Source organism: Kitasatospora sp. NPDC004531 (assembly GCF_053602195.1).
The window spans coordinates 57672-107277 of the sequence record NZ_JBSGDD010000012.1 but is presented as its reverse complement, the minus strand read 5'-3'; the positions used below and the strand labels follow the sequence as shown (position 1 = coordinate 107277).

Genomic DNA, 49606 nt, shown 5'->3' with positions numbered 1-49606 from the left:
GGGCGGCCAGCTGGCCCGGCTGCACCGCGGCGACGAGAGCGCCGCCGCCGACGCGGACGAAGCCACCCCCGCCTAATCCCCGCGTCCGGCGCCCCGCCCCCTGCCGGGCGGGCCGCCTGACGACCCCGCCACCGCACCGAAGGGTTTCACGGAGCTTCCCACAGAGAAGAGTCGCCATATGGACCGCCGAATTTTCGGGATCGAGAACGAGTACGGCGTCACCTGCACCTTCCGCGGCCAGCGCCGCCTGTCGCCGGACGAAGTCGCCCGCTACCTCTTCCGCCGTGTCGTCTCCTGGGGCCGCAGCAGCAACGTCTTCCTGAAGAACGGCGCCCGCCTCTACCTCGACGTCGGCTCCCACCCCGAGTACGCCACCCCCGAGTGCGACGACGTGGTCGAGCTGGTCACCCACGACAAGTCCGGCGAGCGGATCCTCGAAGGGCTGCTGGTGGACGCCGAGCGGCGGCTGCACGAGGAGGGCATCGCCGGCGACGTCTACCTGTTCAAGAACAACACCGACTCCGCCGGGAACTCCTACGGCTGCCACGAGAACTACCTGGTCGCCCGGCACGGCGAGTTCTCCCGGCTGGCCGACGTGCTGATCCCGTTCCTGGTGACCCGCCAACTCATCTGCGGCGCGGGCAAGGTGCTGCAGACGCCGCGCGGCGCGGTGTACTGCGTCAGCCAGCGCGCCGAGCACATCTGGGAGGGCGTCAGCTCCGCCACCACCCGCTCCCGGCCGATCATCAACACCCGCGACGAGCCGCACGCCGACGCCGAGCGCTACCGCCGGCTGCACGTCATCGTCGGCGACTCCAACATGTCGGAGACCACCACGCTGCTCAAGGTCGGCGCCACCGACCTGGTGCTGCGGCTGATCGAGGCCGGCGTGGTGATGCGCGACCTGACGCTGGAGAACCCGATCCGGGCGATCCGCGAGGTCAGCCACGACCTGACGGGCACCCACCAGGTCCGGCTCGCCAACGGGCGGGAGGCCAGCGCCCTGGAGATCCAGGAGGAGTACTACACCAAGGCGCTGGAGTTCGCCGACCGCAAGGGCATCAACGAGGGCACCGTGGCCCGCGTCCTCGACCTGTGGGGCCGCACGCTGGAGGCGGTGCGCACCGAGGACCTCGGCAAGGTCGGCACCGAGATCGACTGGATCATGAAGTACCAGCTGATCGAGAAGTACCGCGACAAGCACCAGATGACCATGTCCAACCCGCGGGTCGCCCAGATCGACCTCGCCTACCACGACATCCACCGCCGCCGCGGCCTGTTCTACCTGCTGCAGAAGAACGGCCGGGCGCAGCGGGTCACCACCGACCTGAAGACCTTCCAGGGCAAGTCGGTGCCCCCGCAGACCACCCGGGCCCGGCTGCGCGGCGACTTCATCCGGCGCGCCCAGGAGCAGCGCCGCGACTTCACCGTCGACTGGGTGCACCTGAAGCTCAACGACCAGGCGCAGCGCACCGTGCTGTGCAAGGACCCGTTCCGGTCGGTCGACGAGCGGGTGGAGAAGCTGATCGCCGGAATGTGACGTTCGACGCCGACGGTCCGTCGGGGGCGCGCCCGAGTGCCTCCGACGGACCGGACGAATCCGGCCATACGCTGACCTCATGCGTCGAATCGCCTGCCTGCTGTCCCTTCCCCTCGCCGCCGTGCTGCTGACCTCGTGCGGCAGCGACTCCGGCAAGTCCGCCGGGGCGACGCCCTCGGCGACCGCCTCGCCGGTGGAGGTGCCGAGTCCGGTGGCGTCCGCCTCGCCGATGCCCACGATCAGCGGGGAGTTCGGCTCGAAGGCGACGATCACGCTGCCCGGCGGCCAGCCGAGCGGGCAGTTCGTGGTGAGCACGGAGACCGAGGGCACCGGGGCGACGGTCAACAAGAACGACTGGGTGACCGTCAACTACACCGCCAAGGACTGGACCAGCGGCAAGGACCTGACCAGCTCCTACGACTCCGGCGGCAAGCCGCAGCTGTACCAGGCGGGCAGCGGGCAGCTGGTGCCGGCGTTCGACGTGAGCGTGGAGGGCAAGAAGGTCGGCAGCCGGCTGGTGGTGGTGGCCCCGCCGGCCGCCGGGTTCGGGAGCCAGGGCTCGACGGCGCTGGGCGTCGGCAAGGACGACACCGTGGTGTTCGTGCTGGACGTCATGCAGGCGGTGCCGCAGGACTCCACCGTCTCCGGGCAGGTCACCGAGCCGCCCGCGAACGCCCCCCAGGTGAAGGACAACGGCAAGGCCGCGCCGACCATCACCATCCCCTCCGGCGAGCAGCCGCCCGCGGAGCTGCAGCAGTACGTGCTGATCAAGGGCGACGGCCCGGAGGTGAAGTCCGGCCAGACGCTGGTCGTCCAGTACACCGGCGTGACCTGGGCCGACGGCAAGCAGTTCGACTCCTCGTGGAGCCACGGCGGGGCGCAGGCGCTGCAGGTCGGCACCGGCAGCCTGATCAAGGGCTGGGACCAGGGCCTGGTCGGCAAGACCGTCGGCAGCCGGGTGCTGCTGGTCGTCCCGCCCGCGCTGGGCTACGGCGACAAGGCCTCCGGTGCGATCCCGGCGAACTCCACCCTGGTGTTCGTGATCGACATCCTGGAAGCTGTCTGACCGACACCTGGAAGCGGGGCCCAGCACCGGACTGACCGGCTCTCATGCCGACCTGACATACTGCTGCCCCGCACCAGAGGTGCACGCGTCGTCGGGCGAGATGAATGGGGAGTCATGTCTGAGAAGCCGTCGAGCCCGGACGAGGCCGACAACACCGGGCAGCGCCGGCCGGGAGACCGCGAATCGATCGTCGTCCCCGCCGAGATGCTGACCCAGGCCGGCTGGGCCCCGCCCGGCGCGTCGGCCGCGGGCACCGGCAAGGAGGGCGGCGAGGCGCCGCAGGTGTTCGCCTCCACGCAGCGCAAGGTCGACCAGTCGGAGGCCGGCTACGCCGAGGACCCGGGCAGCTCCGGCCGGCTCGGCGCGATCCTCGGCACGGTGCTCGCGGTGCTGCTGATCGGCTCCGCGATCACCATGTACCAGGTCAACAAGAGCGACGACAAGCCGGCCTCGAAGGCCGACGCGGCGAAGCCCGCCGCCACCGACACGCCCAGCCAGGAGCCGGTGCCGCCGATCAAGGACACCGCCAAGGCGCTGCCCACCGTCACCGGCGAGTTCGGCTCCAAGGCGAACATCACGGTGCCGCAGGAGCAGCCCGACGGCACCTTCGTGGTCAAGGAGCTGTCCGCGGGCAGCGGCCCGAAGGTCGAAAAGGGCAACTGGGTGTCCATCGACTACACCGCGCTGGACTGGAACACCGGCAAGGAGATCCCCGGCTCGTACGGCGAGAAGGCCGGCAAGCCGCAGCTCTTCCAGGCCGACTCCGGCAAGCTGATCCCCGCCCTGGACAAGGCCGTCGCCGGCCACAAGGCGGGCAGCCGGGTGCTGGTCGTCGCCCCGCCGGCCGCCGCGTTCGGCTCGCAGGGCAACAGCCAGCTCGGCATCGGGGCCACCGACAGCCTGGTGTTCGTCCTCGACATCCGGCAGGCGACCGCGCCCGACACGGTGCTCACCGGCGAGATGATCCCGCCGCCCGCCGACATGCCGAAGGTCAAGGACAACGGCAAGAAGCCGTTCGACATCACGCCCGTCCCCGGCGTCCCGGACCCGACCGACCTGAAGTCGCACGTCCTGATCCAGGGCAAGGGCCGCAAGATCGAGGCCGGCGAGAAGGTCGTCGTCCAGTACACCGGCGCGCTGTACAAGGACGGCAAGAAGTTCGACTCCTCGCTGGACCGCAACCAGGCGTACACCTTCGCCACCGGTGCGGGCGGCGTCATCGAGGGCTGGGACAAGGGCGTCGTCGGCCAGACCATCGGCAGCCGCATCGAGCTGGTCATCCCGGCCTCGCTGGCGTACAAGGACCAGGCCTCCGGCTCGATCCCGCCGAACTCCACGCTGGTGTTCGTGATCGACATCCTGGACGCCGGCGTCGGCGGCGAGGACTGATCGCCCGCCGCGTCTGTCTAGGATGAACAGCGTTCACGCAACCGAACGAGAAGAGCAACAGTGAGCCTGACCAAGCCGGAGATCGACTTCCCGGGCGGCAACGCCCCGACCGAGCTCCAGATCCGCGACATCGTGGTCGGCGACGGCGCCGAGGCCAAGGCCGGCGCGGTCGTCGAGGTGCACTACGTCGGTGTCACCTTCGCCACCGGCGAGGAGTTCGACGCCTCCTGGAACCGCGGCCAGACCTTCAAGTTCCCGCTGGGCGCGGGCAAGGTCATCAAGGGCTGGGACCGGGGCGTCGAGGGCATGCGCGTCGGCGGCCGCCGCGAGCTGATCATCCCGCCCGCCCTGGCGTACGGGAACCAGTCGCCGAGCCCGCTGATCCCGGCCGGCTCCACCCTGATCTTCGTGGTGGACCTGCTGGGCGTCTGACCTCGGACGCACCGTCGAACCCCCGGCCGCACCCGCGGCCGGGGGTTCGGCTTTCGCCGAGCGTGTCCGGACCGGTACGGTCAGGCGGGTCACCCCCGATCGGAGGAAAGGTCAGCGATGGCGATCGCCAAGGCAGAGCGGCTGATGAACCTCGCCCTGTGCCTGATGAACACCCGGCGTCCGCTCTCCAAGAAAGAGCTGCGCGAATCCGTCGAGGCGTACCGGGAGGCCTGGCAACAGGGCTCCGAGGACGCCTTCAACCGGATGTTCGAGCGCGACAAGGACGACCTGCGGGAACTCGGCCTGATCATCGACGTGGACGAGAACGCGCTCGACGGCGAAGTGGGCTACCTCGCCCGCCGCGACCGCAACCGCCTCCCCGAGATCGCGCTGGACGCCGAGGAGGCCGCCGCGCTCACCCTCGCCGCCCGGGTCTGGCAGCAGGCCAAGATGTCCGGCGCGGCCAGCGGCGCGCTGCAGAAGCTGCGGGCGGCCGGCGTGCCGTTCGCCGAGGAGCGCGAGCACGGCGCGCTGGAGCCGCGGATCCCGGGCCGGGAGGCCGCGTTCGAGCCGCTGCTGGTCGCCGCCCGCGACCGGCGCCCGGTCACCTTCGAGTACCGCAAGGCCGGCGCCGCGACCGCCGAGCCGCGCTCGGTCGAGCCGTGGGCGCTGGAGTGCTGGCGCGGCCACTGGTACCTGGCCGGCTGGGACCGCGACCGGGGCTCCGCCCGGGTGTTCCGGCTGTCCCGGATCACCGGCAAGGTCCGCTCCCGGGCCGGGGCGTTCACCGGCGAGGTGCCCGAGCACGTCGACGTGCGTGCCGTGGTCGCCCGGTTCGCGGGCGAGGGCGCGACCGCCACCGCCGTGGTGCGGATCCGCCGGGGCGCGGCCTACCCGCTGCGCCAGCGGGCGCTGGACACCCGGCCGGTGGACGCCGACTGGGACGAGCTGGACATCCCGTACGGCAACGGCCTGGGCGCCGACCTCGCCGAGTACGGCCCCGACGTCATCGTGATCGGCCCGGAGGACCTGCGGGCCGACGTCATCGACCGGCTGCGCGCCGTCGCCGGTCTCGCGGAGGTTGGACAGTGAGCAACGCGATCGACCAGACACGGCGGATGCTGTCGCTGGTCACCTACCTGCGCGAGCGGCCCGGGGCCGAGGTGGCCGAGGTGGCGCGGGCGTTCGGGATCACCGAGCGCGAGCTGATCGGCGACCTCAACGTGCTGCCGATGTGCGGCACGTCGTTCCGCGGCGGCGACCTGCTCGACATCGACACCGACGGCGAGCGGATCTGGTGGCACAACGTGGACGACGTCGCGCAGCCGCTGCGGCTGGCCGCCGACGAGGCCACCGCGCTGCTGGTCGCCGCCCGCGCCGTGGCGGGCCTGCCCGGGCTGCGGGAGCGGGACCGGCAGGCGCTCACCCGGGCCGTCGCCAAGATCGAGGACGCGGCCGGGGAGAGCGCCGACGCCGCCGACCGGATCGGCGTCACCTTCGAGGCCGAGGGCACCGTCTTCGCCGACATCGACCGGGCGCTCAGCGAGGGCCGGCTGATCTGGCTGCGCTACTGGTCGCACGGCCGCGGCGAGCTCACCGAGCGCGAGGTCGACCCGATCCGGCTGGTCACCGAGGGCCACACCTACCTGGAAGGCTGGTGCCGCACCTCCGAGGACCGGCGGACCTTCCGGCTCGACCGGATCGCCGAGATCAAGGTCCTCGACGAGCCCGCCAACCCGCCCCGGATGCAGCCCCGCGACCTGTCGGCCGGCCTGGTCGCGCCCGCCGCCGACGACCCGCAGGTGGTGGTCGAGGTCGGGCCCGGCGGGCGCTGGGTCGCCGAGTACTACACGCACGACAGCGCCGAGGAGCTGCCCGACGGGGGCCTGCGGATCACCCTGCGGTCCGCCGAGCCGTCCGGCCTGCGCACGCTGGCGCTGCGGCTCGGGCGGGACGGGCGGATCACGGCGCCGCCGCAGCTCGCCGAGCAGGCCCGCACCGCCGCGCTGGCCGCGCTGGAGCACTACCGGGACGGACAGGTCTGAACCACGTGACCGAGGGCACCAGATTCAAGGTGTACTGCTCGCAGTGCCGGGAGAAGGTCGAGCTGCCGGCGCCCGAGTTCCGGCTGGCGCTCGGCGCCAGCCGGGAGCGCACCTTCTACAGCTTCACCTGCCCGGCCTGCGGCGCGGCCGTCCGCAAGATCGCCGGGGAGCGGATCGTCGCCGCGCTCACCGCGGCCGGCGTGCACACCATGCGGCTGCTGCCGGTGGACGGATAGGAAGGCCCCCGCACATGAACTGGACCCTGGTGGGCGCCGTCCTGCTGTCCACCGCCGGGCTGCTGGTGCTCGGCGTGCTCGCGTTCCGGCTGTGGCTGGACGCGCGGGCGCTGACCCGGGAGGTGGACGGGGCGGTCGCCGCGCTGCAGCGGGCGGCGGAGAAGGGCTGAGCGTACGGGGCCCGGCCGCCCGAGGGTGGGGACCGGGTTCCCGCCGCGACACCCCGAGCGGCTACCATCGCCCGCAGAGGGGGAGCTCTGCCTCCCGCGCTGCCCGGATCTCCCGGACCAGGAAGGTGGTGCTTCGATGCGGATCCTGTCACCCGCCGCGCTGGTGGTCGTCGTGGTGTTCGCCGTGCTGTTGTTCGGCGGCAAGCGGCTGCCCGACGTGGCGCGGGGGATCGGGCGGTCGCTGCGGATCCTGAAGAGCGAGGGCAAGGCGCTGCGCGGCGAGTTCGCGGCCGGCGCCTCCGGCGCTTCCGGGGCACCCGCCGCTGCCGAGCCGGAGCGGGTGGTCAAGCCCGCGCCCGGCGCCTCCGGTACCGACCGGGCCGCCTGAACCGTACGGCCCGCACCACTCCGACCACCGACGAACGCACGATTCGAGGACCGGGTTGAGCAAGACGACCAAAGCGCCCAAGGACCCTGAGGGGCGGATGGCGCTGGCCGACCATCTGCGCGAGCTGCGCAACCGGCTGGTCAAGTCGGTGCTGGCGATCATCGTCCTGACGATCGTCGCGGCGTTCTACCACCGGCAGTTGGTGAACTTCCTGATCGAGCCGCTGCCGGCGTGCAATCCGGACGGGTCGCTGCCGGCCGGGCTGAAGCAGTGCGTGGAGATCTCCAACATCGGTCTGACCACGCCGTTCACCGTCGCGCTGAAGGTCAGCCTCACGGCCGGTGTGGTGGCCGCCACCCCGATCTGGCTGTACCAGCTGTGGCGGTTCGTGGCGCCGGGTCTGCACCGGCACGAGAAGCGCTACTCGATGTCCTTCCTGGCGCTCGGCACGCCGCTGTTCCTGGCCGGCGCGGTGCTCGCCTACGTGATCATGCCGGTCACGGCGCAGATGCTGATCAGCTTCATCGCGGACGGCGTGAAGTCGATCGTGCCGGTGGAGACCTACCTCGACCTGATCACCCGCATGGTGCTGGTGTTCGGCCTGGGCTTCGAGCTGCCGCTGTTCCTGGTGATGCTGAACGTGGTCGGGGTGCTCTCCGGCAAGCGGCTGCTCGGCTGGTGGCGCGGCTTCGTGATGGGCATCACGGTGTTCGCGGCCTTCGCCACGCCGTCCGCCGACCCGCTGTCGATGCTGGCGCTGGCCGCCCCGATCTGGGGCCTGTACTTCCTGGCGGTCGGCTTCGCGCTGCTCAACGACAAGCGCAGGCTGGCCCGCAACCCGGACGCGCTGCTGGACGACGAGGAGGCCTCCGAGGTCGACCTGACGGTGGACGCCGTCGAGGACGCGGAGGCGGTCGGCGGCGTCGAGCCGGTGCAGGCCGGGCGTCGCGACCAGATCGACGACATCACCTGATCCGCGTGGCTCACCGCCCGTGAACGGCCCCGGACCTGCTGGTCCGGGGCCGTTTCGGCGTCTGCGGGGGCTTGTCGGTACTTCTGAACATGTGACATATTACTGATGTGTCGAGACGAACTTCCTACGACGTGGTGGTGGTCGGCGCCGGCGTGGTCGGCGCGGCCTGCGCCTACTACGCGGCGCGGGCCGGACTGCGGGTCGCCGTGGTCGACCGCGGGCCGGTGGCGGGCGGGACGACCGGGGCCGGCGAGGGCAACCTGCTGGTCTCGGACAAGGAGCCCGGGCCGGAGCTGGAGCTGGCGCTGCTGTCCACCGTGCTGTGGCGGGAGCTGGCCGGGGAGTTCGGCGAGCAGGTCGAGTACGAGCCCAAGGGCGGCCTGGTGGTCGCCTCGACGGCGGGCGGGCTGGCGGCCCTGAACGGCTTCGCCGCGAAGCAGCGGGCGGCCGGGGTGGAGGCCGTGGCGGTCGGCGGCGAGGAGCTGCGCGCGCTGGAGCCGCACCTGGCCGAGGGGCTGCCGGGCGGCGTGCTGTACCCGCAGGACGCGCAGGTCCAGCCCGCGCTGGCGGCGGCCCGGCTGCTGCACGCGTCCGGGGCCGAGCGGTACCTCGGGGAGGCCGTCACCGCGGTGCGGCGCGGGCCGGGCGGCGCCGTCACGGGGGTGGTGACGGAGCGCCGGGAGCTGGCGGCGGGCGCGGTCGTGAACGCCGCCGGGACGTGGGGCGGGGCGCTGGCGGAGCTGGCCGGGGTGCGGCTGCCGGTGCTGCCCAGGCGCGGGTTCGTGCTGGTGACGGAGCCGCTGCCGCGCGTGGTGCGCCGCAAGGTGTACGCCGCCGACTACGTCGCGGACGTCGCCTCGGGGTCGGCGGACCTGCAGTCCTCGGCGGTGGTCGAGGGGACGCCGGCCGGGCCGGTGCTGATCGGGGCGAGCCGGGAGCGGGTCGGGTTCGACCGGACGCTGCGGGTCGAGGTGCTGCGGCGCCTGGCCCGGCAGGCGGTGGAGCTGTTCCCGGTGCTGGGGACGGTGGCCGTGCAGCGTGCCTACCGGGGCTTCCGGCCGTACCTGCCGGACCATCTGCCCGCGATCGGCGCGGACGCCCGGGTGCCCGGGCTGTACCACGCGTGCGGGCACGAGGGGGCGGGGATCGGGCTGGCGCCGGCGACCGGGCTGCTGATCAGCCGGCAGCTGGTGGGCGCGGAGCCGGAGCTCGGCCTGGCGCCGTTCCGGCCGGAGCGGTTCGAGGGGGCAGAGGCGGGCGCTTCGGATGCGGGCGCTTCGGGGTCGGCTTCGGGATCGGCTTCGGCCTCGGGGGAGCGGTGAGTGCGGTGGTGCGGCGTGGTGAGAGAGGTGTGAGCGTGGATCCGCTCGAACTGGTGGGGGCCGAGCCCGGCCCCGCGCGGAGCTTTCTGTTCGACGGGCGGCCGGTGCCCGCGCTGCCCGGGCAGACGCTCGCGGCGGCGCTGTGGGCGGACGGCGTGCTGGCGTGGCGGACCACCCGGGTGGGTGGGCGGCCGCGCGGGGCGTTCTGCGGGATCGGGCAGTGCTTCGACTGCCTGGCGACCGTCAATGGGCGGCCCAATCAGCGGCTGTGCCTGGTGCCGGCCGCGGACGGCGATGTGGTGGCGACGCAGGAAGGGCACGGTCATGGCGATCTCGCGGTCTGAGCGGGTGCGGTACGACCTCGCGGTGATCGGCGCGGGCCCGGCCGGGCTGGCGGCGGCCGACGCGGCGGCCGGGCTCGGCCTGCGGGTGGCCCTGCTGGACGCGGGTGCGCGGCTCGGCGGGCAGTACTACCGGCACCCCGCGCCCGAGCTCGGCGCGGCGCGCCCGGAGAAGCTGCACCACGGGTGGGCGGCGTTCGAGCGGCTGCGGGAGCGGCTGGGCACGACGGCGCTGGTCGACCACCTCGCCGAGCACCAGGTGTGGGCGGTGGAGCGCGCCGAGGACTGGACCCTGCACGCGACGCGTGGGGCGCGGGACGGCGGCCGGACCACCGTCACGGCCCGCGCCCTGCTGCTGGCGACGGGCGCCTACGAGCGTCAACTGCCGTTCCCCGGCTGGACGTTGCCCGGGGTGGTGACGGCCGGCGGGGCGCAGGCGATGCTGAAGTCGGGGCTGGTGCTGCCGGGGCGGCGGATCGTGGTGGCGGGCAGCGGGCCGCTGCTGCTGGCCGCGGCGTCCTCGCTGGCCGCCGCCGGGGCGCGGGTGCCGCTGATCGTGGAGGCGAGCGGGTACCTCGGGTACGCCCGGGGGCTGTCGGTGCTGGCGGGCAACCCCGGCAAGCTGGTCGAGGGCGCCGATCACGCGGCGCGGCTGGCCCGGCACGGGGTGCGGCTGCGGCGCCGGGCCGCCGTCGTGGCGGTGCACGGCGAGGACCGGATCACCGGCGTCACGGTGGCGCGGCTGGACGCCCGCTGGAAGCCGGTGCCCGGAACGGAGCGGCGGATCGACTGCGACGCGCTCGCGGTGGGCCACGGCCTCGTCCCGCAGATCGACCTGGCCGTCGAACTCGGCGCCGCGACCGTCACCACCGCCGACGGCACCGCCGCGCTGCGGGTGGACGCGCAGCAGCGCACCAGCGTACCCGGGCTGTGGGCGGCGGGGGAGACCTGCGGCGTCGGCGGGGCCGACCTGGCGCTCGCCGAGGGCGTGCTCGCCGCGCACTCGGTGGCCGGGCGGGCGGCTCCCGTCCGGGAGCTGCGCACCCGCCGCACGCGGCGGGCGTTCGCCGCGCTGATGGCCGCCGCGCACGCGCCCGGACCGGACTGGACGGGCTGGGTGACCGACGACACCGACGTCTGCCGGTGCGAGGAAGTCCCGGCGCGGGCCGTGCGGGAGGCCGTCACCGAGCTCGGCGCGACCGACGCGCGCACCGTCAAGCTGCTCACCCGGGCAGGGATGGGCTGGTGCCAGGGCCGGATGTGCGGGCCCGCGGTGGCCTGCCTGTCCGGCGGGCCGGTCGGACGGCCGGACAGCCGGCCGCTGTCGTGCCCGGTGCCGCTGGCCGAACTGGCCGAGTAGCGCGGGCCGTCGAAGCTTCTTGCGAACGGCTCGGCGGGGTCTTGCGCCACCGTCGAGGATTTGTAAAATGTCACACATCATATCGAGGGAGATTCCCGTGACGCGCACCGCCCACGACCCCGCCCGCCCCTGGCGCGGCATCATGGTCGCCACCACCCTGCCGTTCCGCGAGAACGGCAGCGTCGACTACGACGCCTACGCCGAGCACGTCCGCTGGCTGATCGACAACGGCTGCGACGGCGTCGTCCCCAACGGCTCGCTCGGCGAGTACCAGACCCTCACCCCCGAGGAGCGCGCCAAGGTCGTCACCACCGCCGTCGAGGCCGCCGGCGAGGGCTCGCGCGTGATGCCCGGCGTCGCCGCCTACGGCAGCGCCGAATCCCGCCGCTGGGCCGAGCAGGCCGCCGAGGCCGGCGCCGGCTCCGTGCTGCTGCTGCCGCCCAACGCCTACCGCGCCGACCACGACGCCGTCCGCGCCCACTACGCCGAGGTCGCCGCCGCCGGCGTGCCGATCGTCGCCTACAACAACCCGATCGACACCAAGGTCGACCTCGTCCCCGCGCTGCTCGCCGAGCTGCACGCGGCCGGGCACATCGTCGCCGTCAAGGAGTTCTCCGGCGACGTGCGGCGCGCCTACGAGATCGCCGAACTCGCCCCCGGGCTCGACCTGCTGATCGGCGCCGACGACGTCCTGCTGGAACTCGCGATCGCGGGCGCCGTCGGCTGGATCGCCGGCTACCCCAACGCGCTGCCCGCCACCAGCGCCGAGCTGTACCACGCCGCCGTGGCCGGCGACCTGGCCACCGCGCTGCCGCTCTACAAGTCGCTGCACCCGCTGCTGCGCTGGGACTCCAAGACCGAGTTCGTCCAGGCCATCAAGCTCTCCATGGACCTGGCCGGCCGCACCGGCGGACCCACCCGCGCGCCCCGGCTGCCGCTGCGCCCGGAGATCGACGCGGCGGTGCGGGCCGCCACCGAAAAGGCGCTCGCCGAGGGCCACAAGTAGGGACGCCCCGTCCAAGCTCCGGCCCGGGCCTCGGGGGTTTGCGAGGCCCGGGCCGGCCACCAGCCGTCAGGAGGGAACACCGCGATGCGGACCCGTCACGTCTTCCACGCCGTCGACTCGCACACCGAGGGCATGCCCACCCGGGTGATCACCGGCGGCTTCGGCACGATTCCCGGCGCCACCATGGCCGAGCGGCGCGCCCACTTCCAGCAGCACCTGGACCACTTCCGCACCCTGCTGATGTACGAGCCGCGCGGGCACGCTGCGATGAGCGGCGCGATCCTGCAGCCGCCGACCCGGCCGGACGCCGACTTCGGCGTGCTGTACATCGAGGTGTCGGGGCTGCTGCCGATGTGCGGGCACGGCACGATCGGCGTCGCCACCGTGCTGGTCGAGACCGGGATGGTGCCGGTGGTGGAGCCCGTCACCACGGTGCGGCTCGACACGCCCGCCGGGCTGGTCGTCGCCGAGGTCCAGGTGCGCGACGGGGCGGCCGTCGGCGTCACCATCCGCAACGTCGCCTCGTTCTCGGTGGCGCTGGACCGCAAGCTCGACGTGCCCGGGTACGGGACGGTGACGTACGACCTGGCGTACGGCGGCAACTTCTACGCGATCCTGCCGCTGGAGCAGTTCGGGCTGCCGTTCGAACGGGAGCGCAAGGACGAGATCCTGGCCGCCGGGCTCGCCATGATGGACGCGATCAACGGCTCCGAGGAGCACCGCCCCGTCCACCCCGAGGACCCGACCATCCACGGCTGCCACCACGTCCAACTGCTCGCCCCCGGCTCGGACGCCGCCCACTCGCGGCACGCGATGGCCATCCACCCCGGCTGGTTCGACCGCTCGCCCTGCGGGACGGGGACCTCGGCGCGGATGGCGCAGCTGCACGCGCGCGGCGAACTCGGACTCGGGGCGGACTTCCGCAACGACTCGTTCCTGGGTACGACGTTCGTGGGCCGCCTGGTGGAGGAGACCACCGTGGCCGGCCGGCCCGCCGTCGTGCCGACCGTCACCGGGCGGGCCTGGCTGACCGGGACGGCGCAGTACTTCCTCGACCCGACGGACCCGTTCCCGGCCGGGTTCCTGCTCTAGCTGTTCCTCCCCGACGAAAGGCTTTGTGATCGTGAGCACCATCGACTCGTACAACCCCGCCGACCCCGCCGACCTGGTCGTCTCGGCAACCGCCGTGGGGGCGGCCGGAGTCGAGGAGGCGATCGCGCGGGCGCGGGTCGCGCAACGGCAGTGGTGGGCGCTCGGCGCGGCCGGGCGGTCGGCGGCGCTCGGGCGGGCCGCGGCGGCCGTGGAGGCCGCGGCCGAGGAGCTCGTCGCGCTGACGGTGCGGGAGGTCGGCAAGCCCGTCGCGGAGGCGCGCGGCGAGGTGGCGCGGACGGTCGCGATCTGGCGCTACTACGCGCAGGCGCCGTTCGCCGCGTCCGGCGAGGTGCACGAGCCGGCCGCCGGGCAGGGCCTGCTGCTGACGCGCCGCCGGCCGTACGGCGTCGCCGGGCTGGTGACGCCGTGGAACTTCCCGCTGGCGATCCCCACCTGGAAGGCCGCGCCGGCGCTCGCCGTCGGCAACACGGTGGTGCTCAAGCCCGCGCCCGAGGCGACGGCGTGCGCGCTGCGCCTGGCGGAGCTGGCCGGGCTGCCGGACGGGGTGCTGACGGTCGTCCCCGGCGGCGGGGAGGAAGGGGCGGCGCTGGTCGGGGGGACGGACCTGGTCTCGTTCACCGGCTCCACCGGCGTCGGGCGGCAGGTGGTCGCGGCGGCGGCCGGGCGGGGCGTGCCCGTGCAGGCCGAGATGGGCGGCCTGAACGCGGCGCTGGTGCTGCCGGACGCGGACATCGCGCAGGCGGCCGCGCACCTGGCGTCGGCGATCGCCGGCTACGCGGGGCAGAAGTGCACGGCGACCAGCCGGGTGATCGCGGTGGGCGACGCGTACGAGCCGCTGGCCGAGGCGCTGGTGAAGGCGCTGGGCGAGCTGGCGCCCGCCGAACCGGCGCTGGCCGGCACGGTGTGCGGGCCGGTGATCAACCGGCAGGCGCTGGAGCGGCTGACCGACGCGATCGACGGCGCGCGGGCCGCCGGGGCGACGGTGCTGGCCGGCGGCCGGCGGGACGAGGAGCGGCCCGGCTGGTACCTGGAGCCGACGCTGCTCGCCGAGGTGCCGGGCGAACACCCGCTGGCCACCGAGGAGTTCTTCGGGCCGGTGGCGGTGCTGCTGCGGGCCGCCGACCTGGAGGAGGCGATCGCGCTGGCGAACGCCACCCGGCACAGCCTGTCGACCTCGGTGCACTCGCGCAGCCTGGACGTGGCGCTGGCCGCCGCGGACCGGCTGGACGCCGGGATGGTGCGGGTCAACGCGCCGTCCAGCGGGGTGGACTACCACCTGCCGTTCGGCGGGGCGAAGGCCGCGTCGTACGGGGCGCGCGAGCAGGGGCAGGCGGTGCTGGACTTCTACACGGCGTCGCGGACGGTGAGCGTGCTGCCGGCCGCGGAGTACTGAGGCGGCGCTTTTCGGGGCGCGGGTGCGGGGGCCCGTGTCCCGTGCGGCGTCTGTCCGTCCGTCCGTTCTATCTGTCCACTGTCAGCGTGCGTACCGCCGTGGAGTATTGATGAACATCACCACCACCGACTATCACACCGCCGGTGAGCCCTTCCGGATCGTCACCGGGGGCCTGCCGCCCGTGCCGGGCGACACCGTCGCCGAGCGGCGGGCGATCGCCATCGGGGCGGGCGGGACGGCGACCTCGCCGCGGCGCAGCGCGCTGGACGACGTGCGGCGGCTGCTGAGCCGGGAGCCGCGCGGGCACGCCGGGATGTACGGCGGGTTCGTCGTGCCGGCGGACGACGGGGAGGCGGACTTCGGGGTGCTGTTCTGGCACAAGGACGGGTACTCGACGGCCTGCGGGCACGGGACGATGGCGCTCGGCGCGTGGGCGGTGGACAGCGGCCGGGTGGCGGCGCCGGACGACGGGACGGCGCTGGTGCGGATCGACGTGCCGTCGGGCCGGGTGAGCGCGCGGGTGCACCGGCGGGGCGGCCGGACCACGGCCGTGACGTTCCGCAACGTGCCGACCGAGGTGCTCGCCCGGAAGGTGGAACTCGCCACCTCCCGTGGGGTGTTGACGGTGGACCTGGCGCACTCGGGGGCGGTGTACGCCTCGCTGCCGGCGGCCGCGGTCGGCCTGTCGGTCGTCCCGGAGCAGCTGGCCGGGCTGACCGCCGCCGGGCGGGAGATCAGGGCCGCGCTGGAGGGGCATCCGGCGCTGGCGCAGCACCGGGACGGCGTCTACGGCGTCATCCTGTACGACGAGCTGCCCGATCTGCCGTCGGGGCCGCACCAGCGGAACGTGACGGTGTTCGCGGACGGGCAGATCGACCGCTCGCCGTGCGGGTCGGGGACGTCCGCGCGGCTGGCGCTGCTCGCGCAGGACGGGGTGCTCGGGCCGGAGCGGGTGCTGCGGCACGACTCGGTCATCGGCACGGTGTTCACCGGGCGGGTCCGCGAGCACGGGCCGGGCGGCGTGGTCACCGAGGTCACCGGCGCGGCGCACCGGACCGGCGAGCACCGGTTCGTGCTGGACGGGGACGACACGCTGGGCGCGGGGTTCCTGCTGTGACCGCGGCGCTGGAGTTGACGCTCGACCACCTGGCGGCCGTCGACGCGCTGGAGCGGACGCTGCTGGCCGGGCTGGACGTGGAGAGCTGCCCGCCGCGGTCCGCCGTCCCGGTGCCGGCGGGGGAGCTGCTGCTGATGCCCGCCGCCGCCGGCGCCTACGCGGGCGTGAAGATCGCCGGGGTCGCGCCCGCCAACCCGGCGGCCGGGCTGCCCCGGATCACCGGCAGCTACCTGCTGCTGGACGGGCCGACGCTGCAACCGCTGGCGCTGCTGGACGGGGCGGCGCTCACCGCGTTGCGCACGCCCGCCGTGACGGCGCTCGCGCTGCGCGCGCTGGCGGGGCCGCGAGCCGCGCACCTGGTGGTGTTCGGCGCCGGGCCGCAGGCGTTCGGGCACGTCGCGGCGGCGCATGCGGTGCTGCCGCTGGAACGGGTGACGGTGGTGGCGCGCCGCCCCGGACCGGCGGCCGAACTGGTGCGGTACGCAGGCGAGTTGGGCCTTGAGGCGTCCCTCGGCGGCCCCTCGGCGGTGGCGGCGGCGGACGTCGTGGTGTGCTGCACCACGGCCCGCACCCCGCTGTTCGACGGGGCGCTGGTGCCGGACGGCGCGGTGGTCGCGGCGGTCGGCTCGCACGAGCCCGACGCCCGCGAGGTGGACGCCCGACTGGTGGACCGCGCCGGGCTGTTCGTGGAGGCGCGGGAGGTGGCCCGGCGGGAGGCCGGGGACCTGCTGATGGCCGGGGCGGCGGAGGACCGGATGGCGAATCTGTCAGAACTGGTGACCGGGACGGCAGTTGTCCGTCATGATCGGCCGAGGTTCTTCAAGAGCGTCGGCATGGCCTGGCAGGATCTGGCGGTGGCGGCGGCGCAGTACGAGCTCGCGGGGCCGAGTGGAAGCGGATCGACCCGTTCACTCTACGCAACGTGACATTGTACAATGGGGCTCTGTTGAAACCCCGGAGGAACGCCATGTCCGACCTGAAGCCCCGCAACCTCATCTCCGTCCAGGAGCGGCTGCGCGACCAGGTCGCCCACGCCCTGCGCGCGGCCCTGATCTCCGGCGAACTGCGCCCCGGCGTGGTCTACTCGGCGCCCGCGCTGGCCGCCGACTTCGGGGTCTCCGCCACCCCCGTCCGCGAGGCGATGCTCGACCTGGCCCGCGAGGGCCTGGTCGAGGCCGTCCGCAACAAGGGCTTCCGGGTCACCGAACTCAGCGAGCGCGACCTCGACGAGTTCACCGAGATCCGCGCCCTGATCGAGGTCCCGACCGTGGGCCGGGTCGCCCGCACCGCCACCGCCGAGCAGCTGGAGGCGCTGCGCCCGCAGGCCGAGGCGATCGTCGCGGCCGCCCGCAAGCACGACCTGATCGGCTACCTGGAGGCCGACCGGAAGTTCCACCTCGACCTGCTGGCCCTGGCCGGCAACGCCCGCCTGGTCGAGACCGTCGGCGACCTGCGCAAGCGCTCCCGCCTGTACGGCCTCAACCGGCTCGACCAGCGCGGCGAGCTGGTCTCCTCCGCCGAGGAGCACCTGGAACTGCTGGACGTGCTGCTCACCGGCGACGCCAAGGCCGCCGAGGAGTGCATGACCCGCCACCTCGGCCACATCCGACACCTGTGGGCGGTCGGCGAGGGCCCGGCCGGTCGCTGACGGACTACCCGCCGACGGGCTGCGCGGGCTGCACGGGCTGCACGGGCTGTGCGGGCTGTGCGGGGAGGCGGGGCGTGCGGCTGCGGGCGGAGTGGCCGAGTTCCGGGCCCAGCCCGAAGTAGTGGCGGAAGTTGTAGACCAGCGGGCTCCACGCGGCCGGCTCCACGTAGTCGGTGCCGGGCACGGTGATCGCCCCGGCCGCGTGCACCCGCAGCACGTGCACCTCGACGAGCAGGAACTCGCCCGTGGCGTCCGGCCGCAGGTCCGCGACCCGGGCCTCCAGCTGGAGCGGGCACTCGGCGACCCGGGGCGGCGCGACCAGCTCCGCGCGCTGCGCCGTCAGGCCGGCGTGGGCGAACTTGTCGCGGACGAAGTGCGGCGCGTCCGGGCGGCCGGTGGTGGCGCCGAGGCGCTCGACCTGCCGCCACAGCGACGGGCCGGGGACGTTGACCACCAGCTCGGGGCGGGCGGCGAGGTTGCGGGCGGTCCGGCCGTCCGGGCCGAGGCCGAGCACCACCGTGCGGTCCAGGGCCCAGGCGGAGGAGATCGGCGCGAGGTTGACCGCGCCGACGGCGTCGATCGTGCTCAGCAGGACCACCGGGGTGCCGAAGTACAGGACGTGCGGCTCGATGGTGCGGTGGGTGGTGCGGTCGTCGTTCATGGGGGCGACGGTAGGGCGGGGACGCTTCGGTGCGCGCCGAAACGTCCGCGCGGCACCATGGTCGGGTGGACACCCCGCTCAGCGCCCGCCGGCTCGCCGCCACCGCCGCCCTGCTCGCCGACCCGACCAGGGCCGCGATCTGCCTGGCCCTGCTGGACGGCCGGGCCTGGACGGCCGGTGAGCTCGCCCGGCACGCGCGGGTCGCCGCCCCCACCGCCACCGGCCACCTCCACCGCCTGGTCGCCGCCGGGCTGCTCGCCGAGGAACGCCAGGGCCGCCACCGCTACGTGCGGCTCGCCGGGCCCGCCGCCGCCGAACTGGTCGAGGTGCTGGCGCAGTTCGGCGGCGGGCCGCGCGAGACGGCGAGCTCGCTGCGGGCCGTGCGGCGGGACGGCGAGCTGGCCCGGGCCCGGACCTGCTACGACCACCTCGCCGGGGTGCTCGGCGTCACCGTCACCGAGGCGATGACGGCCCGCGGGCTGCTCGACGACCGCCACGGCCTCGCCCTCACCCCCGCCGGCGCCGACTGGCTGGCAGCCGCCCGGGTCGCCGTCGCTCCCGGCCGCCGCGCCGCCGTCCGGGCCTGCCTGGACTTCACCGAACGCCGCCCGCACCTGGCCGGCGCGGTCGGGGCGGCGCTGTGCGCGCACGCGGTGGCGCAGGGCTGGGTCGAGCGGCGGCCGGACAGCCGGGCGGTGCGGGTGACGGCGACGGGGGAGCGGGCGCTGCGCGAGCTGCTCGGGGTGCGGTGGGAGGACGGGGTGCGGTGAGGCGGCCGCCGGGTGGGGGCAGGCGGCCGGGGTGCGGTGAGGCCGCTGCCGGGTGGGGGTCAGGCGGCCGGGGCGGGCCAGTCGATGCGGTGGTGCAGCGGGCGGGAGAGTTTCTCCTGGTTCGTCAGCTTCATGGCGACCGGCAGCAGGGCGTCGCGCAGCACCCGGCCGACGGGGCCGGCCGCCTTGCTGCTGTTGGTGCGTTCGGCCTGCTTGATGATCTGTTCGACGCGGGGGCGGCGGAGCTCCTCGAACCGGGCGAGGGCCGCCGGCAGGGGCAGGTCGCGCAGGCAGCGGGCGAGTTCGACCGCGCTCTCGACCGCCAGCGAGGCGCCCTGGCCGGAGCTGGAGGACGGGGCGTGGGCCGCGTCGCCGGTCAGCACCAGCCGGCCGCGGCTCCAGTGCGGCACCCGGGGCATGTTCTCCATCGGGCCGGTGATCAGCAACTCGGCCGGGTCGGTGCGGCGGATCAGCTCCAGCGCCGGGGTGCGGTCGTCGGCGCAGGCCTCGGCCAGTACCTCAAGCCACCGTTCGGCTCCACGGTCGACCGCCTCGGCGAGCGTCAGGGGCTCGGGGTGCGGCAGGTTGACGAACCAGACGGCGTTGCCGCCGATCACCTGGAGCCCGAAGAAGGCCCGCTTGCCGAAGGTCATCACCATCGTCCCGCCGGTGTCCGGCACCAGGCCGGCCTCGGTGCCGACGGCGCCGAAGCCCTGCAGCCCGGCGTAGCGCGGCCGGGGAGCGGCCGGGTCGATCAGGGTGCGGACGGTGGAACGGATGCCGTCGGCGCCGATCAGCAGCTCGCCGGTGGCGGTGGTGCCGTCGGCGAACCGGGCGGTGACGGCGTCCGCGTCCTCCTCGACCCCCGTCAGCCGCTTGCCGTGCTCGATCCGGACGCCCCGGCGGTGGGCCTCGGCGTACAGCGCCCGGTAGAGGTCGCTGCGCATGACCAGCCGGGTGGGCTCCAGCGTGTCGGGGCTGCCGATCTCGGCGAGCCGGCGGCCGGTCCAGCTCTGCAGCACGATCGAGTTCATCGGGTCGCCGAGCCGCCGGACCAGGTCGCCGGCGCCGATCGCGTCCAGTGCGGCGAGGCCGTTGGGCGCCAGGCCGAGCGCGGCGCCGACGCCCTCGGCGGTGCCCCGGTGGGCCTCGTACACGGTGGCCTCGATGCCCGCCTGCCGCAGCGCCATCGCGGTGACCGGGCCGGCCACGCCGCCGCCGACGACCAGGGCGTTCTTGATCTTCGCTGCCATCTCCGTGCTCCTTCGGGCTCGGACCCGGGCCGGGTCGTCGACGGTGGTCGCGGCGCCGGTGCGGTGGGCCCGGCGGACGTCCGCCAGGTACGCGCGGGAGCACATCGCGGAGAGGACGGCGACGCCGCCGCGCCGCACGCGCACCTCGCCGGCGCCGACGGTGCCGACCAGCCGGATCCGGGGGCCGGCGGGAGTGCCGGCGGGCCCCTGGGCGTCCTTCACCCGGCCGCGGGCGGGGCGGGCGACGTCCCGGTGGTCGACGACGGCGCCCTCGGGCACCAGCAGCTTCACCACGGCGCGCCGCAGGTCGACGCGGACCTCCAGGTCGGCGAGCAGGGCGGGGGAGCGCAGGTCACAGGAGGACCGATCCGCTGCGGGCCGTGAGCTCGACGCGGTCGGCGGTGGTCCAGTGGCCCAGGCGCTCGGCGGTGGCGTGGTCGACGTGGATGCGTTCGGTGGCGGTGCGGGTGGCGGTGCTCATGGCGGATGACCCCCTTCTGCGGGGCCGACTTCCTGTCGGCACGCCAATGGTTGCACTGCAACTAGTGCCAGTGCAACTAGTGACGTCGGGAGTAGTATCCGGATCATGAGTAGCGCCCCCAGGAGCTCGCCGGTCCAGCTCACCGTGCTGTCCCTGCTGCACTTCAAGCCGCTGCACCCGTACGGGATGCAGCGGCTGCTCAAGGAGTGGGGCAAGGACCAGGTGGTCAACGTCGGCCAGCGCACCAGCCTCTACCGGGCGATCGACCGGCTGCTGGCGGCCGGGCTGATCGCCGTCCGCGAGACCGGGCGCGACCAGCAGTACCCGGAGCGCACCGTCTACGAGATCACCGACGCCGGGCGCGCGACCACCCGCGGCTGGCTGCTGGAGATGCTGCGCCGGCCCCGGCCGGAGTTCCCCGAGTTCCCGGCGGCCCTCGCCAACCTGATGCTGCTCGCACCGGAGGAGATCGAACAGGCCCTCACCGCCCGCCTCGCCGAGGTGCGGGCCGGCCAGGACGCCCAGCAGCGCGTGCTCGCCGACAGCGCGGCGTTCGGCGTCCCCCGGGTCGCGCTGCTGGAGAACGAGTACGCCCGCGCCCTCGCCGCGGCCGAGGGCGACTGGCTGGAGTCCGTCCTCGCCGACCTCCGCACGGGCCGCCTCGCCTGGCGCACCGAGGAGCTGATCGCGATCGCGCAGGCCGACGAGCAGAAGGACTGACCGGCGGCCTACTGCGCCGTCAGGCGGCCGTCCTGCATGACGAGGACGTGGTCGGCGCGGGTGAGCAGGTCGCGGTCGTGGGTGACCATGACGGTGGCGGTGCGGTGGGTGCGGGTGATGTCGGCGAGCAGGGCCACGACCTGCGCGCCGCGCTCGTGGTCGAGCGCGGAGGTCGGCTCGTCGACCAGCAGTACGGACGGCTCGCCGAACAGGGCGCGGGCGATGTTCACCCGCTGGCGCTCGCCGCCGGACAGCTGGTGCGGGCGGCGCTGCTGCTTGGGGCCGGACAGGCCCACCGAGTCGAGCAACTCCTCGGCGCGGCGGCGGGACTTGGCCGGGCGGCGGCCGCGTACCGACTCCAGCACCAGGAGCTGTTCGACGGCGGTGAGCGAGGCCAGCAGGTTCGACTGCTGGAAGACGATGCCCAGGCGGTCGCGGCGCAGCGCCGTCCGCTCCCGCTCGCCGAGCGCGCCCGCGTCCACCCCGTCGATGAGGACCTGGCCGCTGTCGGGGCGCAGCAGCGTCGCCGCGACGGCCAGCAGGCTCGACTTGCCGGAGCCGGACGGGCCCGCGACGGCCGTGAACTCGCCCGGCGCGACGGTCAGTTCGACGGAGTCGAGGGCGGTGAGGCGGCTCTCGCCGTCAGGGTAGGTGAGGGTGACGTCGCGCAGGGCGAGACCGGTGCGGACGGCGGTGGTGGTGGTCATGGCGAGGGCCTTTCGGAGGTCGTGGCGGGTCAGCGGTTGGCGCCGAGGGCGGCGAGCGGATCCACGGCGGTGATCCGGCGCACCGCCAGCGCCGCACCCAGCAGCCCCAGCAGCACCATCGCGCCGACCGGCACCGCGACCGTCGCCACGCCCACGTCGAACGGCACCGACGCCGAGGCGAACGCCCCGCCGGCCGCACCCACCGCGCCGCCGAGCAGCGAACCCGCCAGCAGCACCGCCGCGGCCTGGGCGAGCGCATCGCGCACCAGGTAGCCGCTGGAGGCGCCGACCGCCTTCAGCACCGCGATGTCGGGGCGGCGCTGCACCGTCCACACCGTGAAGAACGCGCCCACCACCAAGGCGCTGACCGCGAACAGGAAGCCCTGGATCAGCTGCAGGCTGCCCTGCTCGGCCGCGTACCCGTTGATGCCCGCCAGCGCGTCGCCCCGGGAGACCGCCGTCAGATCGGCCGGCAGGTCGTGCGGGGTGCCGCGCACCGCCAGCGCCGTCGGCTGCTTCTGGCCGGAGACCTGCTGCCACGTCCCCGGCGTGGTCCACACCGTCGGGGCGTGCGACAGGGAACGCTCCGCGGTGACCGCGCTGACCGTCAACTTCTGCGCGCCCAACGTCACTTGGCTGCCCGGGGAGAGATGGTGCGCGGAGGCGGTGTCCGAGCCCACCGCCACCTCGCCGTCCTTCGGGGCCGCGCCCGCCGACAGCGGCGGCAGCAGCGCCGCGTCGGTGCCCAGCACGCTCACCGAGGCCGCGCCGTCCGGCGCCGTCAACCGCGTCATCGCCACGCCCAGCGGATGCACCGCACCGACGCCCGGCGCGGCCGCGACCCGCTCCTGCTGCGCCGACGACACCGTGCTGGACGCGAACGACACCTCCGGCTCCCCGCCCGCCGGCGCGCCGAACACCACGCCGTCCACCGGGAGTTCGGCCACCGCCGAGGACGCGGCCGAGGCCAGCCCGCCGGTCAACCCGTAGAGGAACACCACCAGGGTCGTGATCAGAGTGACCACCGCACCCATCAGGGCGAACCGCCCACGGGCGAAACGGATGTCACGCAAAGCGACGAACACGGGAAACCTTCCGACGGACAGCGGACGAGACCACTCCACCCTCCCGGTTTCCGCCCGCCCTGCCATCAGGGGAACGACGGACTGTGCACCGTCCGAGCGGTGCACCCGAAAATCCATCGAACGGTTGATGCCGTGCCGCTCCGACCCGCCGCCCGCGCCCCGTACCCTCGGGCAGCGTGCCCCGTACCGAACCGCCCCAGCCGCCCCGGCCGCAGCCCCCACCGCACCGCTCGCCCGTCGGCCCGACGCCCGCGCTGCGCCTGGCCAACCTCGCCGTGCACGGCCTGTTCTTCACGCTGCTCGCCGTGCTCCTGATCCGCGCCGCCGCCGACGGCGCACTCGACGCGGCCGGCTGGGCCTGCGCCGGGGCACTCGCCGCCGCGTACGCCGCCGGCGGCGTCCTGCGGCAGGTACGGGAATCACGCGCCCTGGGCAGCGCCTGGCTGCTCGCGGTCGCCCTGCTGTGGATCGAACTCACCCTGCACCACCCCGAGTTCAGCTACCTCGCGTTCCCGCTGTACTTCATCTGCCTGCACGTCCTGCCGCCGCGCTGGTCGCTGCCCGCCGTCGCCGCGCTGACCGCCGCCGTCATCGCCGCCCAGGCCACCACCCCCGGCGGCCTCACCACCGCCAAGGTGCTCGGCCCGCTCGCCGGCGCGGTCGTCGCCCTGCTCACCGCCTACGGCTACGCCGCCCTCTACCGGGAGAGCCGCGCCCGGCAGCAGCTCATCGACGACCTGGTCCGCACCCGCGGCGAACTCGCCGCCAGCCAGCGTGAGGCCGGCCGGCTCGCCGAACGCCAGCGCCTGGCCCGGGAGATCCACGACACCCTCGCCCAGGGCCTGTCCGGCATCGTGCTGCTCGCCCGCGAAGCCGGCGGCCCCCCGGACGCCTCCCCGCCCGCCGACACCGGCCCGATCCTGCGCGAGATCGAACAACTGGCGTCCGCGAACCTCGCCGAGGCCCGCCGCTTCGTCCACGCCCTCACCCCGCCCGCGCTCGACGACACCACCCTCGCCGACGCGCTGCGCCGCCTCACCGACGGCGCCGACGCCGCCTTCCACCTCGACGGCGAGCCCTACCCGCTGCCCGTCGAGGCCGAGGTCGCCCTGCTGCGCCTCACCCAGGAGGCCCTCGCCAACGCCGTCCGGCACGCCGCCGCCCAGCACGTGGCCGTCACCCTCTCCTACCTCGACGACGCCGTCACCCTGGACGTCTACGACGACGGCACCGGGTTCGACCCGGCCACCGCGCCCGCGCCCGGCTCGTTCGGGCTGCACGGCATGCACGAGCGCATCGCCGCGCTCGGCGGCACGCTGACCGTCGAGTCCACCCCGGGGGAGGGGACGGCCGTCGCCGCGACGCTGCCGCTGCGGGCGATCGAACCGCCGGCCTCGGTCCCATCGGCCCCATCGGCGGTGGAGGCGGCTTCGGGGTCGGCTTCGGGGTCGGCGTCGGGTTCGGCGTCGGTGGAGGAGGGGGATCGGAGGCGGCCGGGCGGTGGGGCCGGTGGCGGTTCCGGTGGTGCGCTGCGGGTCGGGCTGCGGCTGGTGGGGGTGCGGCGGTGATCCGGGTGCTGGTGGTGGACGACCACCCGGTGGTGCGGCGCGGGCTGCGGGCGATGGTCGACGACCTGCCGGACGTGACCGCCGTCGGCGAGGCCGCGGACGGGGCCGCCGCGCTCGACCTGCTGGCCGCGCTGCCGGCCGGACAGCGGCCGCACGTGGTGCTGATGGACCTGCAGATGGGCACGGGCATGCACGGGGTCGAGGCCACCCGGCGGGTCACCGCGCTGCCCGACCCGCCGGCCGTGCTGGTCCTCACCACCTACTCCACCGACGCCGACATCCTCGCCGCCGTCGAGGCCGGGGCCACCGGCTACCTGCTCAAGGACGCCCCGCCGGAGGACCTCGCGGCAGCGATCCACGCCACCGCCCGCGGCGAGACGGTGCTCGCCCCGCCGGTCGCCGCCCGCCTGCTCGGCCGGGTGCGGGCGGGCCGTCCCACGCTGTCGCCGCGCGAGGCGGAGATCCTGCAACTGCTCGCCGAGGGGCTCCCCAACCGGCAGATCTCCAAGCGGCTGTTCATCAGCGAAGCCACCGTCAAGACGCACCTGGTGCACATCTACGACAAGCTCGGCGTCGATTCGCGCACCTCGGCCGTGGCGGCGGGACTGGCGGCGGGGCTGATCCGCGCCGCAGGGTGAGCGCCGCCGGGTGAGCGGTGGCGGGCGTGCGGTGGCGGGTGTGCGGTGCCCGGCGCCTACCGGAATGCGGCGAGGTGGGGCCGGGCCCAGTCGGCGAAGGTGCGCGGGGCGCGGCCGAGCAGGTGTTCGACGTCCGGGCTGACGTGCTGTTCGGCCGGGGTGGGCTCGCCGAGGATGCTCAGGGTGGTCTCCGCGACGGGCTCCGGCATGAGTCGGAGCAGGTGTGTCCGCGCCTCGTCCCGGGTCAGCTCGACGAACCGGACGGGCTCGCCGAGGGCCTCGGCGAGGTCGGCCGCCTGCCGGCGGGGCGTGACAGCGGCCGGGCCGGTCAGCCGATAGGTCCGGCCGGCGTGGTCGGCGCTGCCCGTGCCGAGTGCGAGGGCGGCCACCTCGGCGATGTCGTCCGGGTCCACGGACGGCAGGGCGACGTCGGCGAACGGCGCGGCGACGGTGCGGGTGGTGCGGACCGACTCGGCCCAGGCGTACGCGTTGGAGTGGAAGGCGCCCGGGCGCAGGATCGTCCACGCCAGGCCCGACTGCCGTACGGCGTCCTCGAAGGCCAGGCCGATCACCCCGTGCGACTGCGAGTCGGGCCGGGTCACCACGCCGAGCGAGGACAGCAGGACGACGCGGGTGATCCCGGCGGCCTTTGCGACGCCCAGGATCGCGTGCGGGTCCAGCAGGTGGGCGCTCGGGCCGCCGTTCTGCAGGAACAGCGCGTCGGCACCGTCGAACACCGTCCGGAGCGTTGTCGGATCGGCCAAGTCCGTGCGGTGGTGGGCCACTTGGTCGGGGACGTCGGCTGCCGTCAGGTGCCGGGACGTGGCGGTGGTCGGCGCGCCGGCCGCCGCCAGGGTCCGCACCAGCGAACCGCCCACGTTGCCGGTCGCGCCCGTCACTACGATCATGTCAACTCCCGTTGGTTGCGGTGTGGTTGATGCCTCGCCCGGGGTTCCTCGCCGGGCCGCAGGAGGACGCTAACAAGGCCGATACAGTAGGTACCTAGAGGAAAGCGACTACCCGTGGAGTGCGTGTGGCCACCGAGACCGACTGGGCGTCGGCCGCCGCGACCGACCCCGAACTCGCCTGCCCCACCAGCGCGGTGGTGGACATCGTGTTCAGCCGGTGGACCACGCCGATCCTGTGGACCCTGCACACGCACGGCCGGCAGCGCTTCGTCGAACTGGAACGGCGGATCGGCGGCATCACGGCGAAGGTCCTGACGCAGCGGCTGCGGCAGTTGGAACGCGACGGCATGCTCGTGCGGACGTACCACGCGGAAGTGCCGCCGCGCGTCGAGTACGAGATCAGCGAACTCGGCCGCAGCCTGGCCCCGCTGTTCGTCCACCTCGCCCAGTGGGCCGCGACGCACCTCGACGAGGTCGAGCGGGCGCGGGGCGAGTACGACGAGGCGGCTCGGTAGTTCGCTACGCGACGCGGCAGTAGAGGCGGTGCCCGAACTGCCCGGCGCCGGTGGCGAGGGCGGCGAGATCCTCCAGGATCGCGGTCGCGACGGCCGCATCGATGCTCTCGCCGTCCGCCGCGCGCAGTCGGGTCCAGGCGGTGGCGGCGGAGCGCAGGGCGACGGGTTCGGCGTCCGCGAGGGCGGCGGTAAGGCGGGGCGGGAGGGCGAAGACGAAGCAGCCGCCGTCGTCGTCCTGGTCGGCGACGACGCGGGGCTCGCCCGCGCTGTTGCCGGTCAACAGCTCCTCCCACTCGACCACGGCCTCCTCCGGGTCGAACCCGCCGAACGAGACGGAGGCGAACGCCTTTGCCGGGCCCACGAGTTGGGCTTCGCCGGCAGCGGCGTCGTTCGGTGCGGCGAAGAAGTCGATGATGGTGCTCATCGGACGATGCTGCCATTCGCCGCCCACAACGCCCGCCGCCCGGGCGGTGCTTGACGGTGCCCTGCGGTGCGCGAGAATCGGGCGCATGGTGACTGTGGGGTCGGTGGTGTTGGGCGTCGCGGACGTGGCGCGGGCGACGGCGTTCTGGACGGGGGCGCTCGGGTACGTGCCCAGGGAGGCGGGGCGGGAGGACTGGGTGGTGCTGGTGCCGGCCGCCGGGGGAGCGGGCGTCCAGGTCGCGCTCGGGCTCAGTGAGACGCCCGTGCAGGAGCATCCGCGCGTCCACCTGGACCTGTACGCGCGGGACGCCGCCGAGCAGGCCGCCGAGATCGAACGGCTGTTGGCGCTCGGCGCGCAGCACGTCGACTGGGACCGCTACCCCGAGGACCCGGACTTCGTCGTCCTCGCCGACACCGAGGGGAACCGCTTCTGCGTGATCGACACCAGCCACGCCTGACCCGCCGTTCGCGCGGAAAACCGCTGGTGGGGGCGGCGGCAGCGCTGGCAGGCTGCGCGGCATGGAGACATTGCGGGTGATGGTGATGCGTCGGGCCGCCGGGCAGATCTGGCCCGAGCAACTGCCGACGGCCGCGGCCGAGTTGCTGGCCGACGGGTACGACACGTCGCCGGCGCTGGTGGAGCTTGCCGGGTGCGGCGGTCGGGAGCGGGGCGACGAGCTGGAGCAGCTGTGGCACCGGGCGCTCGGCGAACTCGGCGTGGTGGAGCCCGAGTTGGACGAGGTGGAGCGCTGGGTGCTGCGCGACGTTGCCGCGCGGGTGGTCTCCGGAACGGTCGAACTGCCCGAAGTGGTCGCGGTTGTCGGCGGGTTGGAGTGCGCGGTCGAGGAAGCGGCGGCGTTGTTCGTCCGGGTCGTGGTGGAGGGCTGCTGCCAGTGGTGTGTCGCCGAGCTGATCGACGCGGGCCCGTCGGAGGTGCTCGCGGGCTGGGAGGCGAAGGTGCGGGCCGCTGCGGCCGCGCTGTCGGCGGAGCCGGTGCGGGTGGTCGCGCTGCGGTATCGGGCCGAGTGGGTGGCTGCCGGTGAACTGCCCATGGCAGCTGCGGAGTTGCTGGCCGAAGGCCACGAATCGCCGGCGCTGGTGGAGCTGGCCGGGTGCGGCGGTCGGGAGCGGGGCGACGAGTTGGAGCAGCTGTGGCACCGGGCGCTCGACGAACTCGGCATGCGGGAAACGGAGTCGGAGGAGTCGGCGGGGTGGGCGCTGCGCCAACTCGCCGCCCGCCTCGGTGCCGGGGCGATCGGCCTGCCCGACCTGGTGACGGCTGTCGCCGGGCTGGAAATCCCGAACGGTGAGCCGGAGTTGAGGTTCCGCCGGGCGGTGATGGAGGGCTGCTGCGAGCAGTGCCTCGTCGAGCAGGTCGGTGTCGGGCAGCCGGAGTCGCTCGCGGCGTGGGAGGCCGAGGTGCGGGCCGTTGCGGCGGCGCTGTCGGCGGACGGGCGGTGAGCGGGGTGCTGTCGCCGGAACGGGTGCGGGTGGTCGCGCTGCGGTATCGGGCGGGGGAGCTGGTCGCCGGTGAACTGCCGATGGCCGCTGCGGAGTTGGTGGCCGAGGGGTACGAGTCGGCGGCGCTGTACGACCTGGCCGGACGGGGACGGCGGGAGTCGGCGTCCGACCTGGAGCCGCTGCTGCGGCAGGTGCTGGACGAGTTCGGCGTGGCGTTTCCGGAGGCGGTGGACGGCGAGCGGTGGCTGCTGCACGAGCTGGCCGCTCGGCTGGGGGAGGGGCGTTTGACGACAGGGGAGTTCGCCGAAGCGGTGGGGCGCCGGGAGCTGTCGTGCGGCGAGGGCCGGGCGGAGGCGGTGCTGTTCGACGCGCTGGCCCCGTACTGCGACTGCTGCATCGGGCAGTGGACGCCCGAGGATCTCGCGGCGTGGGAGGCCGAGGTGCGGGCTGCTGCGGCGGCGCTGGCGGCAGACGGGTGGTGAGGGGGCGGGTGCTCTCCTGCGACTCCGCGAGCAGGTCGGGCTCCTCCGGTGCACGCCTCAGTCGGCCCAGCCTTCCGTGTTCGAGCGGGTCTCGTAGGAGTAGCGGGTGTCGCGGTCCCACTCCTCGCCGGTGATGCGCCTGTACGCCTCGTCCGGTGCGTAGAGGATCGGTTCGGCCCAGATGAGGTCCGTGGCGTAGGGGGTGAAGGCCGCGGGGGACTGCAGGACGCTGTCGAACACGGTGCGGCCTGCGGCGACAATCGCGGCGCGGGTGTAGAGGAAGGCGTCGTCGGACAGGTCGTGGCCGTACTCCTTGCGGTCCAGCCGGTGGAGCGCCCAGGACAGCTGTTCGGCGAAGCCGATCACCAGGGACAGCGGGGACCGGGCAAGCCGCTCGGTCAGGGCGGCTGCGAGGAGCACGGCGTCAGGGTCGTCCTCCGCGGGCGTGCAGTCCTCGATGAGCTGCCAGAAGGCGTCTTCGTTCATGCCGCAGAGCATGGGGCAGGGGTCTGACAGCCCTGCGCCGGCGCCGGTGCCCGGCGGGGTCAGTCGAGTGCGGTGGGGGTGGCGTCGGGGGCGAGGCCGAGGACGCGGTCGAGGTAGGGGTTGGCGAACAGGCCGGTGGGGTCGAGGGTGTCGCGCAGGGCGGTGAAGTCGTCGTAGCGCTCGTAGCGGGGGCGCAGGGCCGCCGCGTCGAGGTTGTGGACCTTTCCCCAGTGCGGGCGGCCGCCGAAGTCGGCGAGGATCCGTTCGCAGGCCTCGAAGTACCGGCGGTGGGGCATCCGGTGGTACTGGTGGAAGGCGATGTAGCAGTTCTCGCGTCCGTGGGCGGTGGACAGCCAGATGTCGTCGGCGGCGACGAACCGGACCTCCAGGGGGAAGGACACCCGCTCGTCGTGGCGGTCGATCCAGCGGTGGATCTCCCGCAGCGCCTCGGTGGCGTGCTCCCTCGGTATGGCGAACTCGCCTTCCAGGAAGCGGACTTCGCGCGGCGAGGCGAAGACCCGGTAGGACAGGTCGGTCCACTCGCGGGCGGACATCGCCTTCGCGGCGAAACGGGCGATCGGGCGGACGGTGGCCGGGAAGCGGGTGCCGATCCGGCACATCGCCTCGAAGGCGGGGCCGTTCAGGGCCGCGTCGAGCCGGCGGGTGAGCGCGGGGATCGGGCGCAGCGGCGTCTCGCCGGGCAGCCGGGTGAAGCGGCGGGTCAGCGCGGTCGTGCTGTGCGGGAACCAGAAGAACTCGAAGTGGTCGGCGGATTCGGCGAGTTCGGGCAGCCCGGCGAGCACCTCGGCGACCGGGACGGCGCTGTCCCGGGCGTGCAGGGCGTACAGCGGCACGCACTGGAGCGTCACCTCGGTGATCACGCCGAGCGCTCCCAGGCCGACCCGGGCGGCGGCGAACAGCTCCGGCCGCTCGGTCGCCGAGCAGCGGACCAAAGTGCCGTCGGCCAGGGCGAGTTGGAGCGCGCGCAACTGGGTGGCGAGGCCGCCGAAGCGCACCCCGGAGCCGTGCGTGCCGGTCGAGATCGCGCCGGAGACGGTCTGCCGGTCGATGTCGCCGAGGATCTCCATCGCCAGCCCGTGCTCGGCCAGCAGCGGGTTCAGCTTCCACAGCGGCATGCCCGCGCCGACGGTCACCAGGCCGGTCGCCCGGTCCGCGGACACCAGCCGGTCCAGGGCGTCCATCCGCAGCTGGACGCCCGGGGCGACGGCGGCCGGGCTGAACGAGTGCCCGGCGCCGACGGCCTTGACCCGGTGCCCGTCCCGCACGGCGGCGGTGATCGCGGCGGCGACCTCCTGCGCGTCCCGGGGGTGCGCCACCCGCACCGGCCGCGCCTGCTCGTTGCCTGCCCAGTTGCGCCACCCGGGCGTGGTGTCCGGCGTCATCTCCGGTGTCCTCTCGGCTCGTTGATGGACGGAAGCGTGCTGCGGACGCCCGTCCAAGTCAAGAGACCTGGACGCTTGACTTGGACAGATGAACAAGTCAGGGTGGCGGTCTCCCGGCACCCGGCAGGCTCGGCACGCCGCAGGCCCGCACGCCCGAAGGAAGGGCCGCCCATGACCATCGAACGAGTGCGGCAGGCGACCGCCGGACTGCGTCCGCCGTTCGCCGCCGTCGACCTGGAAGCACTGGACGCCAACGCCGCGCAGCTCACCCGCCGGGCCGCCGGCAAGCCGATCCGGCTGGCCAGCAAGTCCCTGCGCTGCCGGGCGCTGATCGACCGGACACTGCGCCGCCCCGGCTTCCACGGCGTCCTGGCGTTCACCCTGCCCGAGGCGCTCTGGCTGGCCCGGACCCTCGACGAGGAGCTCGGCGACATCCTCGTCGGCTACCCGTGCGCCGACCCCGACGCACTGCGCGAACTCGCCGACGACGAACGGGCGGCGGCCAGGATCGTGCTGATGGCCGACTCCGTCGAGCACCTCGACCTGGCCTGCGCGGCCACCGGCCCGCACAGCCCGCCGCTGCGGATCTGCCTCGACCTGGACGCCTCACTGCGGCTGCTCGGCGGCAGGCTCCACCTCGGCATGCGCCGCTCCCCGCTGCACGCGCCCGACGCGGCCGCCGAACTGGCCCGCGCGGTCGTCGCCCGGCCGCGGCTGCGGCTGGCCGGCGTGATGTCCTACGAGGGCCAGATCGCCGGAGTCGCCGACGACCGCCCGGGCACACCGCTGCACCGCGGCGCGGTCCGGCTGGTGCAGCGCGCCTCCGCCCGCGAGCTGGCCCGACGCCGGGCCGCGGCGGTGCGCGCCGTCCTCGACGTGGCGCCCCTCGCCTTCGTCAACGGCGGCGGCACCGGCAGCCTGGAAAGCACCGCCGCCGAGGCCGCCGTCACCGAACTCGGCGCGGGATCCGGCCTGTTCGCGCCCACCCTGTTCGACCACTACCGCGCCTTCGACCCCGCCCCGGCCGCGTACTTCGCGCTCACCGTGGCCCGCCGCCCCGCGCCCGGCCTGGTCACCGTCCTCGGCGGCGGCTGGACCGCCTCCGGCCCCGCCGGGCCGGACCGGCTGCCGACACCCGTCCACCCCGGCGGGCTGCGACTGCTCCCGCAGGAAGGCGCGGGCGAGGTCCAGACCCCGCTGGCCGGCCCGGCCGCCGACCGGCTGCGCCTCGGCGACCGGGTCTGGTTCCGGCACGCCAAGGCCGGCGAACTGTGCGAGCGCGTCGACCGGCTCTACCTGGTGGACGGCGACCGCGTCGTCGACGAAGTCCCCACCTACCGGGGCGAAGGACGGGCCTTCCTGTGACCGCGACCCGCTGAGGTAGCGTGCCCGGTGCCCGCCCAGCCGCCACCCCCGATCCTCCTGGAGTCCGCATGACCCGCCGTTCGGCCGACGAGCGCCGCGAGCAACTGATCGAGGCAGCGATCCGGGTCATGATCCGCGACGGCGTCGCCAAGGCCACCACCCGCGCCGTCGTCGCGGAGGCCGGGCTGCCGCTCGGGGCGTTCCACTACTGCTTCCGCTCCAAGGAGGAGCTGCTGCAGAGCGTCATCGAGCGGATCATGGTCCGCGCCCTCGCCCCCGTCGCCGCGGCCGGCGTCGAGGGCGCCCCGGTCGCCGAGATCGTCCGGGCCGGCCTGCACACCTACTGGGAGCGGATCCGGCAGAGCCCCGACGAGCACCTGCTGACCTACGAACTCACCCAGTACGCGCTGCGCCAGCCCGGCCTGGCCGACCTGGCGCGGCGTCAGTACGCCCACTACCTCGACGTGACCCGCGAGTCGCTGGAGACGATGGCGCGCCTGGCCCGGATCGAGTGGAGCGTGCCGATCGCGGTGCTGGCCCGCTACGGGCTGGGCGTCCTGGACGGCCTCACCCTGACCTGGCTGATCGACCGCGACGACGAGCACGCCGTCGCCGCCCTGGACGAGCACGCTGCCTACCTGGCCTCGATCGCCGGGCCGCCGGCCGACCACTGATCGGACGGTCCGCCCTCCCTGCGAACCCGCGCCGTGACGCCGGGGAGCGTCACGGCGCGGCGACGGGTCAGGAGAACTGCCCCGGCACGTAGTCGCCCGCCGGCTGGCGGACCATCACATTGATCCGGTTGTAGGTGTTGATCAGCGCGATCACCCCGATCAGCGCCACCAGCTGCTCCTCGTCGTAGTGCTTGGCGGCCTCCGCCCAGGCCTCGTCGCTGACCCCGCCCGCCGCGTCGGCGATCCGGGTGCCCTGCTCGGTCAGCTCCAGCGCGGCGCGCTCGGCATCGGTGAAACAGGTCGCCTCCCGCCACACCGCGACCAGGTTCAGCCGCTGCTGGGACTCGCCCGCGTGCACGGCGTCCTTGATGTGCATGTCGGTGCAGAAACCGCAGCCGTTGATCTGGCTGGCCCGCAGCTTCATCAACTCCTGGGTCGCCATCGGCACCCCGGATCCGCTCACCGCGGCGCCGACCGAGTTGAGGTGGCGGATGATCTTCCCGGCGAGCGGGCTGGCGAAGTAGTTCAGACGTGCGTCCACGGTGGGCTCCTTCTCGTGTGGGCTTCTGCAAGGACTGACCCCGCCGCACCCCCGGATGTGACCGCCTGTGGATGTGACGCCCGTCACGCCGACCGATTGCGCCCGTTCGGCCGCACCGCCGGCCCCGGCCGGGCCCTCGCCGACCGCAGCGGCCGCTGCGCATAGGGTGGGCGGCGAAGCAGACCGGCACACACGGAGGCGAGGACGCGGCATGGCACTCGACCGGGAGGTGCCGCTGATCGCGGCCCCGATGGCAGGCGGACCCACCACCCCCGAACTCGTCGCCGCCGTCAACAGCGCGGGTGGCCTCGGCTTCCTCGCCGCCGGCTACCGCACGGTGGACGCCACGCTCGAACAGATCCGCCGCACCCGCGAACTGACCGACCGCCCCTTCGGCGTCAACCTGTTCGTGCCCGCGCCGCCCTCCGACCCCGAGGCGGTGGCCGCCTACCGCGAGCACCTGCGGCCCGAAGCCGAGCAGCGGGGCGTCGAACTGCCCGCCGCGATCCGCGCCGACCGCGACGACTGGGACGCCAAACTCGACGCGCTGCTCCGCGAACCCGTCGCCCACGTCTCCTACACCTTCGGCCTGCCCGGCCGCGACGAGGCCGCCGCACTCCGCGCCGCCGGCATCCGCCAACTCGGCACCGTCACCACCCCCGACGAGGCCCGCGCCGCCACCGCACTCGGCCTGGACGCCCTCGTCGTCCAAGGACCGGAGGCCGGCGGCCACCGCGGCACCCACCGCGCCGAGGACACCCCCGGCACCCTCCCGCTGCTCCAACTCCTCGCCGCCGTACGGGAAGTGACCCCGCTCCCGCTGATCGCCGCCGGCGGCCTCGGCGACGGCCCGGCCATCGCCGCCGCGCTGCGCGCCGGAGCGGCGGCCGTCCAACTCGGCACCGCCTACCTGCGCACCGACGAATCCGGCGCCAACCCCGCCCACCGCCGCGCCCTGGTCGAGATCCCCGACACCGTCGTCACCCGCGCCTTCACCGGCCGCCCCGCCCGCGCCCTGCGCAACGCCTTCACCGACCGCCACGACGCCCACGCCCCCGCCGCGTACCCCGAGGTCCACCACCTCACCCAGCCGCTGCGCGCCGCCGCCGCCCGCCACGGCGACACCTCCGGCATGCACCTGTGGGCCGGCACCGCCCACGCGCTGGCCCGCGAGGGCGGCGCGGCGGAGCTGACCCGCGCGCTGTGGGCGCAGGCGCAGCGGGCGTGAGCGCCGCAGACCGCCCGACGCCCCCGTCCGCGAGAAACGGAGCCACCATGGCCGAGCGGCCCTACGTCCTGCTGAGCGTCGCCACCTCCGTCGACGGGTACATCGACGACACCTCGCCGCAGCGGCTGCTGCTGTCGAACGCCGAGGACTTCGACCGGGTCGACCGGGTGCGCGCGGAGTCGGACGCGATCCTGGTCGGCGGGAACACGCTGCGGACGGACGACCCGCGGCTGCTGGTCAACAGCGCGGAGCGGCGGGCCGGGCGGGTGGCGGCCGGGAAGCCGGAGCACCCGTTGAAGGTGACGGTCACGGCGGGCGGCGGCCTCGACCGGGAGCTGAGGTTCTGGCACTTCGGCGGCGAGAAGGTCGTCTACACCACCGACGCCGCGGCGGCGAAGCTGCGGCGGACGCTGGACGGCCTGGCGGAGGTGGTGGCCCTCGGCGCGGACGTCGACTTCGGGGCCATGCTCGACGACCTGGCGGCGCGCGGGGTGCAGCGGCTGATGGTGGAGGGCGGCGGGCGCATCCACACCCAGTTCCTGGCGCTGGGCCTCGCCGACGAGATCCAGCTGGCGCTGGCGCCGCTGCTGGTCGGCGAGGCCGCCGCGCCGCGCTTCGTGCACCCGGCGGCGTTCCCCGGCGGGAGCACGCACCGGATGCGGCTGCTGGGGGTGGAGACGGTGGGGGACGTGGTGCTGGTGCGGTACGCGCCGAAGGGGTAGCGAGGCCCCCGGTGTGCGCGCCGTCCCCGGTCGGTCGGTGCGGCCGGGTAGTTGGCGCGTTCAGGTCATCTTTGGGTGGGTCCGCGCCAACTGTCCTGTCGCCCCGGGGCCGGCCGGGTCGGACGCCGCCACACTGCAGGTCCGAGGAACCGGATCCGGACGCCGAGGGCGGGCGACACGGCACGGCATCTCCGGGCGGCAGACCACGCGCGGCGGGGGCCTTCCGGCGCGAACCGGGCAAGAATCATCGACCCCGTGCACGCCGCCGTCAGCAGAACGAGCGTGAACCCCTGCACCGTGCCGGCGCGGTCCGGCCGAGGAACGGCGACGTGGCACCCCGCTCAACCACGGAACGGCGACTCGTCAACCGTCACGAACTCCGGAGAGTGGAGGGAACGTTCATGATCAGAACGAAGACCGCGACAGCACTCGGCGCGCTCTGCCTGGCTGCGGCCGGCGTCTCCGTCGCGGCGACGCCCGTCTCGGCCACGTCCGTCGCGGCGTCGTCCGTCTCGGCGGGGCAGCAGGGCCAGGCCGGCCTCCTGGGCATCGGCACCCGGATCAACACGCTGGTCGACACCCCGCTGTACTTCGGCCCGGGGCTGAGCACCCCGCAGGTCGGCGTGGCCTGGGCCGGCGACAACGTGGCCGGCATCTGCCAGATCTACGACAACAACAACAAGCGCCTGGTCCTGGGCATCGAGCGCCCCGGCCGCAACGGTGTCCAGTGGGCCAACACGGCCGGCTACATCTGGGACGACTTCATCTTCCAGAACACCGCCGGCTTCCCCTCCTGCCTGAGCTACGGCCCGAGGGTCACCCCGATCCGCAACACCACGATCTATTCGGGCCAGGGTCTGAGCACCCCGGCCGTCGGGGTCGCCTGGGCCGGCGACGACGTGGAGGGCATCTGCAAGGTCAACGACAACAACGGCAAGCGGATGGACCTGGTCATCGAACGTCCGGGCCGCAACGGCATCCAGTGGGCCAACAGCGCCGGGTACGTGTGGGACCTCGACATCGCCGAGAACACCAATTCCCTGCCAGACTGCGGCACCGTGTAGCTCCTGGACACGCAGGAACCCCGGGCCGGTGCACCGACCCGGGGTTCCTGCGCGCCACTGGGCCGCGCGCGAGGCGTGGCTTCGGGACCGGGCGGTCACGCGCTCGGCCGCGGGGCGGCCCGGACGATGAACCGGGTCGGGGTCATGGCCGGGGAGCCGTCACAGGTGGTGGACGGTGGAGGTCTCCTCCGCCCAGAGCCAGTTCACCGGCTGGTGGCGCTTCTTGGCGGCGTTGCGGGCCTTGGCGATGCCGGACAGCGCGGCCTCGACGGCGGCGGGGAGGTCGGCGAGGTCGGCGGGGACGGGGATGCGCAGCACGAAGTGCTGCTTGCGGTGGGTGAGGAGGAGCTCGCCGGCGGGGGTGCAGTCGAGCAGGGTGAAGTGGACCAGCGGTTTGAACGGCTTGTCGGCGGTGGACACCCGGGCCCGCAGCGCTCCGTCGGCGGTCCAGGCGTACAGGCCGTAGCGGTTGAGGTGGAAGGCGCGGGCGCGGTGCGGGTCGGCGGCGACGGTGAAGTCGAAGCCGGTGAACGGGCTGTCGTTGTGGAGGTGCAGGCCGCCGAGGCGGCCGCGGACGGCGCCGTCGCTGTCGAGCAGGGTGAAGCTGAACTCCTGGCCGCGGCTGCCGGAGCGGAAGGTGTGGCCGTAGACGGGGACGACGAACAGGTCGTCGCCGAGGGCGGACGGCCGGGTCATGAACGACCGGTCGTAGCCGTACAGGGTGCGGTGCGTGCCGGTGAGCTCGGTGAGGGCCTCGGCCAACGACGGCGAGGGGCGGTTGGCCCCCAGCACCGGCGCGTCGCCGAACACGACGTGCGGCTGGGCGTCGGCGCCGGTCTGACGGGGCGTCCGGGAGGTCAGGGTGGCGATCGCGCGCAGCCGCGGCTTGTGGCCGGGGGCGAGCACGTCGCCGGGCTCGGTGACGGCGACCAGGTTGAGGATCGCGCCGGCCCAGTTGTCGACCTTGTACTCGGAGGTCGTGCACAGCAGCCGCCCGTTCGGCGTGACCGCGACCGACGCGGCGAACGGGTCGCCCGCCGGGCCGTCCACGAGCATGCCCGCCGTGGGCATCGGCCAGCCGGCCCGCACCTCGTCCAGCCCGGGGGAGACCAGGTGGGTGCTGCCGGGCCTGGTGCTGACCGCCAGCGAGCCGTCCGGGAGCACCGCCAGGTTCGCGTCGCTGCCCCAGCCGACGGTCGCCACCCGGCCGTCCGAGTGCTGCTCCAGCACGGCGGTGGCGACGGGCGTCCCGTCGGCGTCGTAGCGGGTGATCATCCGCTCGCTGAAGCCGGGCAGCGCCGGGTCGCGGGGGTACCGGTCGTGCCGCCACAGGATGCTCAGCACGTAGGTGTCCCCGGCCGGGGTCGCCACCGCGTGCTCCGCCTTCATGCCCCAGTCGTGGGCCTCCGGATCGAGGCCGTGGCGTCGGACCAGCGAGGCGGGCACGGTAACGGGAAGCAGCGTCATGCCGGACATTCTTTCGGGTGCCGCCGACAGCGCCTGACGCCCCGTGGCCGACGCCGCCCTGCTCGCCGAACCCACCCCGGGCGCCGCCCGCGCGGTACGGGGCGCCCGCCGGTGTCCGTCGACCGCTCGTCCACCTGCTGCCCCACCGAGGTCAACCGGGGGAGGTAGGGGTGGTCTCCGGCTACCGCGCCGGTTGTACAGGATTCCTCGAACGGCCGGCGGATTCGCGGCGCACAGCGCCTCCCTACGGTGGCTTCCATGACATCGAAGAAGACGAGCACGTCCGGTTCGCGCATCGTTTCGATCCTGGGCACGGCCGCCGCCTTTCTCGGCGCCGCCCTGGCCGCGCCCGCAGCGGCGGCCGCCGACAGCCCCGCGACCGTGGGTACGGCAGCGGTGAACTGCAAGGGCGGACGCGCGGTCACCTACTGGGTCACCGGCGGCAGCACCGGATCGGGCCTGGTCTACCTGAACGTCGGCGGTGGCAGCAGGAAGGGGGCGAAGGTCATCACCTGGCCGTGGTCGGGCGGCAAGGGCAACGAGAAGTGGTGCCTGACCGACGCGCCCCAGGGCGGCTACAACCTGCGCCCCTGGGACGCCCGCCACCTGTGCCTGGACGTTCCCGCCGGCCGCTACAAGGAGGGGCAGGGCCTGATCGTCTGGGACTGCAACAACGGCAAGAACCAGGCCTTCAGCATCCGCCAGAGCCAGGGCTTCTACCTCATCAGCCCGTGGGAGAACGGGGGCCTGTTCGTGCATCGGGGCGCGAACGCCGAGGGCAGTCAGGTCTCCCTCTGGAAGCACCAGAACTGGAACGCCCGCTGGCGTTAGGCCGTTCTTCGGCGTCCTGCGACGCGAGGATGCCGAAGCCGAGCCGGGCGGCGCAGTGCCGGGCGGCCAGGCGCGGCCGGTGCATCGGCGCGGCGCTCGGCGGCCAGGGCGCTCACCTCGTCCGGCGCGGCCCCTGGGCGGCAGGACGTCGAAGGCCCGCACCTCCGCCTCGCGGTTCTCCTCCGATGCGAAGGCACCCCGCACTAATCGGTGTCGGTGGCCGCGAGGACCGCGAGGCGGCGGCCGTCCGGGGTGAGGGCGGCGAGGGCGCGGTCCCAGGCGATGTGGGCGAACCAGGTGGAGGTGGGGGCGGCGAAGGTGAACCAGCGGCAGGCGGTGGCGCGGGACTCGGCGGTGGCGGGGGTGGCGTCGGCGAGGGCGGTGAGGGACTGCCAGGCGGCGAGCCGGCCGTAGGCGCCGCGCACCCCCTCGTCGTAGGCGCCGCCGCAGGAGGCCGCGCCGAACAGCACCCGCCAGGCCTCGGCGGGCGGGCAGGTGGAGACGGCGAGGGTGCCGGCCGTCGTGCCGGCCAGGCAGTCCAGGCCGAGGGCGAGCAGCGCGGCGCCGACGGCGTCGGCGGGCAGCGGCTCGGCGAACTCGAACACCCGGGCCTCGATCTCGCCGTTCGACTCCTCCGTCCAGTCGGCGAAGGCCCGGCCCAGCTCGGCGGCGGCCTCCGGCGTGGTGGTCTCGACGGCGGGCGGCAGCGCCCCCGCCCGGCGGACCGTCAACGGCTCGCCCGCCGACGAGGCGTCCGGCAGCGTGTGGACGGTGCCGGACGCGGAGTAGCTCGGCAGGTCGGCGAGGATCTCCAGCGGCGAGCGGGTCAGCGGCAGGGCGCCCAGCGGGTGGTGGGCGAGGTGCGGGGCGCTCGCCCCGGCGAGGATGCCGGGGAGGGCGGCGAGGTCCGCGCCGCGCAGCACCAACTCGTGGACCAGGCAGGCCCGCAGCTCGTCCGAGGCGGGGCCGGTGAACGCCTGCGCGAGGTCCTCGGGGTGCTGCCCGGACGCCAGCAGCGAGGCCGCGAGCCGCACGCGGGCGTGGACGGTGGGTCGGTCGGCGGCCAGCAGGCGCAGCGCCTGGCGGACGTTCTCGGCGGCGGGCGTGATGGCCAGCAGCCGCAGCGAGTGGTCGAAGACGCTGCGGTACTGCCACACCCGGTCGGCCTCGTCGAGGTGCTCGGACACGGCGAGGCCGAGGTCGGCGAGGAAGGCGGCGTCGCCCTTCCCGAGTCGTTTCTCGGCCAGCGCGCAGACCTTGCTGACGCTGTTCGACTTCGGGAGCGCGGCCACCAGGCCGGCGATGCGGGCGGTGCGGTCGGTCACGAGGGCCGAGCCTACGCACCCACCGCCCGCCCGTTCATCCGATTATCGGGATGCCAGCAGGTCGCCCATCCAGGACTCGATGCCGTCCACCGTGCGGGGCAGCGCGCCGGACATCAGCCGGGCGCCGTCGGCGGTGATGACCAGGTCGTCCTCGATGCGGATGCCGATGCCGCGCAGCGCGGGCGGCAGCGCGAGGTCGTCGGGCTGGAGGTACAGGCCGGGCTCGACGGTGAGCACCATGCCCTCCCGCAGGACGCCGTCCAGGTACGTCTCGGCGCGGGCCTTCGCGCAGTCGTGGACGTCCAGGCCGAGCATGTGGCCGCTGGCGCACAGCGTCCAGCGGCGGTACAGGCCGGAGTCCTCGCGCAGCGCCTGCTCGGCGGGGACGGGCAGCACGCCCCACTCGGCCAGGCCCTCGGCGATCACCCGCATCGCGGCGCGGTGGAAGTCGCGGAAGGACGCGCCGGGGCGCAGCGCGGCGATGCCGGCGTTCTGCGCGGCCAGCACGAGTTCGTAGGCGTCGCGCTGGGCGGGGGAGAAGGTGCCGGACAGCGGCAGGGTGCGGGTGATGTCGGCGGTGTAGAGGGTGTCGGTCTCCACGCCCGCGTCCAGCAGCAGGAGTTGGGAGGGGTCGAGCGGGCCGTCGTTGCGGATCCAGTGCAGCATGCAGGCGTGCGCGCCGGAGGCGACGATGGTCTCGTAGCCGGTGCCGTTGCCCTCCGCGCGGGCCCGGGCGTTGAACGCGCCCTCCAGCACGCGCTCGCCGCGGTGGTGGCGCAGGGCGGCGGGCAGGGCGCGGACCACGTCGGCGAAGCCGGCGGCGGTGTGGTCGACCGACAGCTGGAGCTGGGCGACCTCCCACTCGTCCTTGATCAGGCGCAACTCGGAGAGCGCGGCGGCGAGTTGGCCGTCGCGGACGGCCTCCTCGGCGGATGGGCGGCCGGCCAGGGCGTCCAGCGCGGGGTCGACGCCGGACAGCACGCGGGTGGGGACGGAGCCGGTGAACAGCTTCGGCAGCTCGTCGAGGTGCGCGGTGCGCAGGCCGGTGAGGTTCGCGGCCTCGGCCAGGTCGGGGCGGCGGCCGACCCAGAACTCGCCGTAGCGGCGGTCGCGGAAGAACTCGCCGGAGCCGTCGCCCCGGTCCGAGCGCGGGCGCAGGTACAGCACGCTCTCGCCGTCGGGCTCGACCACCAGGACGTGGCCGACCTGCTCCTCGCCGGTCAGCCCGGTCAGGTGCGCGTAGGCGCTGTGCGGGCGGAAGCGGTAGTCGCAGTCGTTGCTGCGGACCTTCAACTGCCCGGCGGGGACGAGCAGTCGCTCGCCCGGGAAGGCGGCGGCGATCCGCGCCCGGCGGTCCGGGAAGTACGCGTGCCCGGGGACGCGGGCGTCGGCGGGCAGCGGGGTGGCGTCCCAGCGGTCGGACATGAAGGCGGCCAGGGCGGGGGAGACGGGCAGGTCGTGGCTGCCGGTGTGCAGGGCGTTCGGGTCGGTCATCGCGGGGAGTTCCTCCGTCAACTGACTTGGTGGGTAAGGAAATTGCACTGCTGAGCGGCGGGCAAGGACACGGCTCGGTAACGGTCCGGCCGTCTCGTTGCGCAGTGCAATTTCACATTACTATGTTACGGGTCACACCTCAGGGTGGGCCAGCCCCCGGCGGCACGGATCCCCGGTAGAGCGGCCCCCAGTCTCGGAGTGCACCCATGAACAGGCGTACCCACGCCGCCCTCGCGGCGGCCCTCGCGACCTCGCTCACCCTCGCCCTCGGCGCGTGCAGCGGCGGCGGAAACGACGACGGCGACACCGGCGGCGGGCAGGGAGTGACCACCGCGGGCGACGGCATCATCGGCGGAACCCCGGTCAGGGGCGGCACCCTGACCATCCTGTCGAACCAGGACTTCGAGCAGCTCGACCCCGCCCGCAACTGGACCATGCCCGTGATGGACGTCGGCGTGCGCATGCTCTACCGCACCCTGACCACCTTCAAGGCCGCCCCCGGCGCCGAAGGACTCAAGCTCGAACCCGACCTGGCCACCGACACCGGCACCCCCAGCGACGGCGCCAGAACGTGGACCTTCCACCTGAAGGACAACCTCGCCTACGAGGACGGCACCCCGATCACCGCGGACGACATCAAGTACGGCGTCGAACGCTCGTACTCGCCGGAGCTGCCCGGCGGCCCCGACTACGCGGTGCGCTACCTGAACGCCCCGGCCGGCTACCGCGGCCCGCTGGGCGGCGAACGCCTCGGCAAGGAGGCCATCGAGGTCCCCGACGCCAAGACCATCGTCTTCCACCTCAAGCGCCCGGTCGCCGAGTTCGCCTACACCGCCACCCTGTCCACCTTCTCGCCCGTCCCCAAGGCCAAGGAGGCCGGCGCCAACTACTCCAACCACCCGGTCTCCTCCGGCCCCTACCGGATCGAGAGCTACGACCGCGGCAAGCGCATGGTGCTGGTCCGCAACACCCACTGGGACCAGGCCACCGACCCGGTCCGCAAGGCCTACCCCGACAAGATCGTGGTCGAGCAGACCCTCAAGGGCTCCGGCATCGCCGACCGGCTGATCGCCGACCAGGGCGACGACCGGAACGCCGTCTCCTACGTCGACCTGCTGCCCTCGAAGATCTCCGAGGTGCTCACCAACCCCGACGTCAAGAAGCGGCTGGTCAGCGAGAACGCCGGCTGCACCACCAAGCTGGACATGAACACCACCAAGGCGCCGTTCGACAACGCCAAGGTCCGCCTGGCCATGCAGTACGCGGTGGACAAGGAGTCCTTCGCCGCCGCCATGGGCGGCCCCGCCTTCAACGACATCGCCACCAGCTACCTGCCGCCGGTGCTCACCGCCGGCGCCCCCGTCGACCACTTCATGATCAAGCCGGGCGGCGACCCCGAGAAGGCCAAGCAGCTGCTCGCCGAAGCGGGCTTCCCGAACGGCTTCGCCACCGAAATGGTCACTTCCACCGGCGGCAAGCCGCAGGCCGAGGCCATCCAGGCCGCCCTGAAGCGGGCCGGGGTGGACGCCACCATCACCACCGTCGACCCCACCGCCGTCAACTCCATCGTCGGCGACAAGGCCAAGCAGCCCGGACTCGCCAGCCTCGGCTGGTGCCCCGACTACCCCTCCGCCGCGACCTTCCTGCCGATGATCTTCGACGGCCGGGCGATCAAGGACAAGGGCAACCAGGGCAACATGACCCGCTTCGACGACCCCGCCGTCAACGCCGAACTCGACCGGATCGCCGGCCTGGAGGACCTGCAGAAGGCCAACGCCGCCTGGCTCGCCCTGGACGCCAGGATCATGGACGCCTCGCCCGCCGTCCCGCTGGTCTGGGCGCGCAAGCCCGTCCTGGTCGGCTCCAACATCGCCGGCGCCTACGCCCACCCGGTCTGGGCCGGCCAGCTCGACTACGCGGCCATCGGCCTCAAGTCCGTGAACTAGAGCGGGAGTCGACCACCATGACCGCACCCCCCACCCAGCCGGCGGAGGAGATCGCCGAGGCCCCCGCCTCCCCCTGGAAACTCGCCCTGCACCGCCTGCGCCGCCGCAAGTCCGCCCTCGTCGGAGCCGGCATCATCGCCTTCTTCGTGCTCGCCGCCGCGCTCGCCCCGCTGCTCACCGCGATCAGCGGCACCCGCCCCGACACCGTCGACAAGAAAGCCGTCGACCCCTACCTCGGCGGCCTGCCCCGCGGCGCCCTCGGCGGCATCAGCGCCGACCACTGGCTCGGCGTCGAACCCCTGCTCGGCCGCGACATCTTCGCCCGCCTCCTCCACGGCGCCCGGATCAGCCTGCTGGTCGCCTTCGCCGCCGCCCTGCTGATCACCCTCATCGGCACCGCCCTCGGCATCACCGCCGGCTACTTCGGCGGCCGCGTCGACGCCCTGATCAGCCGGTTCATGGACGTCATGATGTCCTTCCCCAGCCTGATCTTCATGATCGCGCTGCTCTCCGTCGCCCGGGACGTCAACCGCGTCGTGCTGCTCATCGGCGTCATGTCGCTGTTCTCCTGGCCCTACATCGCCCGCGTGGTCCGCGGCCAGACCCTCTCGCTCAAACACCGCGAATACGTCGAGGCCGCCCGGGCCGGCGGCACCCGCGACGCCCGCATCCTGTTCGGCGAGATCCTGCCCAACCTCACCGGCACGATCGTCGTCTACGTCACCCTCGCCGTCCCCGGACTGATCGGCACCGAGGCCGCGCTCAGCTTCCTCGGCGTCGGCATCCGCCCGCCCACGCCCTCGTGGGGCCAGATGATCTCCGACGCGGTGCTCTACTACAAGGTCGACCCGATGTTCTTCGTGCTGCCCAGCGCCTGCCTGTTCCTGGTGGTCCTGGCCTTCACCCTGCTCGGCGACGCCCTGCGCGACGCGCTCGACCCGAAGGGCAGCCGGGCATGATCGGATACCTGCTGCGCCGGCTCGCCGCGATGGCCGCCACCCTGCTGATCGTCTGCGCGCTCACCTTCGCCGTCTTCTACCTGCTCCCCAGCGACCCCGCCGCCCAGTTCTGCGGCAAGGACTGCTCCACCGAACGCGTCGAACTCGTCCGGCAGCAACTCGGCCTCGCCGACCCGCTGATCGTCCAGTTCTGGCACTACGTCACCGGCGTCTTCGCCGGGCAGACCCTCGGCACCGGCTCCTACGCCGTCCGGTGCGACTTCCCCTGCTTCGGCTACTCCTTCCAATCCGCCCAGCCCGTCTGGGAGTTGATGACCGACCGGCTGCCCACCAGCGCCTCGCTCGCCATCGGCGCGGCCGTCCTGTGGCTGATCCTCGGCCTCGGCGCCGGCGTCGTCTCCGCCCTGCGCCGCGACACCTGGCTCGACCGCACCCTGATGGTCGGCACCATCGGCATCGCCGCCCTGCCGGTCTACTTCACCGCGATGATCCTGCTCTACGCGGTCGTCACCGTCGCCGGCCTCCTCCCCTACCCCCGCTACATCGCCTTCGGCGAGAACCCCGGCGGCTGGGTCGCCAACCTGATCCTCCCGTGGATCACCCTCGCCCTGCTGAACGCCGCCATCTACGCCCGGATGACCCGCAACTCCGTCATCGAGACGCTCGCCGAACCGTACGTCCGCACCGCCCGCGCCAAAGGCCTCCCCGAACGCCGGGTGGTCGGCCGGCACGGCCTGCGCCCCGCCCTCACCCCCGTCGCCACCATGCTCGGCATGGACCTCGGCGGACTGCTGGCCGGTGCCCTGATCACCGAATCGCTGTTCGGCCTCCCCGGCGTCGGCAAACTCTTCGCCGACTCCCTCAACAAGTCCGACCAACCGGTGATCATGGGCGTGACGCTGCTCGCCTCCTTCTTCATCGTCACCTCCAACCTGGTCGTGGACCTCGTCTACGCCTGGATCGACCCGAGGGCGAGGCTGTCATGACCCACCCGCTGCTCGCTGTACGCGACCTGACCGTCGACTTCGCCACCCCCGAAGGCACCGTCCGCGCCGTCCACGGCATCGACTTCACCGTCGAACGCGGACGCACCCTCGGCATCGTCGGCGAATCCGGCTCCGGAAAGTCCGTCACCTCCCTCGCCGTCATGGGCCTGCACCGCGGCGCCACCGTCACCGGCTCCGCCGCACTCGACGGCGCCGAACTCATCGGCGCCCCCGAGGCACGGCTGCGCGCCCTGCGCGGCCGCCGGATCGCCATGGTCTTCCAGGACGCCCTCACCGCCCTGCACCCCTACTTCACCGTCGGCGACCAGATCGCCGAGGCCTACCGCCACCACTTCGGTGGCACCCGCCGCGCCGCCCACGCCCGCGCCGTCGAGGTGCTCGGCGACGTCGGCATCCCCGAACCCGCCCGCCGCGCCCGCGAACACCCGCACCAGTTCTCCGGCGGCATGCGCCAACGCGCCATGATCGCCCTCGCGCTGTCCTGCGAACCCGACCTGATCATCGCGGACGAACCCACCACCGCCCTGGACGTCACCGTCCAGGCCCAGGTGCTCGACCTGCTGGCGCGCCTCCAGCAGCAACACGGACTCGGCATCGTCCTGATCACCCACGACCTCGGCGTGATCGCCCGCGCCGCCGACGACGTCCTCGTCATGTACGGCGGCGCCGCCGTCGAACAGGCCCCCGCCGACACCCTGTTCAGCGCCCCGCGCCACCCCTACACCCGCGGCCTGCTCGACTCCCTGCCCCGCCTCGACGCCGACGACGGCACCGCCCTGCGCGCCATCCCCGGCGCCCCGCCCTCGCTGCTCGCCCCGCCCGCCGGCTGCGCCTTCCACCCGCGCTGCCCCCGCTGGGCGGCCACCGCCGACCCCCGCTGCACCGGCGACCGGCCGCTGCCGCGCACCGTCGCCGACGGCCACCGCAGCGCCTGCGTCCTCGACGAGGTGACCGCATGACCACCGAGACCGCCCACCCGGCCGACCGCGCCCAACCCGCCGCCACCGACGCCCTGCTGAGCGTCCGCGACCTCGGCATGACCTTCCCCGGCGCCCGCGGCGCCCTGCGCCGCCTCCCCGGCGTGCGGGCCGTCGACGGCGTCAGCTTCGACGTCCGCCCCGGCGAGACGCTCGGACTGGTCGGCGAATCCGGCTGCGGGAAGTCCACCACCGGCCGCATGCTGGTGCGGCTGCTCGACCCGACGGACGGCACGGTCGCCTTCCGCGGCCAGGACATCACCCGCACCCCGCAGAGCCGGCTGCGGCCGCTGCGCAGCAAGTTCCAGATGATCTTCCAGGACCCGTTCGCCTCGCTGAACCCGCGGCACAGCGTCCAGCAGATCATCGCGGCCCCGCTGCGCGCCCAGGGGGCCTCCGCCGCCGTGACCGCCCGCGAGACCCGCGACCTGATCCGGCTGGTCGGGCTCGCCCCCGAACACCTGGAGCGCTACCCGCACCAGTTCTCCGGCGGCCAGGCCCAACGCATCGGCATCGCCCGCGCGCTCGCCACCCGCCCCGAACTCGTCGTCGCCGACGAACCCGTCTCCGCGCTCGACGTCTCCATCCAGGCGCAGATCGTCGGCCTGATGGAACGCCTGCAGGCCGAACTCGGCGTCGCCTACGTGTTCATCGCCCACGACCTCGCCGTGGTCAAGCACATCAGCCACCGGGTCGCCGTGATGTACCTCGGCCGGATCGTCGAACTCGGCGACAAGGACGACGTCTACCGGCGCCCCGCCCACCCCTACACCAGGGCGCTGCTGTCCGCCGTCCCGCTGCCCGACCCCGCCGCCGAACGCGCCCGCGAACGCATCGTGCTGCTCGGCGACCCGCCCAGCCCCGCCGCCCCGCCCCCCGGCTGCACCTTCCACCCCCGCTGCCCCAAGGCCCGCGACCGCTGCCGCACCGAGGCGCCCGCGCTCACCCCCGACAGCCCCACCCGGCAGGTCGCCTGCCACTACCCCGAGACCTGACCGTCCCGTCCCCGAAGCTCCGCCCCGGCCGGCCGTCCTCCCGCTTCCGCGGCCGGCCGGGGCGGGACCAACCCCCGCGAAAGGAAACCCCGCGTGACCACGCTGTCCTGGGACGGCTCCGCGCCCCCGTCCGGCCGCACCGAGACCTCCCGCACGGTCGACGCCGGCCCGCTCACCCTCCGGGCGACGGCCGTCGGCAGCGTCAGCGCCCCGGCCGTGACCGTGACCGGAACCGACGTCCCCGGCGTCCTGCTGATCGAGGCGGCCACCGCCGAGCCGGACGCCCGCCTGCGGATCGAGTGGCAGCTGCCCTGCACCGGCGCCACCGCCTACTGGACGCCCCGCACCGACGCCCGCTGGCTGCCCCCGAGCTGGGCCGCCCCCCGGGAGGCGTCACTGCCCAAGGGCGCCCCCGTCGGCAGCCTGGTCGGCGCGGGCGACCGCGCCCTGTGCACCTTCGCCGTCGGCGAACCCGTCCGCCCCGTCGCGATCGGCGAAGGCGCCGTCGAGGAGACCGGCACCTACAGCTGGTGGATCGAACAGGACGGACCCCGGCTCGCACTTCGCCTCGACCTGAGCGGCCGCCACTTCGCCGACACCGTACGGGAGTGCGCCGCCTGGTGGGGCACCCTGGTACCCGCCCGCACCGTCCCCGACACCGCGTTCGAGCCGGTGTTCTGCACCTGGTACGCGCTGCACCTGGCGATGGCCGCCACCGACGTCGAACGCCTCGCCGCCCTCGCCGCCCCGCTCGGCTTCCGCACCCTGATCGTCGACGACGGCTGGCAGACCGACGAACGCACCCGCTCCTACGCCACCACCGGCGACTGGCAGCCCGCCCCCACCGACTTCCCCGACTTCGCCGCGCACATCGCCCGCGTCCGCGCCCTCGGCCTGAACTACCTGCTGTGGCACGCCGTCCCGTTCGTCGGCGACCGCAGCGAAGCGGCCACCCGGCTGGCCGACCACACCCTCGCCCACCTGCCGCAACTGGAGACCCGGCTGCTCGACCCGCGCAGCCCCACCGTCCGCGCCCACCAGGTCGAACGGCTCGCCGCCGCCGTCGAGAAGCACGGCGCCGACGGCCTGAAGGTCGACTTCGTCGACACCTTCGCCCGCACCCCCGCACCCGGCGCCGCCCCCCACACCGCCTCGCCCGAAGCGGACTGCGCCACCGTCGCCGAAGGCGTGCACAAGCTCCTCGCCGCCCTCGACGACCGCCTCCGCGCCACCCGCCCCGACGTGCTCGTCGAACACCGGCAGGACTACCTCGGACCCGGCCTGTGGCCCTACGCCACCATGGTCCGGGCCGCGGACTGCCCGCACAACGCGGTGGAGAACCGGGTCCGCACCGCTGACCTCAGGCTGACCGCCGGGCCGCTCGCCGTGCACGCCGACCCGCTGACCTGGCACCCCGACGAGAGCCCCGAGCAGATCGCCGTCCTGCTCCAGTCCGTCCTGTTCGCCACCCCGCAGGTCTCCGTCGACCTCGCCGCGCAGAGCCCGGAGCAACTCGCCGCGCTGCGGTTCTGGCTGGGCGTCGCGGCCGAGCACCGCGACCTGCTCCAGCGCGGTGAACTGCGCCCCCACCGGCCCGAGTTGGCCTACCCCGTGATCGAGGCGCGGACGGCGGACGCGCTCGCGTTCGGCCGCTGGGCCCCGCTGCCGCTGCGCGCCGCCGGCCCCTGGCGGCGGCTGCTGGTGGCGAACGCCGACCAGGACACCCTGGTGCGGATCGACTTCGACCGGCCGCCGGGCCGCGTCGAGCTGCTGGTGCAGGACTGCCGGGGCGGCGAGGTGGCACGGGCGCAGGCCCCCGTGGACGGGACGGAACTCGCCGTCCGGGTGCCCACCGGGGGCCTGCTCACGCTCGGCCGGGAAGGCTGAGCCTCAGACCTCCAGGTCGGTCTC

53 protein-coding genes (1 of these 53 running past the window's edge) are annotated in these 49606 nt (G+C 74.2%); 39 read left to right on the top strand and 14 right to left on the bottom strand.

What is annotated here, in order from left to right:
* Window positions 1-178: 178 nt before the first annotated feature.
* The 19 genes from pafA (at window position 179) to ACWEMJ_RS08405 (ending at window position 17539) form a co-directional block, all read left to right on the top strand.
* A complete protein-coding gene (gene pafA, locus ACWEMJ_RS08495; protein WP_452136204.1) occupies window positions 179-1540 on the top strand; it encodes a Pup--protein ligase in 1362 nt (453 codons plus the stop codon).
* Between the two features lie 79 nt (window positions 1541-1619).
* Window positions 1620-2606 (top strand): FKBP-type peptidyl-prolyl cis-trans isomerase, encoded by a 987-nt coding sequence (locus ACWEMJ_RS08490; protein WP_452136203.1) that lies wholly within the window; start codon window positions 1620-1622, stop codon window positions 2604-2606.
* Between the two features lie 114 nt (window positions 2607-2720).
* Window positions 2721-3995, top strand: coding sequence for an FKBP-type peptidyl-prolyl cis-trans isomerase (locus ACWEMJ_RS08485; RefSeq protein ID WP_452136202.1), 1275 nt, complete (start codon window positions 2721-2723; stop codon window positions 3993-3995).
* 60 nt (window positions 3996-4055) lie between these two features.
* On the top strand, window positions 4056-4427 hold the full coding sequence (locus ACWEMJ_RS08480; RefSeq protein ID WP_452136201.1) for an FKBP-type peptidyl-prolyl cis-trans isomerase: 372 nt from the start codon (window positions 4056-4058) through the stop codon (window positions 4425-4427).
* A gap of 117 nt (window positions 4428-4544) precedes the next feature.
* Window positions 4545-5519, top strand: a complete 975-nt coding sequence (locus tag ACWEMJ_RS08475) for a helix-turn-helix transcriptional regulator (RefSeq protein WP_452136200.1) — start codon at window positions 4545-4547, stop codon at window positions 5517-5519.
* 26 nt (window positions 5520-5545) lie between these two features.
* Window positions 5546-6472, top strand: coding sequence for a helix-turn-helix transcriptional regulator (locus ACWEMJ_RS08470; RefSeq protein WP_452136210.1), 927 nt, complete (start codon window positions 5546-5548; stop codon window positions 6470-6472).
* Between the two features lie 5 nt (window positions 6473-6477).
* Window positions 6478-6708 (top strand): hypothetical protein, encoded by a 231-nt coding sequence (locus ACWEMJ_RS08465; RefSeq protein ID WP_452136199.1) that lies wholly within the window; start codon window positions 6478-6480, stop codon window positions 6706-6708.
* Between the two features lie 14 nt (window positions 6709-6722).
* Window positions 6723-6878, top strand: a complete 156-nt coding sequence (locus ACWEMJ_RS08460; protein WP_452136198.1) for a hypothetical protein — start codon at window positions 6723-6725, stop codon at window positions 6876-6878.
* A 136-nt stretch (window positions 6879-7014) separates the two neighbouring features.
* On the top strand, window positions 7015-7266 hold the full coding sequence (locus ACWEMJ_RS08455; protein ID WP_452136197.1) for a twin-arginine translocase TatA/TatE family subunit: 252 nt from the start codon (window positions 7015-7017) through the stop codon (window positions 7264-7266).
* Window positions 7267-7363: 97 nt separating this feature from the next.
* Window positions 7364-8239 (top strand): twin-arginine translocase subunit TatC, encoded by an 876-nt coding sequence (gene tatC / locus ACWEMJ_RS08450; protein WP_452136209.1) that lies wholly within the window; start codon window positions 7364-7366, stop codon window positions 8237-8239.
* A 107-nt stretch (window positions 8240-8346) separates the two neighbouring features.
* Entirely contained in the window at window positions 8347-9561 is a 1215-nt protein-coding gene (locus tag ACWEMJ_RS08445) for an NAD(P)/FAD-dependent oxidoreductase (RefSeq protein ID WP_452136196.1), read from the top strand.
* A 35-nt stretch (window positions 9562-9596) separates the two neighbouring features.
* Window positions 9597-9905, top strand: a complete 309-nt coding sequence (locus ACWEMJ_RS08440; protein WP_452136195.1) for a (2Fe-2S)-binding protein — start codon at window positions 9597-9599, stop codon at window positions 9903-9905.
* Window positions 9886-11262 carry an FAD/NAD(P)-dependent oxidoreductase gene (locus ACWEMJ_RS08435; RefSeq protein ID WP_452136194.1) on the top strand — a complete coding sequence of 459 codons (1377 nt, stop codon included), beginning with the start codon at window positions 9886-9888 and terminating at the stop codon, window positions 11260-11262. Before ACWEMJ_RS08440 ends, ACWEMJ_RS08435 begins: the two co-directional genes overlap by 20 nt.
* Before the next feature lie 142 nt (window positions 11263-11404).
* On the top strand, window positions 11405-12268 hold the full coding sequence (locus tag ACWEMJ_RS08430) for a dihydrodipicolinate synthase family protein (protein ID WP_452136208.1): 864 nt from the start codon (window positions 11405-11407) through the stop codon (window positions 12266-12268).
* 84 nt (window positions 12269-12352) lie between these two features.
* Entirely contained in the window at window positions 12353-13360 is a 1008-nt protein-coding gene (locus ACWEMJ_RS08425; protein WP_452136193.1) for a proline racemase family protein, read from the top strand.
* Window positions 13361-13391: 31 nt separating this feature from the next.
* Window positions 13392-14774: an aldehyde dehydrogenase family protein gene (locus ACWEMJ_RS08420; protein ID WP_452136192.1), complete on the top strand. Its 1383-nt coding sequence runs from the start codon at window positions 13392-13394 to the stop codon at window positions 14772-14774.
* A 109-nt stretch (window positions 14775-14883) separates the two neighbouring features.
* On the top strand, window positions 14884-15891 hold the full coding sequence (locus ACWEMJ_RS08415) for a proline racemase family protein (protein ID WP_452136191.1): 1008 nt from the start codon (window positions 14884-14886) through the stop codon (window positions 15889-15891).
* Window positions 15888-16817 (top strand): ornithine cyclodeaminase family protein, encoded by a 930-nt coding sequence (locus tag ACWEMJ_RS08410; protein ID WP_452136190.1) that lies wholly within the window; start codon window positions 15888-15890, stop codon window positions 16815-16817. Before ACWEMJ_RS08415 ends, ACWEMJ_RS08410 begins: the two co-directional genes overlap by 4 nt.
* Before the next feature lie 41 nt (window positions 16818-16858).
* Window positions 16859-17539, top strand: coding sequence for a GntR family transcriptional regulator (locus ACWEMJ_RS08405; RefSeq protein WP_452136189.1), 681 nt, complete (start codon window positions 16859-16861; stop codon window positions 17537-17539).
* Between the two features lie 4 nt (window positions 17540-17543).
* On the opposite strand, the gene ACWEMJ_RS08400 is transcribed toward ACWEMJ_RS08405, so the two are convergent.
* Window positions 17544-18200, bottom strand: coding sequence for a flavin reductase family protein (locus ACWEMJ_RS08400; RefSeq protein ID WP_452136188.1), 657 nt, complete (start codon window positions 18198-18200; stop codon window positions 17544-17546).
* Between the two features lie 65 nt (window positions 18201-18265).
* Between ACWEMJ_RS08400 and ACWEMJ_RS08395 the strand changes: the two genes are divergently transcribed.
* Complete coding sequence (locus ACWEMJ_RS08395) at window positions 18266-18970, top strand: ArsR/SmtB family transcription factor (protein ID WP_452136187.1); 705 nt, start codon at window positions 18266-18268, stop codon at window positions 18968-18970.
* A 59-nt stretch (window positions 18971-19029) separates the two neighbouring features.
* On the opposite strand, the gene ACWEMJ_RS08390 is transcribed toward ACWEMJ_RS08395, so the two are convergent.
* A complete protein-coding gene (locus ACWEMJ_RS08390) occupies window positions 19030-20514 on the bottom strand; it encodes an FAD-dependent oxidoreductase (protein ID WP_452136186.1) in 1485 nt (494 codons plus the stop codon).
* 61 nt (window positions 20515-20575) lie between these two features.
* On the bottom strand, window positions 20576-20704 hold the full coding sequence (locus tag ACWEMJ_RS08385; RefSeq protein ID WP_452136185.1) for a hypothetical protein: 129 nt from the start codon (window positions 20702-20704) through the stop codon (window positions 20576-20578).
* A 105-nt stretch (window positions 20705-20809) separates the two neighbouring features.
* On the opposite strand from ACWEMJ_RS08385, the gene ACWEMJ_RS08380 reads away from it, so the two are divergent.
* Window positions 20810-21424 (top strand): PadR family transcriptional regulator, encoded by a 615-nt coding sequence (locus tag ACWEMJ_RS08380; protein WP_452136184.1) that lies wholly within the window; start codon window positions 20810-20812, stop codon window positions 21422-21424.
* Between the two features lie 8 nt (window positions 21425-21432).
* Here ACWEMJ_RS08380 and ACWEMJ_RS08375 read toward each other — a convergent pair whose 3' ends face one another.
* Window positions 21433-22131, bottom strand: a complete 699-nt coding sequence (locus tag ACWEMJ_RS08375) for an ABC transporter ATP-binding protein (RefSeq protein WP_452136183.1) — start codon at window positions 22129-22131, stop codon at window positions 21433-21435.
* Between the two features lie 29 nt (window positions 22132-22160).
* Window positions 22161-23165, bottom strand: coding sequence for an FtsX-like permease family protein (locus tag ACWEMJ_RS08370; RefSeq protein WP_452136207.1), 1005 nt, complete (start codon window positions 23163-23165; stop codon window positions 22161-22163).
* Window positions 23166-23392: 227 nt separating this feature from the next.
* Here ACWEMJ_RS08370 and ACWEMJ_RS08365 point away from each other — a divergent pair, with 227 nt between their 5' ends.
* On the top strand, window positions 23393-24784 hold the full coding sequence (locus ACWEMJ_RS08365; protein ID WP_452136182.1) for a sensor histidine kinase: 1392 nt from the start codon (window positions 23393-23395) through the stop codon (window positions 24782-24784).
* Window positions 24781-25422 (top strand): response regulator, encoded by a 642-nt coding sequence (locus ACWEMJ_RS08360; protein WP_452136181.1) that lies wholly within the window; start codon window positions 24781-24783, stop codon window positions 25420-25422. Before ACWEMJ_RS08365 ends, ACWEMJ_RS08360 begins: the two co-directional genes overlap by 4 nt.
* Window positions 25423-25478: 56 nt before the next feature.
* Here ACWEMJ_RS08360 and ACWEMJ_RS08355 read toward each other — a convergent pair whose 3' ends face one another.
* Window positions 25479-26330, bottom strand: coding sequence for an NAD(P)H-binding protein (locus ACWEMJ_RS08355; protein WP_452136180.1), 852 nt, complete (start codon window positions 26328-26330; stop codon window positions 25479-25481).
* A gap of 125 nt (window positions 26331-26455) precedes the next feature.
* Here ACWEMJ_RS08355 and ACWEMJ_RS08350 point away from each other — a divergent pair, with 125 nt between their 5' ends.
* Window positions 26456-26845 (top strand): winged helix-turn-helix transcriptional regulator, encoded by a 390-nt coding sequence (locus ACWEMJ_RS08350; protein ID WP_452136179.1) that lies wholly within the window; start codon window positions 26456-26458, stop codon window positions 26843-26845.
* Between the two features lie 4 nt (window positions 26846-26849).
* Here the strand turns inward: ACWEMJ_RS08350 and ACWEMJ_RS08345 are convergent, their stop codons facing one another.
* A complete protein-coding gene (locus ACWEMJ_RS08345) occupies window positions 26850-27269 on the bottom strand; it encodes a hypothetical protein (RefSeq protein WP_452136178.1) in 420 nt (139 codons plus the stop codon).
* An 85-nt stretch (window positions 27270-27354) separates the two neighbouring features.
* On the opposite strand from ACWEMJ_RS08345, the gene ACWEMJ_RS08340 reads away from it, so the two are divergent.
* The 3 genes from ACWEMJ_RS08340 (at window position 27355) to ACWEMJ_RS08330 (ending at window position 29211) form a co-directional block, all read left to right on the top strand.
* Window positions 27355-27726: a VOC family protein gene (locus tag ACWEMJ_RS08340; protein ID WP_452136177.1), complete on the top strand. Its 372-nt coding sequence runs from the start codon at window positions 27355-27357 to the stop codon at window positions 27724-27726.
* Window positions 27727-27787: 61 nt separating this feature from the next.
* Window positions 27788-28729 (top strand): hypothetical protein, encoded by a 942-nt coding sequence (locus ACWEMJ_RS08335; protein ID WP_452136176.1) that lies wholly within the window; start codon window positions 27788-27790, stop codon window positions 28727-28729.
* The gene (locus ACWEMJ_RS08330) at window positions 28726-29211 is read left to right on the top strand and encodes a hypothetical protein (RefSeq protein ID WP_452136175.1); all 486 of its coding nucleotides are present in this window, start codon (window positions 28726-28728) and stop codon (window positions 29209-29211) included. The genes ACWEMJ_RS08335 and ACWEMJ_RS08330 overlap by 4 nt, the downstream gene beginning before the upstream one ends.
* Before the next feature lie 57 nt (window positions 29212-29268).
* Here ACWEMJ_RS08330 and ACWEMJ_RS08325 read toward each other — a convergent pair whose 3' ends face one another.
* Both ACWEMJ_RS08325 and ACWEMJ_RS08320 read right to left on the bottom strand, forming a co-directional pair.
* The gene (locus ACWEMJ_RS08325; protein WP_452136174.1) at window positions 29269-29697 is read right to left on the bottom strand and encodes a DUF4240 domain-containing protein; all 429 of its coding nucleotides are present in this window, start codon (window positions 29695-29697) and stop codon (window positions 29269-29271) included.
* A gap of 59 nt (window positions 29698-29756) precedes the next feature.
* Window positions 29757-31100, bottom strand: a complete 1344-nt coding sequence (locus tag ACWEMJ_RS08320; protein WP_452136173.1) for a D-arabinono-1,4-lactone oxidase — start codon at window positions 31098-31100, stop codon at window positions 29757-29759.
* Between the two features lie 171 nt (window positions 31101-31271).
* Here ACWEMJ_RS08320 and ACWEMJ_RS08315 point away from each other — a divergent pair, with 171 nt between their 5' ends.
* Together ACWEMJ_RS08315 and ACWEMJ_RS08310 are read left to right on the top strand one after the other, a co-directional pair.
* Window positions 31272-32465, top strand: coding sequence for an alanine racemase (locus ACWEMJ_RS08315; protein ID WP_452136172.1), 1194 nt, complete (start codon window positions 31272-31274; stop codon window positions 32463-32465).
* A 68-nt stretch (window positions 32466-32533) separates the two neighbouring features.
* Entirely contained in the window at window positions 32534-33139 is a 606-nt protein-coding gene (locus ACWEMJ_RS08310; protein WP_452136171.1) for a TetR/AcrR family transcriptional regulator, read from the top strand.
* A 67-nt stretch (window positions 33140-33206) separates the two neighbouring features.
* Here the strand turns inward: ACWEMJ_RS08310 and ACWEMJ_RS08305 are convergent, their stop codons facing one another.
* Window positions 33207-33680: a carboxymuconolactone decarboxylase family protein gene (locus ACWEMJ_RS08305; protein ID WP_452136170.1), complete on the bottom strand. Its 474-nt coding sequence runs from the start codon at window positions 33678-33680 to the stop codon at window positions 33207-33209.
* Window positions 33681-33891: 211 nt separating this feature from the next.
* On the opposite strand from ACWEMJ_RS08305, the gene ACWEMJ_RS08300 reads away from it, so the two are divergent.
* The 3 genes from ACWEMJ_RS08300 (at window position 33892) to ACWEMJ_RS08290 (ending at window position 36694) form a co-directional block, all read left to right on the top strand.
* Window positions 33892-34908, top strand: a complete 1017-nt coding sequence (locus ACWEMJ_RS08300; protein WP_452136169.1) for a nitronate monooxygenase — start codon at window positions 33892-33894, stop codon at window positions 34906-34908.
* Between the two features lie 47 nt (window positions 34909-34955).
* Complete coding sequence (locus tag ACWEMJ_RS08295) at window positions 34956-35630, top strand: RibD family protein (protein ID WP_452136168.1); 675 nt, start codon at window positions 34956-34958, stop codon at window positions 35628-35630.
* A 401-nt stretch (window positions 35631-36031) separates the two neighbouring features.
* Complete coding sequence (locus ACWEMJ_RS08290; RefSeq protein ID WP_452136167.1) at window positions 36032-36694, top strand: hypothetical protein; 663 nt, start codon at window positions 36032-36034, stop codon at window positions 36692-36694.
* Between the two features lie 159 nt (window positions 36695-36853).
* Here the strand turns inward: ACWEMJ_RS08290 and ACWEMJ_RS08285 are convergent, their stop codons facing one another.
* Window positions 36854-38161 (bottom strand): hypothetical protein, encoded by a 1308-nt coding sequence (locus tag ACWEMJ_RS08285; RefSeq protein ID WP_452136166.1) that lies wholly within the window; start codon window positions 38159-38161, stop codon window positions 36854-36856.
* Between the two features lie 258 nt (window positions 38162-38419).
* On the opposite strand from ACWEMJ_RS08285, the gene ACWEMJ_RS08280 reads away from it, so the two are divergent.
* The gene (locus ACWEMJ_RS08280) at window positions 38420-38992 is read left to right on the top strand and encodes an RICIN domain-containing protein (RefSeq protein WP_452136165.1); all 573 of its coding nucleotides are present in this window, start codon (window positions 38420-38422) and stop codon (window positions 38990-38992) included.
* Between the two features lie 203 nt (window positions 38993-39195).
* Here the strand turns inward: ACWEMJ_RS08280 and ACWEMJ_RS08275 are convergent, their stop codons facing one another.
* Together ACWEMJ_RS08275 and ACWEMJ_RS08270 are read right to left on the bottom strand one after the other, a co-directional pair.
* Window positions 39196-40317, bottom strand: coding sequence for a DUF6183 family protein (locus tag ACWEMJ_RS08275; RefSeq protein WP_452136164.1), 1122 nt, complete (start codon window positions 40315-40317; stop codon window positions 39196-39198).
* 42 nt (window positions 40318-40359) lie between these two features.
* Entirely contained in the window at window positions 40360-41811 is a 1452-nt protein-coding gene (locus tag ACWEMJ_RS08270) for an aminopeptidase P family protein (protein ID WP_452136163.1), read from the bottom strand.
* 206 nt (window positions 41812-42017) lie between these two features.
* Here ACWEMJ_RS08270 and ACWEMJ_RS08265 point away from each other — a divergent pair, with 206 nt between their 5' ends.
* From ACWEMJ_RS08265 to ACWEMJ_RS08240, 6 genes are all read left to right on the top strand, one after another.
* On the top strand, window positions 42018-43757 hold the full coding sequence (locus ACWEMJ_RS08265) for an ABC transporter substrate-binding protein (RefSeq protein WP_452136162.1): 1740 nt from the start codon (window positions 42018-42020) through the stop codon (window positions 43755-43757).
* Window positions 43758-43774: 17 nt separating this feature from the next.
* A complete protein-coding gene (locus tag ACWEMJ_RS08260; RefSeq protein ID WP_452136161.1) occupies window positions 43775-44716 on the top strand; it encodes an ABC transporter permease in 942 nt (313 codons plus the stop codon).
* On the top strand, window positions 44713-45702 hold the full coding sequence (locus ACWEMJ_RS08255) for an ABC transporter permease (RefSeq protein WP_452136160.1): 990 nt from the start codon (window positions 44713-44715) through the stop codon (window positions 45700-45702). Before ACWEMJ_RS08260 ends, ACWEMJ_RS08255 begins: the two co-directional genes overlap by 4 nt.
* Window positions 45699-46682, top strand: a complete 984-nt coding sequence (locus tag ACWEMJ_RS08250) for an ABC transporter ATP-binding protein (RefSeq protein ID WP_452136159.1) — start codon at window positions 45699-45701, stop codon at window positions 46680-46682. The genes ACWEMJ_RS08255 and ACWEMJ_RS08250 overlap by 4 nt, the downstream gene beginning before the upstream one ends.
* Window positions 46679-47695, top strand: a complete 1017-nt coding sequence (locus ACWEMJ_RS08245) for an ABC transporter ATP-binding protein (RefSeq protein WP_452136158.1) — start codon at window positions 46679-46681, stop codon at window positions 47693-47695. Before ACWEMJ_RS08250 ends, ACWEMJ_RS08245 begins: the two co-directional genes overlap by 4 nt.
* A 93-nt stretch (window positions 47696-47788) precedes the next feature.
* Complete coding sequence (locus ACWEMJ_RS08240) at window positions 47789-49582, top strand: glycoside hydrolase family 36 protein (RefSeq protein WP_452136157.1); 1794 nt, start codon at window positions 47789-47791, stop codon at window positions 49580-49582.
* A gap of 3 nt (window positions 49583-49585) precedes the next feature.
* On the opposite strand, the gene ACWEMJ_RS08235 is transcribed toward ACWEMJ_RS08240, so the two are convergent.
* Window positions 49586-49606: the 3' portion of a hypothetical protein gene (locus tag ACWEMJ_RS08235; protein ID WP_452136156.1), read on the bottom strand. It continues 354 nt past the right edge of the window; the window shows 21 of its 375 coding nt (coding positions 355-375); its start codon lies beyond the right edge, outside the window; the stop codon is at window positions 49586-49588.

Bases quoted from the DNA above. Each gene is read 5' to 3' on its own strand.
- ACWEMJ_RS08430 (WP_452136208.1), top strand. From the start codon at position 11,405: ATGGTCGCCACCACCCTGCCGTTCCGCGAGAACGGCAGCGTCGACTAC.
- ACWEMJ_RS08280 (WP_452136165.1), top strand. From the start codon at position 38,420: ATGACATCGAAGAAGACGAGCACGTCCGGTTCGCGCATCGTTTCGATC.
- ACWEMJ_RS08375 (WP_452136183.1), bottom strand. From the start codon at position 22,131: ATGACCACCACCACCGCCGTCCGCACCGGTCTCGCCCTGCGCGACGTC.
- ACWEMJ_RS08405 (WP_452136189.1), top strand. From the start codon at position 16,859: ATGTCCGACCTGAAGCCCCGCAACCTCATCTCCGTCCAGGAGCGGCTG.
- ACWEMJ_RS08295 (WP_452136168.1), top strand. From the start codon at position 34,956: ATGGCCGAGCGGCCCTACGTCCTGCTGAGCGTCGCCACCTCCGTCGAC.
- ACWEMJ_RS08255 (WP_452136160.1), top strand. From the start codon at position 44,713: ATGATCGGATACCTGCTGCGCCGGCTCGCCGCGATGGCCGCCACCCTG.
- ACWEMJ_RS08260 (WP_452136161.1), top strand. From the start codon at position 43,775: ATGACCGCACCCCCCACCCAGCCGGCGGAGGAGATCGCCGAGGCCCCC.
- ACWEMJ_RS08370 (WP_452136207.1), bottom strand. From the start codon at position 23,165: ATGGGTGCGGTGGTCACTCTGATCACGACCCTGGTGGTGTTCCTCTAC.
- ACWEMJ_RS08265 (WP_452136162.1), top strand. From the start codon at position 42,018: ATGAACAGGCGTACCCACGCCGCCCTCGCGGCGGCCCTCGCGACCTCG.
- ACWEMJ_RS08245 (WP_452136158.1), top strand. From the start codon at position 46,679: ATGACCACCGAGACCGCCCACCCGGCCGACCGCGCCCAACCCGCCGCC.
- ACWEMJ_RS08320 (WP_452136173.1), bottom strand. From the start codon at position 31,100: ATGACGCCGGACACCACGCCCGGGTGGCGCAACTGGGCAGGCAACGAG.
- ACWEMJ_RS08310 (WP_452136171.1), top strand. From the start codon at position 32,534: ATGACCCGCCGTTCGGCCGACGAGCGCCGCGAGCAACTGATCGAGGCA.
- ACWEMJ_RS08490 (WP_452136203.1), top strand. From the start codon at position 1,620: ATGCGTCGAATCGCCTGCCTGCTGTCCCTTCCCCTCGCCGCCGTGCTG.
- ACWEMJ_RS08250 (WP_452136159.1), top strand. From the start codon at position 45,699: ATGACCCACCCGCTGCTCGCTGTACGCGACCTGACCGTCGACTTCGCC.
- ACWEMJ_RS08470 (WP_452136210.1), top strand. From the start codon at position 5,546: ATGCTGTCGCTGGTCACCTACCTGCGCGAGCGGCCCGGGGCCGAGGTG.
- ACWEMJ_RS08340 (WP_452136177.1), top strand. From the start codon at position 27,355: ATGGTGACTGTGGGGTCGGTGGTGTTGGGCGTCGCGGACGTGGCGCGG.
- ACWEMJ_RS08325 (WP_452136174.1), bottom strand. From the start codon at position 29,697: ATGAACGAAGACGCCTTCTGGCAGCTCATCGAGGACTGCACGCCCGCG.
- ACWEMJ_RS08475 (WP_452136200.1), top strand. From the start codon at position 4,545: ATGGCGATCGCCAAGGCAGAGCGGCTGATGAACCTCGCCCTGTGCCTG.
- ACWEMJ_RS08285 (WP_452136166.1), bottom strand. From the start codon at position 38,161: ATGACGCTGCTTCCCGTTACCGTGCCCGCCTCGCTGGTCCGACGCCAC.
- ACWEMJ_RS08345 (WP_452136178.1), bottom strand. From the start codon at position 27,269: ATGAGCACCATCATCGACTTCTTCGCCGCACCGAACGACGCCGCTGCC.
- ACWEMJ_RS08425 (WP_452136193.1), top strand. From the start codon at position 12,353: ATGCGGACCCGTCACGTCTTCCACGCCGTCGACTCGCACACCGAGGGC.
- ACWEMJ_RS08335 (WP_452136176.1), top strand. From the start codon at position 27,788: ATGGAGACATTGCGGGTGATGGTGATGCGTCGGGCCGCCGGGCAGATC.
- ACWEMJ_RS08460 (WP_452136198.1), top strand. From the start codon at position 6,723: ATGAACTGGACCCTGGTGGGCGCCGTCCTGCTGTCCACCGCCGGGCTG.
- ACWEMJ_RS08355 (WP_452136180.1), bottom strand. From the start codon at position 26,330: ATGATCGTAGTGACGGGCGCGACCGGCAACGTGGGCGGTTCGCTGGTG.
- ACWEMJ_RS08485 (WP_452136202.1), top strand. From the start codon at position 2,721: ATGTCTGAGAAGCCGTCGAGCCCGGACGAGGCCGACAACACCGGGCAG.
- ACWEMJ_RS08400 (WP_452136188.1), bottom strand. From the start codon at position 18,200: ATGAACGACGACCGCACCACCCACCGCACCATCGAGCCGCACGTCCTG.
- tatC (WP_452136209.1), top strand. From the start codon at position 7,364: ATGGCGCTGGCCGACCATCTGCGCGAGCTGCGCAACCGGCTGGTCAAG.
- ACWEMJ_RS08380 (WP_452136184.1), top strand. From the start codon at position 20,810: ATGAGTAGCGCCCCCAGGAGCTCGCCGGTCCAGCTCACCGTGCTGTCC.
- ACWEMJ_RS08415 (WP_452136191.1), top strand. From the start codon at position 14,884: ATGAACATCACCACCACCGACTATCACACCGCCGGTGAGCCCTTCCGG.
- ACWEMJ_RS08455 (WP_452136197.1), top strand. From the start codon at position 7,015: ATGCGGATCCTGTCACCCGCCGCGCTGGTGGTCGTCGTGGTGTTCGCC.
- ACWEMJ_RS08270 (WP_452136163.1), bottom strand. From the start codon at position 41,811: ATGACCGACCCGAACGCCCTGCACACCGGCAGCCACGACCTGCCCGTC.
- ACWEMJ_RS08385 (WP_452136185.1), bottom strand. From the start codon at position 20,704: ATGAGCACCGCCACCCGCACCGCCACCGAACGCATCCACGTCGACCAC.
- ACWEMJ_RS08300 (WP_452136169.1), top strand. From the start codon at position 33,892: ATGGCACTCGACCGGGAGGTGCCGCTGATCGCGGCCCCGATGGCAGGC.
- ACWEMJ_RS08435 (WP_452136194.1), top strand. From the start codon at position 9,886: ATGGCGATCTCGCGGTCTGAGCGGGTGCGGTACGACCTCGCGGTGATC.
- ACWEMJ_RS08290 (WP_452136167.1), top strand. From the start codon at position 36,032: ATGATCAGAACGAAGACCGCGACAGCACTCGGCGCGCTCTGCCTGGCT.
- pafA (WP_452136204.1), top strand. From the start codon at position 179: ATGGACCGCCGAATTTTCGGGATCGAGAACGAGTACGGCGTCACCTGC.
- ACWEMJ_RS08315 (WP_452136172.1), top strand. From the start codon at position 31,272: ATGACCATCGAACGAGTGCGGCAGGCGACCGCCGGACTGCGTCCGCCG.